The sequence below is a fragment of the Streptomyces sp. NPDC002809 genome (assembly GCF_040295435.1).
GTDB lineage: Bacteria > Actinomycetota > Actinomycetes > Streptomycetales > Streptomycetaceae > Streptomyces.
This window is the reverse complement of sequence record NZ_JBEOVJ010000026.1, coordinates 1-56,527: the sequence shown is the minus strand read 5'-3', so window position 1 is coordinate 56,527 and position 56,527 is coordinate 1. Positions and strand designations below refer to the sequence as shown.

The following is a 56,527-nucleotide window of genomic DNA, read 5'->3' as shown; positions in this document are numbered from 1 at the left end:
AGAGCAGCGCGTCACTGCCGTAGCGCAGCGGCTTGGCCACCGAGGCGAGGGCGTCCGCGCTGCTCGCGTCGTCGGGGACCGTCGCGCACGCGGTGCGCAGCGCGGGCGGCGTCTCCCCGTCGGGGGCGTCGGCGGCCGTACCGGGATCGATCACGAGCGCGATCCGCTTGGTACCGCCCGCGGCGGGTGTGTCCGCGCAGATCTTCGCGAAATCGGGGGAGCGGCGCGGCTTGGCCGCGTCCTGCGAGTCCGCGCTCACGGCGAACCGGAAGCCCTGCACCGAACCGTCGTCAGGTCGGACCAGCGAAGGCCCCTGGGTGGCGTAGGCCCATCCGCTGCCGGAGCCCTCCCAGAACGACCAGTAGCGGTAGCCCGCGGCCTGGGCCGTGCCCGTGCCGAGCACGGCCAGGGCGGCGGCCAGGACCACCAGCAGTGCGACGGCCCGTCCGGCTCCGGCGCGCCTCACAGCTGCTGGTTCTTGCGGCGGCCGCTGATCAGGAAGCCGGCTCCGGCGCCGACGGCGAGTCCGATCCCGACGAACCACCAGACACCGCCGATCCCGTCACCGTCGCCGCTGTCCTTCTTCTCCTCCTCGGTGGCGCTCGCGGTCGGCTTCCGGGTGGCGGTGGGCGTGGGCCCGGTCGCGTTCAGCTGGGCGACGAGGTCGGCGCCGCCGAAGTCGGCGAGGTCCGCCCCGGTGGCGTGGGCGGCCATGACCAGCTGCGCGTAGGCGGCGGGGCCGTTCTCCTTCGCCCAGTCCGCGGAGTTCTCCGCCAGCCACTTCACGGACGCGGCGGCCTTGTCCTTGTGACCGGCAGCGGACAGCGCGAGGACCGCGTCGGCGGTGTTGCCGAAGTCGGGCTGCGGGGTGCTGTCCTCGGCGCCGGGCATCGGCGGCGAGTCGAGGTGGCCGGTCTTCGCGAGGGCCCCGGCGAGGTAGTAGGCGCCGTTCTGGGCCGCCTGCTCGGGCTTGAGCGCCGCCCCCTTGGTGCAGGTGGGGTCCTTGACCGCGGCGTTGTTCCCGATGACGAACCCCTTGCCGAGGGAGCCGAGCACGGCGGCCGCGGTGGCATCGCCGTTGGCGACGAGCTTGCCGGCCTTGTCGGGCTGGTACGCGAACGCGCCGCCGTCCTTGCCGCCGCACGGGATGGCGAAGGTGAGCAGGGCGTCGTACGGGGTCTTCCCGCCGTCCGTCGTCACGTCGTCGAGCTTCTGCCCGGCCCGGCCGAGGGTGCCGATGACGATCGAGGTGGAGTTCGCGTCGCTGGGGCTGCCGGCGGTGTAACCCCAGCCGCCGTCCTCGTTCTGTACGGACTTCAGCCAGTCGACGCCGGTGGCGACGAGGTCCTCGTGCCCCCGGACCTCGTGCAGTGCCTGTACGGCGACCGCCGTCGCATTGGTGTCGATCATGGTCTTGGCGTCGCAGGGCACGGAGGCGTCGGGCCGGTACGCGGGGAACGCCCCGCTGTCGCACTGCTGGCCGATCAGCCAGTCGACGGCCTTCTCGGCGGGCGTGACGCCCACGGTCCGCTGTGCGATGAAGGCCAGCGACTGGCGCCAGACCCCGTCGTACGTCGGGTCCTTCGTGCCGTACAGCCCCGAGGGCAGTGCCACGGACGGCGAGGGGGAGGGGGACGGCGCGGCGACTGCGGCCGGGGCTGCGGCCGCACAGAGCACGGTGGCGGTGGCGGCGAGCGCAGCTGCGCTGCGGCGTACGGTCATGGCTGCGGGGCCTCTCCTGGGGGAACCGGGCACAGGCACACACAGGCACCAGGCTCCGGCTCCGTATACCTCGACGGTGCCGGCCGCCGGGGGGCCCCGACGGCACGAGCCGGTCACGACACGGACAGGGCATTCCGGCTCCCGCCCGGGAGGGCGGTCACGGCTGCGGGTCAGCGCCGGATTCGCACCGGCTTCCCCCTGAACGGGCATGATGACGACGCGCCCACTCTACCGGGCGGGTACCAGCAGGGGTCCTGCCGGGCGGCGGGGGCGGGGCCGGCGCCGGGGCGAGGGCCGGCCGTCCGGAACGTCCGTAATGGTCCATGGCTCTTTCGAAGAGTGATCGTTAAACTGCAACCGGCACAGGAATCAGGCGGGTTGAAGGGGTGGACGGGGTATGACGACAGGTGCTGGGGGATTCCCTCCGCCTCCTTCCCGGCCACCCGACACCCCCGCTGCCCCGCCACCTCATCCCCCCGTGCCCCCGCGGACGGATCCGCCCCGCTGGGCATGGTGGGTCGGAGGGATCGCCGTCCCGCTGATCGGCATCCTGGCGACCGTGATCTTCAACAACGGTTCCGACCGCGATCCCGTCTCGGCGCCCGCCCCGGCCCCCGCCCCCAGCAGCCCGCAGCCCGAGCCCTCCGCCCGGCCGAGCCCGGACCACGCCTCGGTGGAGACCGAGTCGCCCACCGCGACCCCGGACGCCTCGCAATCCCCGAGCCCTTCGTCCTCATCGGATGCCGATCTGGCGGCGCCGGCCGGGTACGCAGAGGCGACCAGGACGATGTGGGGGCTCGCACCGGCCCCCTGCAACCAGAAGGAACAGCAGCTCGTGGATCTCGACGACGGCAGCAGCCGCGTGGAACCCGCGGGCGACGGCGCGGCCAAGGATCCCCGCGGGGCCGAGCTCCTCTACTGGCCTGTCAGGTGCTGGGACCAGGACAACTACCAGGTGCGAGCCCTGCCCAACACCCGCGTGGGGCTCCTGCAGGCCGACATGCCGAAGTCCTTCGAGTCCTGCAGAGCGGCGTCCGGGACCGGCTTCGGAGCCCTTGCGTTCCGCGACAGCTACGACCGCAGGAAGCGGGGCTTCGTCGAAGGCGCGGCGATCTGCTCCGTCACGGACCGGGGCGCCGTCTCCATGGCGATCATCGATCACATCGACGACGGATCGGACGAGGCGTCGGCCAGCGGCACGCTGTATGTATGGCCGAAGTCGTCCTGATCGGACCGGTCTTCCCCGTCGACGGCAGCTGAACGGACGGCCTTTCCTGCCCTGGAGTCCCAATCACTTCTCGGCTGCTGTCCTGTGATGAACCGTCATGTGCCCCTCGCCTGCCTGCCTGCCTGCCTGCCCGCCCGTTCCGGTCGCCGGGGCGGCACGGGGATGGGCGGGCCGCAGGTGTGTAATCATTCCGGTTTGTCCTTCCGAGTCCGCTACGGATAGATTCCCGCCACGCTGTCCGTGGACTGTGCGCCCTCGGCTCGCAGTTGACCGACAACGCGACCCGTCATCATCGGCTGGGAGGGCCCTGCCCCATGTCCGCAACCGTCGACCGGTGGACCACCGCACTGCGCAGAGCCTGGAAGGACGGCACGGCGTGGCCGTGGTGCCTGGCGGTCATCGCGGCGGCGTGCGGCTACGCCGTGGCCACCGTCTTCCACCCCGGATACCTCAGCCCGGACAGCAACACCCAGCTGGGACAGGCACTCGGCGACGAGCCGGTGAACGACTGGCATCCACCGGTGATGGCGCTCGCGTGGCGAACCGCCATCTGGATCACGGGGGACTTCTCCACCATGGCGGCCCTGCAGGCAGCCATGCTGTGGGGGACGCTGTGGGTTCTCGCCCGGCTGGTGTGGAGGAGGACCGGCAGCCGCGGGCTCTCCCTCGCGGTGCTGGCCGTCGGATTCGCGCCGCACATCATGAACTTCACCGGCGTGGTGTGGAAGGACGTGCACCTGGCGTACGCGCTCCTCGCGGTCTTCGCGATCGCGCTGACCGTGCGTGACCTGCCACAGGAGCGGGTCAGGACGCGCTGGGCCCTGCTCGCGCTGGGTCTGCTGTTCCTCGCTTACGCCGCCCTCGTGCGGAAGAACGCCGTTCCCGCCACGATTCCGGTCTTCGCCCTGCTGGTCCTCGCGGCGTGGCCCGCCCCGGGCCGGCGTCGCTGGCTGGCCGCCACCGGTGCCTTCGTCGCGGTCGTGGTGGGCGGCAGCGCCGCGGTGGACGCGGCCACCGCCCCGCTGGCCACGCGCGTGTACGCGGTGATCCCGGTGGACGACCTCATCCACGTGCTCACGCCGGACCAGGTGCGCGCCGCCGCCGAACAGGCGGGTGCGGACGCGGACCTGCGGGACCGGATGGTCACCGCCGCCGCCACCTGCCAGAAGCGGCACATCACCTCGGACGGGTATCTGCAGTGCTTCCCGCAGCGCAGGCCGTTCGATGTGACGTATCTGGACCAGCGTGCCGACGTCGTCGTCCGGATGTGGACGCAGCAGATGCCCAAGCACTGGAAGGGCTACGCCGAGTACCGGGCCCGGGTCTTCAGCAAGCTGCTCTTCCAGAGCAACCAGACCTTCTGGAACGGCACCCATGTCAACGCCGGCGCCCGACTGCACCCCGAGGTGCCCCGGCAGCCGCTGAACGACACGCTGAGGTTCGCCCTGCAGAACTATGTGACCGGCTTCGTCCGCGACCTGCCGATGCTCTTCCAGGGCTGGTTCTGGCTGGCCGTCTCGCTGGTGCTGGTGCTGCGTCGCCGGTGGGCAGGTCCGTACACCCGGGAGCTCCGGCTCCTCGGGGCCAGTTCCCTTCTGTACGTCCTCGCCTATCTGCCCACCGCGCCCGAGTCCAACTACCGTTACGTGTACTGGCCCGCGCTCTCCGGGACCGTCGCTCTCGCGCTCATCGCCACCGCCTTCGTGGCGCGTCGCCGCGCGGCGGCCGGCGGGAGCACCGGTGAACCGGACGCCAGGCCCACCGTGCCGCCGGCCGGCCGGGCCCCCGAAGCCGCCCCGGCGGGACCGCGCGAGGAGACCGGCGCCGTCGTGTGACTCCGGCCCCGCGCCGGCGTCACACCGCCACGTACGTCACCGGCTCGCTTCCCGCCACCGCCTCCGCGCGTCCCAGCTTCACGAGGCGGCGCAGGTGTGATTCGGCCTCCGAGGCGGCGATGTTCCTCGACCCGTAGGGGATCTGCTCCCAGGGGCGGTTCCACTCCATGCGCTCGGCCAGCTGCCAGGGGGTGAGTGGTGCGGCGAGCAGCGAGAGAAGGCCCGTAAGGCGCTCCTCGTGGTGGTCCAGGAGCTCCTGCACGCGGCCTGCTGCGTCCGCGAACGCGTACTGGTGGGCCGGCAGGACCTCGGCGACGCCGAGGCGGCCGATGCGCTCCAGGGAGTCGAGGTAGTCGCCCAGCGGGTCGGTGGCCGTGGCGTCGTCCGGGTCCTCGTAGAGACCGACGTGCGGGCTGATGCCGGGGAGCAGGTGGTCGCCGGAGAACAGGCGGCCGCGGCCGGGGAGGTTGGCCGGGTGGTCCTCCTCCAGGTGCAGGCAGACGTGGCCCGGGGTGTGGCCCGGGGTCCAGATCGCGCGCAGGGTGCGGCCTGCCAGGTCGAGGAGTTCGCCCGGCACGATCTCGCGGTCCGGGATCGCGGCCCGCAGCCCGGGCAGGGTGCGCATGCGGCCGCCCTTCTCGCGGGCGGCCAGGAGCGGGGCGATGTGGTCCTCGGGTGCGCCGACCGTCGCCAGTTTCGTCGCGAGGTAGGCCAGCCAGGTGCCGGGCTCCGACGCGCGGGTGCGGCGGACGATCGCCGTGTCGGCGGCGTGCATCGCGATCCAGGCCCCGGATGCCTCGCGGACCTGGCCGGAGAGGCCGTGGTGGTCGGGGTGGTGGTGGGTGATGACCACACCGTGGATGTCCGCGATGTCCACGCCGACGGTGGTGAGCCCGGCCGTGAGCGTGTCCCAGGCCTCCGGATCGTCCCAGCCGGTGTCGATCAGGACCGGGCCCCGGTCCGTGTCGAGGAGGTGGACCAGGGTGTGGCCCAACGGGTTGTCCGGGATGGGGACCTTGATGCTGTGGACGCCTCCACCATGGTTGATCACCTGCGTCATGGACTCCCCATCTCCGAGCGGCCTGGGCGGCGTGCGGGGTACGGCCACGACGCGCCGCGTCCACTGTAACGAGAACTTGTTCCAGTGGTAGCCCCGGTCGACCATCCGTTCCTTTCAAGTCGGGGTGCCGTACGGGGGAGGGCTGTCGCGGGAGCGTGGTGGCGGGGTGCGCCTCCTTCGCCGCGCGGGGAAGGTTCGGCAGTCGTTGTCCCAGCCGTGGACTCCTGGAACTGGAACTGGTATCAGTTCTGACACATAGTCAGATGTGTGCGGATGCAGAATCCGGACGCACAACCAGTCAACGGGTCGGGTCACGTGCCGCGTCGCGGGAGGCAGCAGCCATGAGCGAGCTTGTCGAACACGGAAAACTCTTCATCGGCGGGAAGTTGGTCGACCCGCTCGGGCGGGATGTCATCGAGGTCATCTCCCCCCATACCGAGCAGGTCATCGGCCGTGTGCCGCATGCCGCCGAGGGGGACGTCGACCGGGCCGTCGCCGCCGCCCGGCAGGCGTTCGACCACGGGCCCTGGCCGCGGATGACGCTGGACGAGCGCATCGCCGTCGTCACCCGGATCAAGGACGCGTTCGCCGTACGGTACGAGGAGATCGCCCGGGTCATCAGCTCGGAGAACGGCACCCCGTACACCTCCAGCGTCATGGTGCAGGCCCTCGCCGCGATGATGGTGTGGGACGCGGCCATCACGGTCGCGCGCACCTTCCCGTACGAGGAACGGCGCGACGGGGCGCTCGGGCCGCTGCTCGTGCGCCGGGAGCCGGTCGGGGTCGTCGCGGCCGTCGTGCCCTGGAACGTGCCTCAGTTCACCGCCGCCGCCAAACTCGCGCCCGCGCTGCTCGCCGGGTGCTCGGCCGTCCTCAAGGTGTCGCCCGAATCTCCGCTCGACGCCTACATCCTGGCGGAGATCGTCGCCGAGGCCGGGCTGCCCGAGGGCGTGCTGTCGATCCTGCCCGCCGACCGCGAGGTGAGCGAGTACCTGGTGGGACATCCCGGCGTCGACAAGGTCTCGTTCACCGGGTCCGTCGCCGCCGGCCGGCGCGTCATGGAGGTCGCCTCGCGCAACCTCACCCGCGTCACCCTGGAGCTCGGCGGGAAGTCCGCCGCCGTGATCCTCCCCGACGCCGACCTGGCCGCCGCCGTCGCCGGCATCGTGCCCTTCGCCTGGATGATCAACGGGCAGGCCTGCGTGGCCCAGACCCGCATCCTCGTACCGCGTTCCCGGTACGAGGAGACGGCCGAGGCCTTCGCCGCCGCCGCCGGAGCGCTGAAGGTCGGCGACCCGCTCGATCCCACCACCGAACTCGGACCGCTCGTCGCGCGGCGCCAGCAGCAGCGCTCCCTCGACTACATCCGGATCGGGCAGGAGGAGGGCGCGAAGGTGCTGACCGGGGGCGGGCGCCCGGCATCCCAGGAGCGCGGCTGGTACGTCGAGCCGACGCTCTTCGGCGACGTCGACAACTCCATGCGCATCGCCCGCGAGGAGATCTTCGGGCCGGTCATCTGCCTGCTGCCGTACGGCGACGAGGACGAGGCCGTGAAGATCGCCAACGACTCCGAGTACGGGCTCAGCGGCAGCGTCTGGACCGCCGACACCGAGCGCGGCATCGACATCGCCCGCCGGGTCAGGACGGGCACGTACAGCGTGAACACGTTCAGCCTCGACATGCTCGGCCCGTTCGGGGGCTACAAGAACTCCGGTCTCGGCCGCGAGTTCGGGCCCGAGGGGTACGGAGAGTACTTCGAGCACAAGATGATCCACCTGCCCGCCGGGTACGGGGGCGAGGCCTGATGGGGGACCGCTGGAGCGTCGAGGTCGACCGGGGCGTCTGCATCGGGTCGGGGATGTGCGTGAACCACGCACCGGGCGGGTTCCGGCTGGATTCCGCCCGGCAGTCCCACCCCGTCGACCCGGAGACCGACGCCAACGAACAGGTGCTCGCCGCCGCCGAGGGGTGCCCGGTCGAGGCCATCACGGTGGCGCTGGCCGACACGGGAGAGGTGGTGTTTCCCCCGGAGGACTGAGGAGGTCGGGCGGCGGTTGCTCAGCCCCGCGGCGCGGGCGGCTGCAGGCGCTCCGCGCTGCGGCCGAAGTGGAGCTCCCTCGCGAGCGTCAGGAATATCTCGATGCCCCGCAGTTCCACTCCGGCCCCCGTGTTCGTTCCACCCCTGGGCCCATTCCGGCTCGGGGGACGTGGACGTCGGACACTCCGTACCCGGCGCGGGACCGGAGAATCCGCAGCAGCAGTGATTGCGCGGTGGATCAGGGCCGGGTGCCCGACAACAGGTGCAACCGCAAGGCCAGTTGCAGCTCCAGTGCCCGGTCCGGCTCGTTCCAGTCCCGGCCCAGCAGCACCTGGATCCGGTCCAGCCGCTGCACCACCGTGTTCACGTGCACGTGCAACTCGTCCTTGGCCCGGATCAGGCTGCCGCCCGCGCCGAAGTACGCGCTCAACGTCCGTACCAGATGCGTGCCGCGCTGCGCGTCGTAGTCCAGCAGGGGGCCCAGCGCCGCTGTCACGAAGCCGTCGACGTCCTGAGCGTTGCCCAGGACCACGCCCAGGAAACCGAGTTCGTCCACGCACGCGCCCTCGCCCGTACGCCCCAGCACCCGCATCGCCCGCAGGCAGCGTGCCGCCTCGCCGTACGCGGCGGCCAGTTCCCGGGGGCCCTGGGCGGGGCCGGCGGCGGCCACGGTGACGGGGGACTGTGCGAGCTGGCCGAGCTGCGCCGCCGCCGAACGGGCCGCGCGCCCCGCGCCCGTGTCGACGCCCTCGATCAACAGGACCACCGTGCCCGCGTGTTCGGCGCTCACCCCGTGGATGTCCCCGCCGAACAGATAGCGCATGGCGGCCGGGGCGAGCCGCTCCCGCGCCCCGGTCTCCGCCACCAGCAGCAGATGCGGGCGGTCCAGGTCGATGCCCAGGCGGCGGCCGCGCTCGGCCAGCCCCGCCGGATCGCGGCCGGTGTCCGTCAGCAGGTCGGCGATCAGCTCGCCCCGTATCCGGTTCTCCGTCTCGGCCACCGTGCGCCGCAGCAGCAGGAGCAGCCCGGTGACCACCGCCGACCGTTCGAACAGCCGGCGGTCGGAGTCGTCCAGCGGCCGGCCGCGGTGCAGCACCAGCCCGGCCAGCAGCTCCTGCCCGGCGAGCACCGCGCAGACCACCCGCCCGTCCCGGTGCACGGCACGGGCCCCCGTACGGGACTCCTCGGCCGCCTCCGCCAGCCACCCGGCGTCCATGCTGTCGGCGGCGAAGCCCGTACCGTCCGGGCGCACGGCGGCCAGCGGGCGTCCGCCCGGGTCGTGAATGGTCAGCGGGGAGCCGAGCAGCGCGGCGACGGCCGCCGCCACGTCCTTGACGTCCCGGCCCCGCAGCACCAGGTCCGTCAGCCGGTCGTGCGACTCCTCGGCACGCCGCATGGCGGCCGAGTGCGCCCGTACCGAGGCGTTGGCCTCGGCCAGCTCCGCGTTCGCCTCCGCCAGTTCGGCGAGGGCCGCGGTGGTGTCGGCCAGCGCGCGGGCCGTGTCGATGGCGATCGCGGCGTGCGCGGCCAGCGAGCACAGGAGGGCCACCTCGTCGGGGCTGAAGACCCGGGGCGCGCGGTCGGCCGCGAAGAGGACGCCGATCACCTTCCCCGTTCCGCCGCGGCTGGAGCCGAGCAGCAGGGGCACGCCCAGGATGGCGACCAGACCCTCGTCCAGGACCCCGGCGTTGATGTTGCGGGTGTGGCGGAAGCGGTCGTCGGTGCGGTAGTCCGGTGTCGCGTAGGGGCTCGCGGTCTGCGCCACGAGACCGCCGAGCCCCTCGCCGAGTTCGAGGCGCAGCCGCTGGAAGAGCACCGACACCGACCCGTCGGTCACCCGCATGTAGGTGTCGCCCGCCTCCTCGTCCGGAAGCGTGAGGTAGGCGGTGTCCGTGCCCAGCAGCATCCTCGCCCGGCGCACGATCGCCTTCAGCACGTCGTCCAGATCGCGGGAGGCCGCCAGGTCGCCCGCCGTGTCGAAGAGCGCGGTCAGCTGGAGCTCGCGGCGCCGGTGCTGGCGCAGGGCGCCCCTGATCCGCAGCGCGGTGGCCGTGGCCCGCTCCACCTCGGCGAGTTCCTCGGCGGGCACACCGTCGGCCCGTGCCGTCGACAGGACCGCCCCCAGCGCCTCTGCGGGGGCGTCGTCGGCCAGCAGGTCGAACAGATGCCGGAGGTGGGGTGCGGCGGAGGGGAGCGGTTCAGACATGGAGCCCAGCGTTCGTAGACAGGGGGAATCCGGGAGCGGTTCGGTCAGTTCGCGGTCCAGCCGCCGTCCATGGAGAGCGAGGTGCCCGTGATGTGCCCGGTGCGCGGCCCGCACAGCCACAGGACCGCCTCGGCGACGTCCGCCGGTTCGATCAGCCGCTTGATCGCGCTGCGCTCCAGCATGACCCGCCCCACCACGTCCTCCTCCGAGATGCCGTGCGCCCGCGCCTGGTCGGCGATCTGGTTCTCGACCAGGGGCGTGCGTACGTAACCGGGGCTGACGCAGTTGCTCGTCACCCCGTGCTCCGCCGCTTCGAGCGCCACCACCTTGCTCAGCCCCTCCAGTGCGTGCTTGGCCGTCACATAGGCCGACTTGTAGGGACTCGCGCGCAGCCCGTGCACCGACGAGATGTTGACGACGCGCCCCCAGCCGCGTTCGTACATGCCCGGCAGGGTCCGGCGCAAGATGCGGAACGGCGTCTCCACCATGACGCGCTGGATCAGGGCGAAGCGCTCCGGCGGGAACTCGTGGACGGGAGCGACGTGCTGGAGCCCCGCGTTGTTGACCACGACGTCCACATCGGCCGGCAGTGTGTCGACGACCGAGGGGTCGGACAGGTCCACCACCCAAGGCGTGCCGCCGATCTCCTCCGCCAGGCTCCTCGCGGCCTCGCCGGACCTGTCCACGACGTGCACATGGGCGCCCGCCGCGGCCAGCGCCTGCGCGCAGGCCCGGCCGATGCCGCTCGCCGCACCGGTCACCAGCGCGGTGCGCCCGGCCTGCAGCGGTTCAACGGGTACCTGCGGTGATCCGCCGCCGGGGAAGGGGGCGGCGGGATCGCGATCCGGTCTGCGGGAAGTCTCCATGGCCGTCACCGTAGGTACGCGGCGGCCCGTGTCACACGGCGCCGGTGCACACACCCTCCTGCCCCGGCATGGCGGCGGCGCACATGGTGCCGCCCGGCGCGGGGCCGCCCCGCCGAAGGGGCCCCCGGCCGCACAAGGGACCGGCCGCACACACCTCGCACTCGCCGGTGTCCGCCTGCCACATGGGCGTGCGGAGGCGCTGCTCGTAGGTTCCGGCAGCAACCCGAACCCCCGCACTTACCGACCAGGGAGGCACCCGTGCGCCCATCGATCCTGCGACGCCTGATCCGCCGCGTCGCGTCCACGGCCGTCCTCGGCCTGCTCGCGGCGACGCTGAGCACGACCGCCGCCGCACAGCCGGCCGCCGCTGCCGCCGGGGGCCTCCAGCAGGTCACCGGCTTCGGCTCCAACCCGGGCAGTCTTCAGATGTACGCCTACACGCCCGCCGGCCTTCCCGCGAACGCGCCCCTGGTCGTCGCCCTGCACGGCTGCACCCAGACGGCCTCCGCCTACTACACCAACTCCGGCTGGCCGGAGTTCGCCGACAAGTGGGGCTTCGCCGTCGTGTTCCCGCAGACCACGTCCGCGAACAACTCGCTGTCCTGCTTCGGCTGGTTCGACCCGGCCGAGGACACCCGGGGCAAGGGCGAGGCCGCCTCCGTCGTGCAGATGGTCGAGTACGCGAAGCAGCAGTACGGCTCGGACGGCCGCCGGGTGTACGTCACCGGTCTCTCGGCGGGCGGCGGCATGACCGCGGACCTGCTGGCCGCCTACCCGGACGTGTTCGCGGGCGGCTCGGTGGCCTCGGGGCTGCCGGCGCAGTGCGCGACGAGCCAGGCGGCCGCGTCGGGCTGCCAGACGGGCCCGCAGAAGCTGACCCCCGCGCAGTGGGGCGACAAGGTCCGCGCCGCCTATCCGGGGTACACCGGCCCCTGGCCGCGGGTGGCGATCTGGCAGGGCACCTCGGACTACACGGTCTACCCGGCGAACGCGACGGCGCTGCGCGACCAGTGGACGGACGTCTGGGGCATCGGCCAGACCCCGTCGTCCACCGACACCCTTCCCGGGAACACCACCCGCAGCGTCTACAACGACGCCTCGGGCAACCCGGCCGTGGAGACGTACTCCGTCTCCGGCATGGGCCACGGCCTTCCCGTGAGCCCGGGGACCGGTGACCAGCAGTGCGGGACGACCGCCGCGTACTTCCTGAACGCGATCTGCTCGACGTACTACACGGGCGTCTTCTGGGGCCTGGACGGCTCCAATCCGGGCGGGGGCGGCGACCGGCTCCCGGCCCCCACGGGCGTGACCGTCACCGGCACCACCGCCACCACCGCCGCCCTGTCCTGGAACGCGGTCGAGGGCGCCGCCTCGTACGCGGTCCACCGCAACGGCACGAAGATCGCCTCGCCCACCGCCACCACGTACACGGACACCGGCCTCACCGCCGGGACCGCCTACCGCTACACCGTGACGGCGGTCGACGGATCGGGTGCGTCCGGCGCCGCCTCGGCCCAGGTGACGGCGACCACCACCGGCGGCAGCACCCCGGCGAAGTGCTTCACCGCCACCAACTACGCCCAGGTCACGGCGGGCAGGGCCCACACCACCGGCGGGTACGTCTACGCCAACGGCTCCGAACAGAACATGGGCCTCTACAACGTCTTCGTCACCCACACCCTGAAGGAGTCACCCACCGGGTACTTCGTGATCGCGGACAGCGGCTGCACCACCGGCTGACGCGCGCGGTGGGCCGGGCCAGGCAGACAACCGCCGGTCCCGGCCCACCGTCAGACGCTCCGGCGGGCTCGGCCCGCCGTCAGGCGCCCTGCCGCGCGTACGCCACCATCCGGTCGGCGACCTCCCGGGCACCCCGGTCGCCCGTGAGCACCGTGTAGTGGTTCACGTCCTTCACCGCCAGCGGCTCCACCCGGGTCCCGCCCAGATCCGCCGCCGCCAGCCGGCTCTCGTCGTACAGCCCCTGCTCCTCGTCCATCAGGCCGCGCGCCGCCCACAGCAGTGTCGCCTCGGCGGGCAGCTTCCGTACCGCCGAGAGCACCTCCTCGTCGAACAGGCCGACGCCGTCCGTGCGGATCGCCTCGATCCGGCACGTCGAGCGCAGGGCCGGCTCCTCGCCCGTCAGATCGCGCTGGATGTACGCGTCCACCTCGTCCGACCAGGCATCACCGGCGAACGCCGGGTGCGCCTGCCAGAAGGAGCGGTAGGCGGCCCGGTCCGTGAAGGTCATCGACAGCCGGTCCATCGCCGGGCCGATCACCGCCGTCAGCAGCTCGTCGGGCGTCAGATGCGTGGGCGCGGGGAAGCCGACGCCGCCGTCGACGAGCAGCAGCGGGCCGAAGCGGTCCGGGTGCCGCACCGCGGCCAGCGCGGCCACGAACGCACCCATCGAATGGCCCGCCAGTACCACCCGGTCCAGGCCCAGGGCCTCGGTCAGAGCGGCCGCGTCGTCCGTGTGCGTGGCGATGCCGTACGGGCCCGGGAGACGCGAACTCCCCGCTCTGCCCCGCAGATCCGGGGCGATCAGCGTGACGCGGCCGGCCAGCAGCCGGGCCACCGGGCCCCAGGAGAGCGCGTTGGCCGTGATGCCGTGCAGCGCCACCACCGTCGGCGCGTCCGGACTGCTCGCCGGCCAGCGCACGGCAGCCAACGTGCCTCCGCGCACCGGGACTTCGATCTCTTCGTACGGAATCACGGCTATCCGTTCTCCTTCCGGGACGGGAGCCCCTCCACCGGGCCGCGGCGCAGTGCCGCCAGCCTGGACGGCAGCCGGGCCAGGCCGCCCGGCAGCAGATGTACCACGGCCACGAACAGCACGCCCAGCAGGAACAGCGGCTGGGAGAGCGGGACACGGAGCACCGCGGGCAGGCCGGCGACAGCGCCCGAACCGGCCAGGTCGCCGAGCCGGTGGTCCGCCCAGGTGTAGAGGATGCCGCCGACCATGGGACCCCAGCGGGTCCCCGAGCCGCCCAGCACCACCATCACCAGGAGGGACAGCGTGAAGTCGGAGGTGGTGGTCTGGGGCGTGGAGCCACCGGTCAGGAGCAGGTGCACGATGCCGCCGAGCGCGGCGAGCGCGCCCGCGACGACGAAGGCCGTCAGCTTGAATCCGTACGGTTTCAGGCCCAGCACCTCCACCCGGCGCTCGTTCTCCTTGATGCCCTCCCAGACACGCCCGGTGGGGGAGCGGACCGCCCAGGCGACGACGGACAGGGTCAGGACGAGGTAGGCGAGCGCGATCCAGTAGAGGTTCGCCGTGTTGTCGATGCCGACGAGCCAGGAGGGGAGCAGATCGGCCGGGGCCGCCCGGCCCTCCTCACCGCCGGTGACCCCACCGGGGTTGCGGGACACCAGGATCGAGCCCGCCTGGGCGAAGGCGAGCGTCACCATGGAGAACCCGATGCCGGTGACGCGCAGGCTCACCGAACCCAGGACCACGGCCAGCGCGATCCCGAAGAGGAGGCCGAGTACCGCGGCGAGGCCGAAGGGCAGTCCCGCCTCCAGCAGAAACGTGTTCGTGGCGTAGCTCCCGGCCGCGAAGTACAGGGCGTGGCCGAACGAGAGCAGTCCGGTGCGCCCGAGCAGCAGGTCGTAGCCCGTGGCCAGGGCGCCGAACAGCAGGCAGGTGGCGAGAAGCTGGAGGCTGCCGGCGCTGCCGAGCGGGCCGTCCAGCAGGCCCGGCACGGGGACGGCGCTGAACGGTGCCACGGCCAGGACCAGCAGCACGGCGGCGGGCCACCAGCGCAGCAGCCGGGGACGGCCGGACGTCAGGGGCGCGGCCGCGGGGCCGCCGGTGCGCTCGTGTGTCTCGGTGGCGGTGCTCACGCGAGCCTCCCCGTCAGTCCGCGCGGGCGGATCAGCAGCAGCGCGGCGAGCAGGACGACGACCGCCAGATCGCCGAGGCCCGCCGCGGTGTAGTAGTTGGCGAACTGCTGGACCAGGCCGATGACGACGGACGCCACGGCGGCGCCGGTCACCGAACCCATGCCGCCGGTGACCACGACGACGAACGCGAAGATGAGCAGCGAGGTGCCCTGGCGGGGGTCGACCGAGCCGAAGTACAGCCCGCCGAGCGCCCCGCCGAGCGCGGCGGCGCAGCCGCCGATCGCGAAGACGAGCGTGAACGCCCTGCGGACGTCGACACCGAGCGCGGTGACCATCGCCCGGTCCTCGACCCCCGCCCGTACGACGAGACCGTGCCGGGTCCGGCCCAGGAACAGCCGCAGCGCCACCAGGACCACGACCGCCGCCGCGACCAGGACGAGGCGGTTGACGGGGACCTGCGCGCCCAGCAGCCCGAAGGTGCCGGACAGGGCCTCGGGCCCCGGGAAGGTCCGGGCGTCCGGGCCCCAGATGCCCGACAGCAGCGCCGGGACGGCGAGCCCCACCCCGACCGTCGCGAGCACCTGCTCGCGCGGCCGGGTGTAGAGCGGGCGGACGACGGCGAGTTCCAGGAGCACGGCTGCCGCGGCGCCCACCGCCGTACCGAAGAGGACCGCGAGGACGAAGCCGGCACCGCCGGGCCCCGCGCCGGGCAGGTTCCCGGACGCCGCCCACCAGGTGCCGTACGCGCCGATGGAGAGCAGCGCCCCGTGCGCGAAGTTGAGGACGTCCATCAGGCCGAAGATCAGCGAGAGTCCGGACGCGATGAGGAAGTAGAGGGCTCCCAGACCGAGTCCGGTCATGGTGAGCAGGACGAGGGTGGACATCAGGAATCCGCCTCCGCGGTGTGTGGGGTCAGCGGGCCGTGGCCCACGCCGAGCAGCCTGCGGGCCGCCTCCGCGTCGCCGAGCAGCCCGGCCGCCGGCCCCCGGTGGGCGGTCCGGCCGTCGGCCAGCACCACACAGTGCGCGGCGAGGCGCCGTACGACGGCGAGGTTCTGCTCCACGAGCAGCACCGGCACGGCCTCGGCGGCCCGCTCCAGCACCTGCGCGACCTCGGTGACCACCTTCGGCGCCAGGCCCTTGGTGGGTTCGTCCGCGATGATCAGCCGGTTGGCGTTGAGCAGGGTGCGGCCGATGGCGACCATCTGCTGCTGCCCGCCGGACAGTGTCCCGGCCAACTGCCGGGCACGTTGCTTGAGTTCGGGAAAGAGTTCATGGACCAGCGCGTATGCGGGTTCGCCCGCGCCGCGCCGCTCCGCCAGCCGCAGGTTCTCCGCGACCGTCAGCCCGGCGAAGACGCCGCGGTCCTCGGGGGCGTAGCCGATCCCGCGCCGGACCAGCGCGTGCGTGGGCAGGGTCACGGTCTCCTCACCGTCGAGGCGGACGCTGCCGCTGCGCGGGACGAGGCCGAGAACGCCGCGTACGGTCGTGGTCTTGCCGGCCCCGTTGCGGCCGAGCAGCGCGGTCACGCCGTGGCCGGCGACCTCCAGGTCCACGCCGTGCAGGATGTGGCGGCCGCCGATCAGGACCCGCAAGTCCCTTACCGCGAGCAGGGGTTGCTCAGTCACAGCCCCTCCCCGAGGTAGGCCTGCTGCACGGTCGGATCGGCCGTCACGGCCTCGGGCGTGTCCAGGGCGAGCAGCCGGCCGTGGTGCATCACGGCGAGCCGGTCCGCGAGGCCCAGCAGGACGTCCATGTGGTGCTCGACCATGAGGACGGTGCGCCCCTCCTCCCGGTGCAGGGTGCGGATCAGTTCGGTCAGCGCCGGGACCTCCTCGGCGCTCACCCCGGCCATCGGCTCGTCGAGCAGCATCAGCCGGGGCTCGCCCACCAGCAGCACGGCGAGCTCCAGCTTCCGCTTCTCGCCGTGCGACAGCTCGGCGGCCGTCGCCCCGGCCCGGTGTCCGAGACCGGTGCGTTCCAGGACGCCGGTCACCTCGGCGGTGTACGGGTCGGCGCGCCGCCAGAGGCGGTACGAGCCGCCCCGGGCGGCCTGCGCGGCCAGCCGGACGTGGTCGGCGACAGTCATCGCGGGCCACAGGCTCGACGTCTGGAACGTCCGGCCGATGCCGCGCCGGGCCCGGACGTGTGCGGGCCGGTCCGTCACGTCCGCGCCGTCCAGCTCGATCGTGCCCGCGGTGGGCAGCGTCAGCCCGCTGATCAGGTTGAACAGGGACGTCTTGCCTGCCCCGTTGGGGCCGATGAAGGCGAGGAACTCGCCCTCGCGGACGCTCAGGGTGATGTCCTGGACGATGGTCGCGCCGCCGACGCTCCAGCCGAGCCCGTCCAGCCGGAGCACGGAGTCCGACGGGCCCGCCGGGCCGCCGTCCCGGTGCCCGATGGTGTGGGGTGCGGTCACGGTTCAGCCCGCCGAGGGCTTCGCGGGCGGTGCCACGGTGTTCATCGCCTCGGTGTCCAGGAGCTCCGGCTTCGCGGCGGCGCCCTTGCCGGTCAGCCGGGCCACGAACATCGGCTGCAGCAGTGCGTGGTCCGCCGCCCGGACCTGCTGCTCGCCCTTGGCCCCGTCGAAGGTCCAGCCCTCCAGGGCCTTCACCATCGCGTCCGGGTCGGTGGCGCTGCCCTCGGCGACGGCGCGCACGACCATCTGGGCCGCGGTGAAGCCGTCCGGGGTGAACAGGTCGGGCGTGCCGCCCGCCTTCGCCACCGAGTCCAGCATCGCCTTCTCCACGGCGTTGCCGCCGCCCGCGCCCGGGAAGTAGTGCGCCAGGAACGACACCTTGGACCCGGCCGCCCCGAAGACCGGGTACGAGGCGGTCCCGGCGAGCCCGGTGACGACCTTGCCCGCGCCCAGCACGCCCTGCTGGTCCAGCGCGGTCCACAGTGCGGGGGCGGTGGAACCGGCCCAGGCGACGAAGACCAGATCCGGCCCGCCCGCCTTGACCTGGCGGGCGAACGGGGTCAGGTCCGTCGCGCTCGGCGGCGCCAGCACGGAGCCCACCTTCGCGCCCTTCGCGCCGAGCACCGCCTTCACGGCGGCGACGTTGGCCTGGCCGAAGGTGGAGTCCTGGGCGAGGACCGTGACCTTCTTGCCCTCGGCGTCGCCGAGCATCGTGCCCGCAGTCAGGATGTCCTGGTAGGACTGGCGGCCCGAGCGGAACGTGTAGTGGTTGATGCCGGTCACCGCGTCGGTGGCCGCGGGGCCGCTGACGTACAGCACCTTGTTCTGCGCGGCGAGCGGCGCCATCTGGAGCGCGACACCGGAGTCGGTGGTGCCGGCCAGCACCTTGTAGCCCTTGCCGATCAGGTTCTTCGCGGCGGAGACGGCCTTGCCCGGGTCGCCCGCGTCGTCCTGCTCGGTGACCTCTATGCGGTGGCCCGCGACCTTGCCGGTGCCCTTCGTCGCGTAGTCCAGGCCGGCCATGAAGCCGTCGCGGTACTGCTTGCCGTAGTCCGCGAGCAGTCCGGTGCGGGAGTAGACCAGGCCGACCTTCACGGGCGCGTCCGCGGCCGTCTTCCCGGACCCGTCGGAGCCGGAGTCGCCCGCCGTGCCGGCGGCGGTGCAGCCGGTCAGCAGGAGACCGGCGGCGGCCAGGACGGCGACGGTGGACAGGGACCTGTGCGGGGCGGGGCGGCTGCCGACCGTGCCGGCCCTGCTGACTGTGCTGGCTCTGCTGGCTCTGCGACGCATGGTGACCGGCTCCTCGGCGTGTTCCTGTGATGTCGCCGAACCGTATGAACACCGTGCCGTCGTCGATATGGTGCAGGGCGCCCCACCTGACCCCGGGGGCATGTGGGCGCGGTCCATAGGCAGGGCCGGCCCGGGCGCTCAGCCGGCCGGTTCCTCCGCGGTCAGGTCGATCAGCCGGCACACCGTCTCGATGTCTATCTTCACCTGGGCGATCGACGCCCGGCCCGACAGCCAGGTGATCAGTGCCGAGTGCCAGGTGTGCTCGATGACCCGGACGGCCGAGAGCTGCTCGGGCGTCGGGCGTTCGAGCCCCATCGCGTCCAGGATGATCGCCGTCGTGAGCCGCGAGACCGTGTCCACCTCGGGGCTCACGCTGCGGTCCGCGAAGGTCAGCGCACGTACCATCGCGTCCGCCAGATGCGGTTCGCGCTGCATCGCGCGGAACGCCCGCATCAGGGTGTCGGCGACCCGCTCTGCCGCGTCGTTCCCGGTCGGGGGCCGTTTGCGGAGCGTCCCGTGCATGTGCTGGAGCTGGTCCTGCATGGTGGCGACCAGCAGATGGACCTTGGAGGGGAAGTAGCGGTACAGGGTGCCCAGGGCCACCCCGGCGGCCTCTGCCACCTCGCGCATCTGGACGGCCTCGAAACCGCCCCTGCTGGCGAGCTGGGCGCTGGCGTGCAGGATGCGGCGGCGGCGGGCCTCCTGGCGTTCCGTCAGGGGCGGCGATGCCGGTCTGGCTTCCGCTGTCATGTGTCCCATCCCGAGGCTTCTGTCCGCGACCGCGAGGCTGCGGCGGCCGGTCCGGCGGCGCACAGCATGCCAGGGTGTGTGCCGTGGCGCGAATCACCTGATCCGGCCGTTGCACCGTTGCTACCTGCCGGTAGATTCGTAGCTCATTGAACGATCCAGTCTGAAACTTGTTCTAGATTAGCGTGAGCGGTTACGCTCCGGCGAACACGCAGTGAGAAGGGGGCCGAGTGTGACCGCTGAGGCCATAGAGTCGGGCCCCCGTGCGGGCGCCGCCACGTCGGACACGGACGCGGGCGCCGCCGGTGACAGGCCCCTGCGCATCGCGCTCCTCACCTACAAGGGCAACCCCTTCTGCGGCGGCCAGGGCGTCTACGTACGCCACCTCGCCCGGGAGCTCGCCCGCCTCGGCCACAGCGTCGAGGTGATCGGCGCCCAGCCCTACCCCGTACTCGACGAGGGCGTACCGCTCACCGAGCTGCCGAGCCTGGACCTCTACCGGCAGCCCGACCCGTTCCGCACCCCGAAGCGCGGCGAGTACCGGGACTGGATCGACGCCACCGAGGTCGCCACCATGTGGACCGGCGGCTTCCCCGAACCGCTCACCTTCAGCCTGCGCGCCCGGCGCCATCTCGTCGCCAGGCGCGGCGAGTTCGACGTCATCCACGACAACCAGACGCTCGGCTACGGGCTCCTCGCCGACCTCGGCGCCCCGCTCGTCACCACGATCCACCACCCCATCACCGTCGACCGTCAGCTCGACCTGGACGCAGCCCCGACCCGCCGCCGCCGCGCCTCCGTACGCCGCTGGTACGCCTTCACCCGCATGCAGAAGCGGGTCGCGCGGAAGCTGCCGTCGGTACTCACCGTCTCCGGCTCCTCCAAGCAGGAGATCGTCGACCACCTGGGCGTGCGCCCGAACCGCGTCCGCGTCGTGCACATCGGCGCCGACACCGACCTGTGGTCGCCCGATCCCGCCGTCGCCGAGGTGCCGGGCCGGATCGTCACCACCTCCAGCGCCGACGTCCCGCTCAAGGGCCTCGTCCACCTCGTCGAGGCGCTCGCCAAGCTCCGTACCGACAACCCCGCGGCACACCTCGTGGTCGTCGGCCGCCGTGCCGAGGACGGGCCGGTCGCCCAGGCCATCGAGCGGCACGGACTCGCGGACGCCGTCGAGTTCGTCAAGGGCATCAGCGACACCGAACTCGTCGACCTGGTGCGCAGCGCCCAGATCGCCTGCGTCCCCTCGCTGTACGAGGGCTTCTCGCTGCCCGCCGCCGAGGCCATGGCCACCGGGACCCCGCTCGTCGCGACCACCGGCGGTGCGATCCCCGAGGTCGCCGGAGCGGACGGCGAGACCTGTCTGGCGGTCCCGCCGGCCGACGCCGGGGCCCTGGCCGACGCGCTCGGCCGGCTGCTGGGCGACCCGGAGCTGCGCGCCCGGCTCGGGGCCGCGGGGCGCGCACGGGTCCTCGCCCGGTTCACCTGGAAACAGGCCGCGATCGGCACCGCCGCGCTGTACCGGGAGGCGATCGCGGCCCGCGCCGCCACCGGCCCCGGCGGCCGACGGTGACACCCCGCTTCCCGGCCCCCTGACCTCCCTCCTCCCTCTCCCGACTCCCTCTTCCGACCCCCTCGACCGCGAAAGCAGGCATTCGTGCTGACCGTGGACTTCACCCGCTTCCCGCTCGCCGCAGGCGACCGAGTGCTCGACCTGGGCTGCGGCGCCGGACGCCACGCCTTCGAGTGCTACCGGCGCGGCGCCCAGGTCGTGGCTCTCGACCAGAACGGCGAGGAGATCCGCGAGGTCGCGAAGTGGTTCGCCGCGATGAAGGAGGCCGGGGAGGCTCCTGAGGGAGCCACCGCCACCGCGATGGAGGGCGACGCGCTCAACCTGCCGTTCCCCGATGAGTCCTTCGACGTCGTGATCATCTCCGAGGTCATGGAGCACATCCCCGACGACAAGGGCGTGCTCGCCGAGATGGTCCGGGTCCTGAAACCCGGCGGCCGGATCGCGATCACCGTGCCGCGTTACGGCCCCGAGAAGGTCTGCTGGACGCTCTCCGACGCGTACCACGAGGTCGAGGGCGGTCACATCCGCATCTACAAGGCCGACGAGCTGCTGGGCAGGATCCGCGGCGCCGGCCTCAAGCCGTACGGCACCCACCACGCCCACGCCCTGCACTCGCCCTACTGGTGGCTCAAGTGCGCCTTCGGCGTCGACAACGACAAGGCGCTGCCGGTGCGGGCGTACCACAAGCTGCTCGTCTGGGACATCATGAAGAAGCCGATGGCCACCCGGGTCGCCGAGCAGCTGCTCAACCCGGTCGTCGGCAAGAGCTTCGTGGCCTACGCGACCAAGCCGCACCTGCCCGCCGCCGCGGCCGCCGAGGCTCCCGTGCGGACCGACGACTCCGCCAAGGCCGAGGCGTGAGTCTTCCCGAGCGGACCGAACACCTCGTCCTGCCCGGAGTGCTGACCGCCGAGGAGGCCGCAGAGACCGTCGCGGCCGTGCTCGCGGTGCAGTGCGACGACGGCGCGCTCCCGTGGTTCCGGGGCCACCACCTCGACCCGTGGGACCACACCGAGGCAGCCATGGCCCTGGACGCGGCCGGCGAACACGCCGCCGCGGAACGCGCGTACGAGTGGCTTGCCCGCAACCAGAACGAGGACGGCTCCTGGTACGCGGCCTACCACGACGGCGACCCGCAGCAGCCGACCGACCGCGGCCTGGAGACCAACTTCTGCGCCTACGTGGCAGTCGGCGTCTGGCACCACTACCTCGCCACCGGCGACGACGCGTTCGTCGACCGGATGTGGCCGACGGTCTTCGCCGCCGTCGAGTTCGTCCTGCGGCTCCAGCAGCCCGGCGGGCAGATCGGCTGGAAGACGGAGGCCGACGGCACCCCGGTGACGGACGCGCTGCTGACCGGTTCCTCCTCCATCCACCAGGCCCTGCGCTGCGCGCTCGCCCTCGCCGAGAGCCGCGAGGAGCCGCAGCCCGACTGGGAGCTGGCGACCGGGGCGCTGGCACACGCGATCCGCAGCCACCCGGAGCGCTTCCTCGACAAGAGCCACTACTCGATGGACTGGTACTACCCGGTCCTCGGCGGCGCGCTCGTCGGATCGGCCGCCAAGCAGCGGATCGAGGAGGGCTGGGACCGCTTCGTCGTCCCGGACCTCGGCGTGCGCTGTGTGCTGCCCAACCCGTGGGTGACCGGCGGCGAGAGCTGCGAACTCGCCCTGGCACTCTGGGTGATGGGGGAATCCGACCGGGCCCTGGAGATCCTCCAGTCGATCCAGCACCTGCGGGCCGAGGGCGGGATGTACTGGACGGGGTACGTCTTCGAGGGCAACCGGGCGTTCTGGCCAGAGGAGCACACCGCGTGGACCGCGGGATCACTCCTGCTGGCGGTGGCCGCGCTCGGTGGGGACGAGGCGACCACCGCGGTCTTCAGCGGGGAGAGGCTGCCGAAGGGGCTGGAGCCGGACTGCTGCGGCTGAGCACCCGCCGGGCTTCCGGCAGGCTCAGCGCCGGATACGGCCTGCCACGGCGTGACCGATGAAGAGGTACACGACGGCGGCCAGGCCGTATCCGCAGACGACCCGGGCCCATGCCGCGTCGAAGGTGAACAGGTCGTACGACCAGCCTGCGAGCCACCGGGCGGTGTGCCGCACGAAGTCGACCAGGTCGTTGCCCCGGTTGGCGTCGAGCAGGTACATCAGGATCCACAGGCCGATGATGAAAGCCATGATGTCGGCCACCACGGCTATGACACGTGCTGCGGTACTGCTTCCGTTGCCTCGTCTGTAAGACATGGACTCCGGGTTGCCGTTTTCGGACCGGTGAAACACGGACGGCGGTCCCGGGGTGGCGGGGCGGGGGCGCCGCAGCCAGCCTGACGGGGGAGTGCCGGGCCCCGGCACCTACCGTGATGTCCCCGGTCAGGGAGGCCCGCCGTGCCCCGTTCCGTACCGCTCCGCCGACTCCTCGTGGCGCTGCTGCTGTCCTGCACCGTGCTGGTGAGCACCACCGCGTGCGGGAGCGACGACGACAACGGCGGCAGCGCGAGCAGTTCGGCCTCGCCGTCCGGTACGTCGTCGGCCGAGGCGCAGAAGTTCGCCAAGACGCGGTTCGTCGCCAACGCGGGGCTCGCGGCGGGCGCGACGTACCAGTGGATCGTCAAGCCGTACCGCGCGGGGAAGTTCAAGAAGGGCGCCGACGGGCGGACGTTCGCACTCGTCAAGGCCGGGCTCGCGGGCGGATTCGCCTACAACCGGCTCAAGGCCGCCTCGGAGAACGCCAAGGGTGACCCGCTGCTCTCGAAGGCCGTCGCCCCGCTGACCGCGGGCATCGCGTCCCTCAAGGGCATGGCCACCAAGCTCCGCAACGGTGAGTTCGGCGACGGGGACGTCGGCGCGTTCGAGAGCGTCATCAACGACATCAAGGACGCCGGGAAGAGCGCGGGCGCCGAGGTCCAGGACAAGGTGCCGTCCACCTCGCAGCTCAGCGGATAACCGCATGTGAGGAGGGCCGTGCCCGCACTAGAGTGCGGGCATGACCACCCCCATCGCGCATGAGCGCTACTGCGACGAAATCGTGCGGCTGACCGACGTGTTGAGGGCGGCGATCAGCGGCGCGGACCTCGACGCGACCGTCCCGACCTGTCCGGAGTGGACGCTGCGCGACCTCGCCGTCCACATCGGAGGCGCCCACCGCTGGGCCGGTGAGATCGTCCGCCTCCGGGCGGCCGAGGAGCTCCCGGACGAGCAGGTGCCGGCGTTCACCCCCGACGGCGACGACCCCGCCGTGCTCGACGCCTGGCTGGCGGACGGGGCGGCCGGGACCGCCGGGGCGCTGCGGGAGGCGGGCCCGGATACGGAGGTCTGGTCCTGGTACCGGGACCGCGACGCGGGCTTCTGGGCGCGGCGCATGGCGATCGAGACCGTCGTCCACCTGGCGGACGCGGCCCTGGCCGCGAAGGTGCCGTACACGATGACGCCGGAGCTGGCCGCCGACACGATCGACGAGTGGCTGGAGATCGTCGCCTTCGCCCAGGCCGAGGGCGACCCGGAGGCCGCGGAGCTGCGCGGGGCGGGCCGCTCCATCCACCTGCACGCCACCGACGTACCGGACGCCGAGTGGCTCATCGAGTTCGGCGAGGACGGCTTCACCTGGCGCCGCGCGCACGGGAAGGCGACCGTGGCCCTGCGGGGGCCGCTCACCGACCTGATGCTGGTCTTCAACCGCCGTCTCGCCCCGGACAGCGACCGGGTCGAGGTGCTGGGCGACGCGGAGCTGCTGGACTTCTGGCTGGCCCGGTCCTCCTTCGGCTGAGTAGCACGGCGGGACGCGGCCGGTGTGCGGCCGGTGTGCGGGCCGGGCGGGGCTGGGCCAAGCTGGACGGGAAGCCCGCCCCTTTCCCCAGGAGGTGCCCATGGACCCGGTCCGGGCCCTGGAGCGGATCGCCTTCCTGCTGGAGCGCGGCAGGGCCGACACCTACCGCGTCCAGGCCTTCCGCGCAGCCGCCCGCACCGTTGCGGCGATGGACGACGGAGAGGCCGTGCAGCGGGTCACGAACGGCTCCCTGGAACGGGTCAAGGGCATCGGCCCCCGCACCGCCCAGGTGATCCGCGAGGCCGTCGCCGGGCAGACGCCGGCCTACCTTGAGCGGCTGGAGACCGAGACCGAGGAGAGCGGCCCGCTCGCGGAGGGCGGCGAACGCCTGCTCGCTCTGCTGCGCGGCGACTGCCATCTGCACTCCGACTGGTCGGACGGCGGCAGCACCATCGAGGAGATGGGCCGTACGGCGGCGGAGCTCGGCCACGACTGGGCGGTGCTCACCGACCACTCGCCCCGGCTGACGGTGGCGAACGGACTCTCGCCCGAACGGCTGCGGCAGCAGCTCGACGTGGTGGCCGAACTCAACGAGCGCTGGGCGCCGTTCCGGCTGCTGACCGGCATCGAGTGCGACATCCACCTCGACGGCTCCCTCGACCAGGAGGAGGAGCTGCTGGAACGGCTGGACGTCGTCGTCGTGTCCGTCCACTCCAAACTGCGGATGGACCCCGCCCCGATGACCCGTCGGCTCCTGGCCGCCGTCCGTCACCCGCAGGCGAACATCCTCGGCCACTGCACCGGCCGCCTGCTCACCGGCAGGGGCCGCCCCGAATCCCGCTTCGACGCGGCCGAGGTCTTCGCCGCCTGCGCCGAGGCGGGCACGGCGGTGGAGATCAACAGCAGACCCGAGCGCCTGGACCCGCCCCGCCGCCTGCTGCGTCAAGCCGTGGACGCGGGCACGCTGTTCGCCGTCGACACCGACGCGCACGCGCCCGGACAGCTCGACTGGCAGATCCACGGCTGCGCCCGCGCCGAGGAGTGCGGGGTCCCGGCGGAACGCGTGGTCACGACGTGGACGGCGGCCGAACTGCTGTGCTGGACCAGGGAGGGGCGGGTTCCCGCCGGTGCGCGGGCGGGGTCCTGAGCCGCCGTCAGCCGGGTCGGCCGTCGCGTCAGGGGCCCGGTTCGGCCGGCGGTTTTCCGCAGCGTTCGATGACCATGCTTCGAGCTTTCCGGGCGCTGGTCGTGGCGTCTCCGTCCAGCGGGCCCGTGTCATCTCAACGCCGGCGACGGAGTACATCCGGTTCGAGTACGCCTGCACGCCACGCAACCCTGCGGCAGGCGAAATCGTGCGGTGGCTGCCCCGGGACCAGGCGCTCGGCTTGGTGCTTCCCGCGCACGACTTCCGGCACGCGTTCCTTCTCCACACGAAGGCCTACCGACATCTGGGCGTCTGGACTGTGCTCACTGTGGTCCGCACGCGGTCGGCGGCGGGCCTTCGAGCTTGGGCCGGGGTTCGCCGAGGGGGTGTGTACCCCGTGTCCCCCTCGACGGCCCATGCGATGGGCCACGGTGTGGCGGATGACCAGGCTGGGCCGCCCGCCCGTCATCTGAGGGCCCAGCGGCCTACGGCTGCTCTCGGCCCGCAGCCGCGCGGGGGTGGCGTCGTGATGGCTGTCCAGCCGGTTGCCGCAATACGGCACCTGTGGACGTCCAACGCAAGGACCGCTGGTCTGCGCCCTGGGCTGCCGACTTCCGACGCCGCTGTCACGTAGGGCAGTTGCTTCCCCTGCCGGGCTGGTGCGGATGTTGCTGGTGAGTCAGCATGGGTATGCGCGGTACGGGGGGTCGTCCGCGCAACCCGATGTGCGAATTGAAGAGGGCCGATGACTGACGAGCAAGGCACCCCGACGCCGGTGGACGGAATCGACACGGGCACGCCGCATTCGGCGCGGGTGTGGAACTACTGGCTGGGCGGCAAGGACAACTACGAGGTGGACCGCCGGCTCGGGGCGACGATGGAGGAGCTGTACCCGCAGATCATCGACATAGCGCGCGCCTCCCGGGCGTTCCAGGCGCGGGCGGTGCGCTATCTGGCCGGTGAGGCCGGGGTACATCAGTTCCTGGATCTCGGCACCGGTCTGCCGACGGCGAACGCGACGCACGAGGTCGCCCAGGACGTCGAGCCGACGGCACGCATCGTGTACGTGGACCACGACCCGATCGTCCTGGCGCACGCGCGGGCCCTGCTGACCAGCCGGCCCGAAGGGAAGACGGACTATGTGCACGCGGACCTGAGGGACGCGAAGACGGTGCTGCGCGAGGCCGCCCGGACGCTGGACCTCGACAAGCCGGTGGCGGTGATGGTGCTCTCGACGCTGGGACACGTCGCGGACTCGGGCGAGGCCGCGGCGCTGCTCCGCAGCTACCTGGACGCGCTGCCCGCGGGCAGCTACCTGATGCAGTGCGACACCATCGGGACCCCGGAGACCGAGGCCGGGTCCGAGGAGTACGCGAGTGGCGGTGCCATGCCGTACATCTCGCGGCCCAAGGAGATCATGGCGACCTTCGCGGACGGACTCGACCTGGTGGAGCCGGGCTTCGGCTCGATCAGCCTGTGGCGCCCCGAGGAGCCCGTCGTCGGCGAGCCGGTCGACCAGTGGGGATTCGTGGCCGCCAAGCGGTAGGGGCGGCGGTGGCGGTGCTTACTGGTTGAGCTCCGCCAGCACCCGCAGGGTGTGCGGGTCCGGCGCCGTCACCAGGAGATCGGTGACCGGGCCCTTGCGCCACAACTCCAGCCGTTCCGCGATGCGTTCGCGGGGGCCGACCAGCGAGATCTCGTCGGCGAACGCATCCGGGACGGCCAGTACCGCCTCCTGCTTCCGCCCCTCCAGGAACAGTTGCTGGATCTGCCGCGCCTCTTCCTCGTACCCCATCCGCGCCATCAGGTCCGCATGGAAGTTGCGGGCCGCGGCTCCCATGCCGCCGATGTAGAAGCCGAGCATCGCCTTCACCGGCAGCAGCCCCTCCGCGACATCGTCACAGACGTGCGCCCGGGCCATCGGCGCGATCATGAACCCCTCGGGGAGGCCGCTCAGCGAGGCCTCGTACACATCGGTGCGCAGTGGCGACCAGTACAGCGGCAGCCAGCCGTCCGCGATCCGGGTGGTCTGCGCGATGTTCTTCGGCCCCTCCGCGCCCAGCAGCACCGGGAGGGCGGAGCGCAGCGGATGCGTGATCGGCTTCAGCGGCTTGCCGAGGCCGGTGGCGTCCGGGCCGTTGTACGGAAGCGTGTGGAACCGGCCGTCCAGGGCGACGGGCGCCTCGCGGCGCAGCACCTGGCGGACCACGTCGACGTACTCGCGGGTCGCGGTGAGCGGGCTGCTGGGGAACGGGCGTCCGTACCAGCCCTCCACGACCTGCGGACCGGAGAGCCCGAGGCCGAGCATCATCCGGCCGCCGGAGAGGTGGTCCAGGGTCAGGGCGTGCATGGCGGTGGCGGTCGGGGTGCGGGCCGCCATCTGCGCGATGGCGGTGCCCAGCCGGATGCGGGAGGTGTGGGCGGCGATCCAGGTCAGCGGGGTGAAGGCGTCCGAACCCCAGGCCTCCGCCGTCCACACCGACGCGTATCCCAGCTCCTCCGCCGCGCGAGCGAGGTCCAGATGGGCCGGGTTCGGGCCGCGGCCCCAGTACCCGAGAGCGAGTCCGAGCCGCATTCCGGTTCCTCCCAAGGTTTCTGACGGTGCATCAGAGGTAGTCGGAGGGTACGGCAGCGGCCCCCCGCCCGGAAGGGGTGGGAGGCCGCTGTCGGTGGTGCTGTGCCGCTGCGTCAGCCGCGCTGGATGCCCGTGGTGTCCTGGAGCACACCACGACGGCCGTCCTGCGTCTGGGCGATGAGGCCAGGACCGCTCTGCTCGACCGCGAGATACCAGGTGCCCGGCGCCAGTTCGGCGATCGGGGACGGCGAACCGTCCTCGCCGTACAGCGGACGGGCCACCGGCACCGCGAACCAGAACGGGGTGAAGTCACCGGCGGGCGCGGCCTGCTGGGCAGGCGCCTGACCCTGCTGCGGGTCGGGCTGACCGGGCTGCGGCTGACCGCCGTACGACGGCGCCTGGCCCTGCGGCTGGGGCTGACCGGTGTAGGGCGGCTGCTGGCCACCCGGGTAGCCGTAGCCCTGGCCCGGCTGGCCGCCGTACGGCGGCTGGACGGCCTGCGGCTTCGGAGCGCCCGCCAGCGGGGCCTTGAGGGCCGGGAGCATCGGGGAGGCCACCGCACCGGCTGCCAGTGCCAGGGAGGAGATCAGGCCGAGGATCAGGCCGGCCCCGGCGTCGATCTGGCCGAGGTCGATGATGGTCCAGAAGAGGTTCCACGCGGTGAACACCGTGGCGGCCACGCCGAATGCGGCGAGGTCGAGGCCGAGGACCTTGCGCGGCTGGGGCTGCGAGCGGGACAGCACGATCAGTGCGGCACCGACCACCCCGACCATGTAGACGCCGATCGCGTTACCCAGGGAGTCCCAGGAGTTGGGCGCGTCGAGGCTGGTGCTTCCGTAGTCGAAGTAGTCGAGGAAAGAGGCGATGAACAGCACGACCGCTGCTCCGATCACCACGCCATCGCCTCGAGTGAGGGAGCGGATATTCACGTGAAGGTCCTTAGTCGGTCGTCTCGTCGGGGCGGTCGTCGCTGCCACCGGTACGGCGCGAAGCTCGGGAGCGGCCCCCCATCGTACGGATGAATCTATCGTCTGCCCGGGCGGGTTGTGTCCCTGCCCGGTCCTTGGGCGGGCATCCTCCCGAATTCATCGCAGAACCACCTCTTGACTACCCCTTGAGGTAGCTGCTGATGCCGTCCGCGATGCCCTGGGCCGCCTTCTGACGCCAACCCGCACTGGTGAGCAGGGCGGCATCATCCGGATCACGCATATTGCCGCATTCGATGAAGACTTTGGGCACGGTCGACAAATTCAGTCCGCCGAGATCCTTGCGGGTGTCCAAGCCGGTTTTGCCGCCGATGTAATTGGAAGGCGCACTTCCGGTAGCGCGGACGAAGAGTCCGGCGATCCGGGTGCCCAGATCGCGCGAAGGGCCCACGATCTTCGACGTGTCCGCTTCGCCGCCGCGCACCGGTGCGGGGAGAATCACATGGAAGCCGCGGTTCCCGGCCGCCGAACCGTCCGCGTGGACCGAGACGACCGCGTCGGCCCTGGCCTTGTTGCCGATCCGGGCCCGCTCGTCGACGCACGGGCCGAACGCCCGGTCGCCGTCGTACGTCAGGATCACCTTCGCGCCCTGCGCCTGGAGCAGCGTCCGCAACCGGTGCGAGACGTCGAGCGTGAACCGGGCTTCCGCGTAACCGGAGTTGGTGGAGGTGCCGGTGGTGTCGCACTCCTTGTGCGTGGTCCCGATGTCCACCTGGCGGTTGATCTCGGCGGTGTGCAGGTGGTTGTTCGGATTGTGGCCCGGGTCGATGACGACCGTCCTGCCGGACAGCGGCCCGGACGGGGCGTCCGGAGCGGACGGCGAGGGGGAGGCGGGCTTCCTCGGCCGGGACGGGGAAGGTGTCGGGCTCGTGCGCGCCGGTGACGGAGAGGCGGTGGACGCGGCAGCCGGGGACGGGGCGGCGTCACCGCCCTTCCCGGGCTGCGCCTGCGCGGCGCCACCGCCGCCGCAGCCGGCGACGCCCAGGGACAGCACGGTCAGCGCCGCGGCGGCGGACAGGGCGGGGCGGCGGGGCGTGGGGGGAACACTCTCGTCGTGACGCACCCGGCGATGCTATCCGGGAGCCCGCGCGGTGTCCGGGGCGCTCGGATTCCCGCTCGGGTGTGCAGCAGCGCACGGGAGCGGTCGGGTCCCAGGGCCGGTATGCCGCAGCAAACGGGGGCGCTCGGATTCCGGTCCGGTAGGCGGCAGCGAACCGGAGCGCTCGGGCTCCAACCCCGTACGCCGCAGCAAACCGGAGCGCTCGGATTCGGGCCCGGTACGCCGCAGCGCACGGGAGCGGTCGGGTCCCCTGCCCCTACGCCGCAGAGAACGGCAGCGCTCAGATTCCTGTGCCGGTACGCCGCAGCACCCGCAGTGAATCCGTGACGGAGATCTCGGTGAACGCCCCCGAAGCCAGCGCCCGCTGATGGACCCGGTACGGGGCCTGGCCGCCGTGGGCCGGGTCCGGGAACACGTCGTGGATCACCAGCAGCCCGCCCTCCGCGACATGCGGCGCCCAGCCCTCGTAGTCGCCGGTCGCGTGCTCGTCGGTGTGACCGCCGTCGATGAAGACGAGGCCGAGCCGCCCGCCCCAGACAGCCGCCACCTGCGGCGAACGCCCCACGAGCGCCACCACGTGCTCCTCAAGACCGGCGGCGTGCAGCGTCCGGCGGAACGTGGGCAGCGTGTCCATCCGCCCCACCTCGGGGTCCACGACCGTCGGGTCGTGGTACTCCCAGCCGGGCTGCTGCTCCTCGCTGCCCCGGTGGTGATCGACGGTGAGAGCCGTCACGCCTGCCGCACGTGCCGCGTCGGCGAGCAGGATGGTGGAGCGACCGCAGTACGTGCCCACCTCCAGCAGCGGCAGACCGAGCGCGGCCGCCTCGGCGGCGGCGGCGTACAGCGCGAGTCCCTCGACCACCGGCATGAAGCCCTTGGCGGCCTGGAACGCGGCGAGAATCTCCGGCTTGGGCTCGGCGGCCACGGGGTTCCTCCTGGTGGGACGGGGCGATTCGACGGCGCCCCATCGTGCCGCACACCCCCGCCGACGTGGTCGGCGGGGGTGTGCGGCAGTGACGGAGGGGTCAGCAGCTCTGCCAGAGCCGGGTCATGACACGGACACCGAACCGCAGTCCCTCCAGCGGGACGCGCTCGTCCACGCCGTGGAAGAGCCTGCCGTAGTCCAGGTCGTGCGGGAGCTTCAGGCCCTTGAATCCGAAGCAGCGGATGCCCAGGTGGGTGAAGGCCTTGGCGTCCGTACCGCCGGGGTTGCAGTACGGCACGGGGTGGCCGTCCGGGTCCTCGGCGCGTACCGCGTCACACATGGCGTCGACGAGCGGGCCGTCGAACGTGGTCTCCATCGCGATGTCGTGGTTGACCCACTCGCGGGTGACCGAGGGGAGCAGCAGCTTGTCGATCGTGTCGATCAGCTCCTGCTCGTGGCCGGGCAGGAAGCGGCCGTCGACACGGGCGGTGGCCTTCCCGGGGATGACGTTGGTCTGGTAACCGGCGTTGAACATGGTGGGGTTCGCCGAGTTGCGGAGCACCACCTGCATGAAGTCGGAGACCGGGCCGAGCCTGGCGAGAGTGCCCTCGATGTCGTCTTCGTCGAACTCGACACCGTAGAGCCGTGCGGCCTCTTCGAGCAGTGCGCGGACCGGTTCGATCAGCCGGATCGGGAAGGTCTCGCGGCCGATCCGGGTCAGCGACTCGGCGAGGTCGGTGACCGCGTTCTCGTCGTTGGGGGACGAGCCGTGGCCGGCCCGGCCGGTCGCGGTGAGCTCCATCCAGGCCATGCCGCGCTGGGCGTTCTCGATCGGGTAGAGGCGACGGGTGTCGTCGATGGCGAAGGAGAACCCGCCGCCCTCGCCGATCGCCTCGGTGACCCCGGCGAACAGTTCCGGGCGGTGCTCGACCAGCCAGTGGGCGCCGAACTTGCCGCCCGCCTCCTCGTCGGCGAGGAAGGCCAGGACCAGATCGCGCGAGGGCTGCGTGCCGGTGCGGGCGAAGTGGCGGGCGGTGGCCAGCATGACGGCCACCGTGTCCTTCATGTCGATCGCGCCGCGGCCCCAGAGGTAGCCGTCCCGGATCTCGCCGGAGAACGGCGGCACCTGCCACTCGGAGGCGTCGGCGGGCACCACGTCCAGGTGGCCGTGGACCAGCAGGGCGCCGCGCTCCGGATCGAGGCCCGCGATCCGGGCGATGACGCTGGCCCGGCCCGGCGCGGACTCGATGAGCTCCGACGTGATGCCCACCTCGGCGAGGCGGCCCACGACCCACTCGGCGCTCGCGCGCTCGTTGCTTGTGGGGTTGGAGGTGTCGAACCTGATCAGTTCGGCGCAGAGGTCGACGACCTCGGCCTGGGCCTCGTCGGAGGCCGGGACCAGGGGGGCGGGGGTAGGGGTGGTGCTCATGCTGCTCCCACGGAGGTGGTGGTGCGGGCGGCGGGGGCGTTGTCGTCTCCCTGCCCCTCGTCGTCGAGGGTGGAGGTGCCGTACGGCCTCACCCAGCCCAGCAGGCCGAGGACGCTGTACAGGACGAACGCGGTGGCCAGCGAGTTCAGGGCCGGGATGCCGCCGTCGTAGAACTTGCCGACGCAGAACGCCGCGATCCAGATGACGATCGACATCGGGACCCAGGTCGGCGAGGACTTCGGCAGTGTCTCGGACTCCCGGGTGTCGTCCAGCGGCTTGCGCATCTTCTTCACGACCCAGTACTCGGCCACGATGATGCCGCCGATGGGCGGGATCGCGACGCCGAGGATCGTGAGGAACTCGGTGAAGTGGGTCATGATCCCGACCGCGGACAGGAGCGTGCCCGCGATGCCGAGGACGATCGTGACGGCGCCGCGGTGGACGCGCTTGCCGAAGACGACCTGGAAGAAGTTGACGACGCCGAGCGAGGAGCCGTACAGGTTCCAGTCGTTGATCTTGGCGGTCGACATCAGGACCACGATCACGCCGAAGGCGCCGGAGGTGGAGAGCACGATGTGCGAGACCTCGTTGCTCTTGACCAGGTGGCCGAGGAGTACGCCCGTCAGTCCGACGATGTACTCGGAGAGGATCATCGAGGAGGCGCTCTGCAGGAAGACGTGCGAGCCCCGCTTGTTGTAGCGGGTCATCTCCGGGGAGACGATCGCGCCCGTCATGTAGCCGCCCGCGATGGCGGTGGCGGCGACGGCCAGCGGGATCGTTTCGCCGGGCGGCGGCGAGTTGATCAGGTCGCTGAACGAGTGGTCGTTGAGCGTGGTGATGACGGACCAGGCGACCATCGCGAAGAAGAGCGGGGTGACGATCTTCGCGAAGTTCGCCATGTACTTGAAGCCGAAGATCACCAGGGCGGTGATGGCGATCCCGGCGAGCACGCACCACATCCAGGACGGTCCGCCGACCAGCGCCGAGACGCTGTTGCCGAAGATCGTGTTCTGGACGCCGAACCAGCCGACCAGGCTGACCGCGATGACGAAGCTGACCAGCGCGGAGCCGTTGCGGCCGAAGCCCACCCAACGGGTCAGCATCGGGGTCGCGAGCCCCTCGCGCATGCCGGCCAGGCCGATCGCGAAGATCACGACTTCCAGGATCACCGCACCGAGGGTGAAGGCCAGGAAGGCGTCGCCGAAGGTCATGCCGACGCCGATGGTGGCGCCGAGCGTGAACTGCGAGATCGAACCGGACTGGGCCAGCCACTGGAGCAGCATCGACCAGAAACCGAACCGCTTGTCACGCGGGACGCGCGAGAGCGAGTAGTCGTCGCTGCCGATGCTCTTGGTCTCCTGGACCACGGCGTCGGCCTGCGGGGCGGCTGCCATCAGGACTCCTGGGGTGTACGGCCGAAGGTCTGCAGGTGAGCCAGCGACCCGTAGCGATTGACGAGGTTGTCGAACTCCACCGCGTCGTGGAAGTCCAGGTGGCCGCCGCCATAGGCCTTGGCGACCTCCACGGCGTAGCGGGCGGCGGACGCGATGTCGCTCTCGTGACTCGCGCCGGTGCCGCAGCCGGGCACCGCGGCGGCCGAGGTGATGGCCAGACCGATGACGGGAGCGGCCGTCGCGGTGGAGGGCTGGAGGATCGAATTGATGTGGTGTGCACCATTACCGTACGGCGTGATGTCCTGTGTGGTCACGGGGTACGTGACCAAGGGCTCACCGGTCACCACGGCCAGCAGCTCACCGAGCTGCTCGCCGACCCGGAGCACCCAGCCCTCCTTGACGGTGGGCGACAGGGCGAGACCCTTGTGGTTGATGATCCGGTTGCCCTTGGTGGTGTCGATGGAGAGCACGGCCTCCATCTCGCCGGTCACCTCGTGCCGGTTCATGGTGGCGATGTCCACGGGCGAGCCCATGAACGGCACCGGGTCGTGCGGCTCGGTCGGCGCGTTCGGGCAGATGTGCGTGGCGACGATCACATCGCCGGGCAGCACATCGCCGCGGCGGCGCATGTCCAGCAGCTTGGCGGCGGTGGCGACGGCCGAGACCGCGCCGTCGGCGTCGGAGACCAGACCGGTCACCTCGGGCCGCGCGCCGATGCCGCCGAGCCGGCCGACGACGCCCAGCGTGCGGGCGTCGCCCCCGGCCGTGCGTCCCCGGGAGCCGGGGATGCGGACCATCACGAAGTCCGTCGAGCCCTGTTCGCCGGCGACCGTGGTGACCTCCGCGGACGAGCCCTCGCCCCCCGCTACGGAGTCGAGGTACTCGACGACCGTCTTGCCATTGACCTGGGGATCGTCGAGGAGATCGACGATGTCCAGTACGTACTTCAACATGGGGGGCCTTTCTCGCGCATCCGTCACACCCGTCCGGCGCCCGGCAGGGAGTGGGGCGCCGGACGGGGTGCTGAGAGCAGATTCGGGATCGGATAGCGTTCAACGCAACTGTTTCCCGTTATTTGCAATTCGGGTCTGAATCGTGAGATGGGTGAGATGACGATGGCGGACTTCGATCTGGACCGGCGGACCCCCGCCGGGGCCCTGCAAACCGTCGACCGGGCGCTCCTCGTGCTGCTCGCGTTCGAGCGGACCCGGCCCGACTGGGGCGTCACCGAGGTCGCCGAGGAGTTCGGCTGGGACACCTCGGTGGCCCAGCGGCTGCTCGCCACCCTCGCGGGGCGCGGCTTCCTGGTCTCCGACCCGGCCACCCGCCGCTACCGCATCGGCCCCGCCGTGCTGCGCCTGGGCAGGCTCTGGGAGCGCTCCGGATCGCTGGAGCTGCTGGCCGGACCGGTCCTGGAGGAGCTGCGCCGGGTCACCGGCGACACCGTGCTGTTCTGTCTGCCGGACAGCTTCCACATGCGGTGCGTGGCTGCCGAGGAGGGCGAGACCGGGCCGCTGCGCTACTACCCGCTGGTCGGTGAGCTCTACCCGGCGCACGCCGGGGCGACCAGCAAGTCGTTCTACGCGTACCTGCCGGACGAGCAGCGCCACCGGCTCTTCCGGGGGCGCCCGATGGCCCGGTTCACCGACCGGACCGTCACCGATCCGGACCTGCTGGAGCAGGAGTTCCTGAAGGTCCGCGCCCAGGGGTACGCCTGGACGGTCGGCGAGTACGACACCGGTGTCGCGACCGTCGCCGTACCGGTCTTCCTCGGCCGCGAACCGTACGGAAGCCTCAGCCTGGGCGGTGCGGAGGAGCGGTTCCAGGGGGCGCCGGAGAACCGTCTCGACGCACTGCGGCAGGCCGCCGAGCTCCTGGAGAAGCGCCTCACCCACCCACCGCAGCGCCCGAAGCCCAAGGCCCGCCGCACCCGCACGGCCTGACCCGAAGCCCAAGGCCCGCCGCACCCGCACGGCCTGACCCGAAGCCCAAGGCCCGCCGCACCCGCGCGGCCTGACCCGAAGAGAACCCAAGAGGAACCCCGTGAATCTGCTCCTGCTCTCCAACTCCACCCAGCACGGCTGTGGTTACCTGGAACACGCCCTCGACACGGTCGCGGCCTTCCTGCCCTCCGGCGCCCGGCTGGCCTTCGTGCCCTACGCGCTCGCCGACTACACCACGTACACCGCGCGCGTCCGGGACGCCCTGGAGCCGGCCGGGATCAGCGTCCGCGGCGTCCACGAGAACGCCGACCCGGTCGCCGAACTCGCCGCTGCCGACGCCGTGTTCATCGGCGGCGGCAACTCCTTCCGGCTGCTGAGCGCGCTCTACCGGACCGGTCTGCGGGGCGCCGTCACCGAGGCGGTGCGCGAGGGGCTCCCCTACATGGGGGCCAGTGCGGGGACGAACATGGCGGCGCCCACCCTCCGTACGACCAACGACATGCCCATCGTGCAGCCGCCGTCCTTCGAGACGCTCGGCCTCGTCCCGTTCCAGATCAACCCGCACTACCTGGACCCGGATCCGGAGAGCACCCACAAGGGCGAGACCCGTGAGGAGCGGCTCACGGAGTTCCTGGAGGAGAACGACGTGCCGGTGCTCGGTCTGCGCGAGGGCTCATGGCTGCGGGTCAACGGGCGCCAGGCCCGGGTCCAGGGCGCCCGCCCCGCCCGGCTGTTCACTCGCGGCACACAGCCGCAGGAGCTCCCGGTGGGGACGGACGTCTCTCATCTGCTCACGACCGCACCCCGGTTCGACGCGCCGGTGCGCTGAGCGTCAGCACCAGGTCGGTCTCGGTCCGCGGCCCGGGCGCCGGGTGCGACGCGGGGCGGGCCCGCGGCGCGTATCCGGCGGCCGATCCGGCCAGCACGAAGCTGCCGTTGCCGGGTGCGGCGAGCGCGTAGCGGCCCTCCGCGTCCGTGGTGGTGAGCCCGGCCTGCCGGCCGTGCCGGTCGATCAGGGTCACGTTGGCCCCGGCCACCGGTGTCCCGTCCGCCTCCAGCACGCGGCCGCGGAAGCCGCCGGAGCCGGCGAAGGGGTGCGGGACGGCGGGGAGCGGATGACCGGCCTCGCGTGCGGCGGCGTCGCCCGCGCTGCTCGCCAGCAGCACCGGCGCGGCGGCCTTCCGCTGCGAAGGCAGGAACGCGGCCAGCACGAGACCGACCAGCACCGCACCCGTCGCGATGATGAACGAGGTCCGGAACCCCTCCATGCTGGGCACCGCGACCGGCCCCATCTGCACCGAGGTGTTCGCCAGCACCATGCCGATCACCGCACTCGACACCGAGGTGCCGATCGAACGCATCAGGGTGTTCAGGCCGTTGGCCGCGCCCGTCTCGGAGGCGTCGACCGCCCCGATGATCAGCGCGGGCAGCGAGGAGTACGCGAGCCCGATGCCGGCCCCGAGCAGCACCGCGATCACGATGGTCTGCCAGGCGGCGCTCATCAGGCCGAGCCCGGCCCCGTAACCGATCGCGATGATCAGCATGCCGAGCATCAGCGAGATCTTGGGGCCGTACCGGGCGGAGATCCGCGCGTACAGCGGGGCGACGAGCATCATCGTCAGGCCGAGCGGGGCCACGCACAGGCCGGCGACGACCATGGACTGCCCGAGCCCGTATCCCGTGGACGTCGGCAGCTGGAGCAGCTGAGGAAGGACCAGCGAGACGGCGTAGAAGGCGACCCCGACCATGATCGAGGCGAGGTTGGTGAGCAGCACCTCGCGCCGGGCGGTGGTCCGCAGGTCGACCAGCGGCGCGTCGCTCCGCAACTCGAAGACGCCCCACAGCAGGAGGACCACCAGGGCGGCGGCGAGCAGGCCGAGCGTGGTGCCCGAGGTCCAGCCCCAGTCGCTGCCCTTGGTGATCGGCAGCAGCAGGAGGACCAGGCCGAGCGAAAGGCCGAGCGCCCCGGTGACGTCGAACCGTCCGGGAGCGCGCAGCGAGGTCTCCGGCACCGCGAGCACGGTCAGCCCCATGGCCAGGACGCCGAGACCGGCCGAACCGAAGAAGAGGGTGTGCCAGTCGGCGTGCTGGGCGACCAGCGCGGCGGCGGGCAGCGCGAGTCCGCCGCCCACCCCGATCGAGGAACTCATCAGGGCCATCGCGGAGCCGAGCTTCTCGCGCGGCAGCTCGTCGCGCATGATCCCGATGCCCAGGGGGATGGCACCCATGGCGAAGCCCTGGAGCGCACGGCCCACGATCATGATCACGAGATCGTCGGTGAACGCGCAGATCAGCGAACCGACCACCATCACGGCGAGGCTGGCCAGCAGCATCCTGCGCTTGCCGTTGAGGTCCCCGAGCCGCCCCATGATCGGGGTGGAGACGGCGCCGGCGAGCAGCGTGGCGGTCATCACCCAGGTCGCGTTGGACGGGTCGGTGTCCAGGAGGGCGGGCAGGTCCTTGATGACGGGGACGAGCAGGGTCTGCATCACCGCGACGGTGATGCCCGCGAAGGCGAGCACGGGGACGATCCCGCGGCCCGTCCTCGATGTCCGCGGATCAGGAAGCTCCGCGGCGGGCTGTTCGTGCGTCGTCTGTGGCATACGTGCGGCCTCCGGGCAGCGGAAGGGGAGGGGTGAGGTGGGGCGGGAGCGCGGTCCCTGCGGCGGACAGCGCTGACCGCCAAGTACGTGCAGGGTGAAACCTTCCGGACGGCCGAGGTATTCCGGTGAATAAGGCAAGAACAGGTCAAGGCGGCCTGCCCGGTTTCCCGTCCGCTCGTAAGTCGGTGCTCGTCTGACCTTCCGTCAGATTGGAACGTGTTCTACTCTTGCGCCGTTCCAGTGGCTGCGACCGGCGAGGATCCGCATGGGCATCGGAATCACCGAAGAACACAGGGAGCTCGCACAGGCCGTGCGGGGCTGGCTGGCACGTGCCGTACCGCCCGGGGAGATCCGCAAACTGCTCGACGCGGACGCCCCCGCCGCCCCCGGCGCACGCCCCGCGTACTGGGACGGGCTCGCGGACCAGGGGCTGCTCGGCATCCATCTGCCCGAGGAGTACGGGGGCGGGGGCGGTGATCTCCTCGATCTGGCCGTCGTCCTCGAAGAGGCCGGCCGCGCCGCGCTCCCGGGCCCGTACCTGGCGAGCTCCCTCGCCTCCGCCGTCCTGCACGCCTCGGGCGCCGGTGAGCTGGTGCGCGAGCTGGCGGCCGGTACCCGCGTCGGCGCCGTCGCCCTCGCCCCCGGCAGTCTCACCGCCGTGGAGCACGAGGACGGCCACCTCCTCGACGGCGAACTCCCGCCCGTCCTGTCCGCCGCCGAGGCCGACCTGCTCCTGCTGCCCGCCACCTCCGCCACCGGCCTCCGCTGGTTCGCCGTCGACACCGCCGCACAGGGTCTGACCGTGCGCCCGCACCGCAGCGCCGACCCCACCCGGCCCACCGCCGCGGTCCGCGCCGACGGGGTCCTGGTCCCCGCCGGACGCGCCCTGCGCACCGGCTTCGGACTCGTCCGCGACCTCGCCGCCGTCCTCCTCGCCGCCGAGGCCTGCGGTACCGCGGCCCGTTCGCTGGACACCGCGACCGAACACGCCAAGGTCCGCGAACAGTTCGGCCGCCCCATCGGGCAGTTCCAGGGCGTCAAGCACCTGTGCGCCGACATGCTCGTACGCGTCGAACAGGCCCGCGCGCTGGCCTGGGACGCCGCCCGCGCGGCCGGTGAACCCGAGGGCGTGCGCGGCCTGGCCGCCGCGCTCGCCGCGGCGACCGCTCTGGACGCCGCGTACAGCTGCGCCAAGGACACCATCCAGATCCTCGGCGGAATCGGTTTCACCTGGGAGCACGACGCCCATCTGTATCTGCGCCGCGCACTGGTGGCACGGCAGCTGCTGGGCGCCGGGGACGACCACCGGCAGCGAGCCGTCCGCCTCGCCGGAGGCGGCGCGCGCCGCGAACTCACCCTCGAACTCCCGGCGCAGGCGGCAGGGCACCGCACGGCGGCCCGCGAAGCCCTCGCCGCCGCCCGCGGCCTCGACCCGAGAGCCGCCCGCCGCACCCTCGCCCCGACCGGCTACGCGGCCCCTCATCTGCCCGCCCCCTACGGGCTGGGCGCCGGTCCCGTACAACAGCTCGCCGTGCAACAGGAGTTGCGCGAGCAGGGCGTGAAGCTGAGCGATCTGGGGATCGCCACCTGGGTGGTGCCCTCCCTCATCGCGCACGGAACCGACGAGCAGCAGGACCGCTACCTCCTGCCCACACTGCGCGGCGAACTCCTCTGGTGCCAGCTGTTCTCCGAACCCGGCGCAGGCTCCGACCTCGCCTCGCTGCGCACCCGGGCCGAACGGACCCCCGAGGGCTGGCGGATCAACGGCCAGAAGGTGTGGACGAGCGCCGCCCAGTGGGCCGACCACGGGATCCTGCTCGCCAGGACCGACCCGGACGCCCCCAAGCACCAGGGGCTCGGCTACTTCCTCGTGGACATGAAGAACACGAAGGGCATCGACATCCGCCCGCTCAAGGAGATCACCGGCGACTCCCTCTTCAACGAGGTGTACTTCGACGACGTCCTGCTGCCGGCGGACGCCCTCGTCGGCGAGGCCGGCGGCGGCTGGCGCGTCGCCCGCAACACCCTGGGCAACGAACGCGTCCACATGGCCGACCAGCTGACCTTCGACACCGGTCTGGAAGCTCTGATCGAACGTGCCGGAGGACTCGACGGCGCCTGCCGGGCCCGGATCGGGGCACTCGCCGCCGAGGCGCACGCGCTGGCCTGCATCGGACTGCGGACCACACTGCAGCAGGTCTCCGGACTGGAACCGGGCGCGGGAGCCTCCGTACGCAAGCTCGTCCAGACCGCCCACCAGCAGAAGGTCGCCGAACTCGCCCTCGAACTCCTCGGCCCGGAAGGGGCGGTGTGCGAGGGGGCGGGGGAGCGGGCGGTGCACGGCTTCCTGATGTCCCGCTGCCTCACCATCGCGGGCGGCACCACCCAGGTTCAGCTCAACGTCGTCGCCGAGCGCATCCTCGGCCTGCCCAGGGACTGAGAGGGGGCGGCGTCGCGGGGCTGGGCACGCGCATCTGCGGCGTTGTCGTCAATCACCGTGGCTCCGCCATGCCTCAATCCTCCGCCTTGCAGCTGCACGCACCCAGCCCCGCTCCTTCACCCACCTCCCCAATCGCCGCCCCCTCTGAGAGGACACGATATGAAGGCCTACATAGTCGGCGTCGGGATGACGAAGTTCGAGAAGCCCGAGACCCGCGACTGGCAGTACTGGGACATGGCCAAGGAGGCCGGGACCGCGGCGCTCGCCGATGCCTCGGTCGCGTACGAGGACATCCAGCAGGCCGCGGTCGGCTACTGCTTCCAGGCCTCCACCGCCGGACAGCGCGCCGTCTACGAGCTCGGACTGACCGGTGTGCCCGTCTACAACGTCAACAACAACTGCGCCACCGGTTCCACCGCCCTGATGATGGCCCGCCAGTTCGTCGAGGGCGGCGGCAGCGACTGCGTCCTGGCGCTCGGCTTCGAGAAGATGGCGCGCGGATCGCTCGGCGGCGGCGGATCCGACGGCGGCGCCGGTGACTTCAAGACGTCCCCGGTGGCCCGGCACTACGGGATCATGGCCGCCTCCCACGGCTTCGAGATGACCCCGCCCACCGCGCAGATCTTCGGCAACGCCGCCCGGGAACACATGGAGCGTTACGGCACCACCGAGGCGCAGCTCGCCGCCGTCGCCGCCAAGAACCACCGCCACTCGGCCGGCAACCCGTACGCCCAGTTCCAGGACCCGTACACGGTCGACGAGGTCCTCGCGGCCAAACCCATCCACCGCCCCCTGACCCGGCTCCAGTGCTCACCGACCTCCGACGGGGCGGCAGCGGCCGTCGTCGTCTCCGAGCGCTTCGTCGAGCGACACGGCCTCGGCGACCGGGCCGTCGAGATCGCCGCCCAGGCCATGACGACCGACACCGAGGCCTCCTTCGCCTCAGGGACCTGCATCGACGCGGTCGGACTGCCCATGTCGCGGGAGGCGGCACGGCAGGTGTACGAGACCGCCGGCATCGGCGCCGACGACCTCGACGTCATCGAGCTCCACGACTGCTTCTCCATCAACGAACTCCTCACCTACGAGGCGCTCGGCCTGTGCGGCGAGGGCGAGTCGGGGGCGCTCGTCGAGTCGGGCGCCACCACCCACGGCGGCCGCTGGGTGGTCAACCCGTCGGGCGGGCTGATCTCCAAGGGGCATCCGCTCGGCGCCACCGGAATCGCCCAGGCCGCCGAACTCACCTGGCAGCTCAGGGGCGAGGCGGGGGCCCGCCAGGTGCCGGACGCCCGGACCGGGCTCGCCCACAACATCGGGCTCGGCGGAGCGGCGGTGGTGACACTCCTGCGGCGGTGAGGGCCGGAGCCCCCGGTCCTACGCCGCTGGACCGAGGCAGATACGGCCTGGAAACCGATGTACGGGTCGCGGGGCGGCTGCGAGTATGACGTTCATGGTTGACGTCTCGACTCCCACACGCCGTAGCGGCGGTACCCGGACCCGTACCTGGGCGGTCGTGCTCGCCGCCTGTACCGGCCAGTTCCTCGTCGTGCTCGACGTGTCCGTCGTCAACGTGGCCCTCCCGTCCATGCGCACCGACCTGGGGCTGAGCGCCGCGGGACTGCAGTGGGTGCTCAACGCGTACTCGATCGCGTTCGCCGGATTCATGCTGTTCGGGGGGCGGGCCGCCGACCTCTACGGCCGCAAGCGGATGTTCCTCGTCGGCCTCGGCCTGTTCACCGCCGCCTCCCTCGCCGGAGGGCTCGCCCAGGAGGGCTGGCAACTGCTCGCCGCCCGGGCCGCCCAGGGACTCGGCGCCGCGGTGCTCGCCCCCGCTACCCTCACCCTGCTCACCGCGGCCGTCCCCGAGGGGCCGGCCAGGACCAGGGCCATCGGCACCTGGATGGCCGTCGGTGCGGGCGGCGGTGCGGCCGGCGGACTGATCGGCGGAGTGCTCACCGACGCGCTGTCCTGGCGGTGGGTCCTGCTCATCAACGTACCCATCGGGGTGCTCGTCCTGACCGGCGCCGCACTCCGGCTCGCCGAGGGCCGGGCCGGTGAGCGCAGCCGTATCGACCTCCTGGGCGCGCTGCTCGTCACGGCGGGCCTGGCCTCGGTCGCGTACGGCATCGTGCAGACCGAGGAATCGGGCTGGACCGCCGTCGCGACCCTGCTTCCGCTGCTGGGCGGAGTGGCGCTGCTCGCCCTGTTCGTCCTGGTGGAGGCCCGCACCGCGAAGCCGCTGATGCCGCTGCGGGTGCTGGCGGCGCGGGCGGTGGCTTCGGCGAACGTGGCGATGTTCGTGATCGGCTCGGCCACGTTCTCGATGTGGTACTTCATGACCGTGTACGCGCAGAACGTCCTGGGCTACTCCGCGCTGGAGGCCGGACTCGCCCTGATTCCCACCTCGGTGGCCGTCGTGGTCGGCTCCAAGTGCGCGCCCCGGCTGATGGTCCGCACCGGTGCGAAGAACCTGGCACTGATCGGCACGGCCGTCGCGGCCGCGGGCTTCGGCTGGCAGTCCACGATGACGGCCGACGGCTCATATCTCACGGCGGTCTGCCTGCCCGGCATCCTGATGATGGCAGGCACCGGCCTCGCGGCCACCCCGCTCGCCACCCTCGCCACTTCGGGCGCGGCCCCCGGCGAAGCCGGCCTGGTCTCCGGCCTCGTCAACACCTCCCGCACGATGGGCGGTGCGCTCGGCCTGGCCGTGCTCTCCACCGTCGCCGCGGCCCGCACGGCGGGCTCCACGGATGCGGTGGAGCTCACGGCCGGATACGGGCTGGCCTTCCGGACGGCGGGCGGGGTGCTGCTCGGCGGGGTGCTGCTGATGGTCTTCTGGCTGCCGCGCCACGGGTCGGCGCGGGACTGACGCCGTTACGCGGCGCTCTCAGAGCCACCCCTGCTGCCGGGCCGCCCGGACCGCCTCCATCCGGTTGCGTGTGCCCGTCTTCCCGATCGCCGCGGACAGGTAGTTGCGGACGGTCGACTCCGACAGATGCAGCTTCAGCGCGATGTCGGCGACCGTCGCCCCGTCCACCGAGGCCACCAGCGCATCGCGCTCCCGCGCGGTCAGCGGGCTCGGCCCCGCGCTCAGGGCGGCGGCGGCCAGTGCCGGGTCGATGACGGTCTCGCCGCGCAGCACCCGGCGGACCGCCTCCGCGAGTTCCTCGACCGGCCCGTCCTTGACCAGGAACCCGGCCGCACCGGCTTCCATCGCGCGCCGCAGATATCCGGGCCGGCCGAAGGTGGTGAGGATCAGCACCCGGCAGTCCGGCACCTCCTCACGCAGATCGGCGGCCGCGTCCAGACCGCTGCGGCCCGGGAGTTCGATGTCCAGCAGCGCCACATCGGGCCGGGACATCAGCGCGGCGGCCACGATCTCGTCGCCCGCGCCCACCTGGGCGACCACCTCGATGTCCGGCTCCAGCCCGAGCAGCAGGGCGAGCGCGCCGCGCATCATGCCCTGGTCCTCGGCGAGAAGAACTCTTACGGAACTTGCAGGGCGGTGGTCCTGCGGCATCTCGTCCATGTGCCAAGAGTACGGGCGGAATTGCTGGTGGGAGCAGCGGGAAGCCCCGCCCGGCGCGGCCGGACGGGGCTCCTCCGGGGGCTGGTCCAGCGTGCGCCGATGACGCCGTCCGAGGCCGGCCCCGCCCCGGAGCGCCACGGTGTGACTCGGGCACACACAGAGGGTGGTTCCGGGTGCCGGCGGCCCCGGAGTCCGGGTGGCCATGCCCGCCGCAGGGCGCGTATTGAGCCGCAGATCGAGCATCAGCTGATCCACGCCGCCCTGTAGCGGGGCCGGATGTGCTGCGGGCAGTTCCAGTCCTCGGTAGTCGACGATCCGCGTGCCGGTCCTACCACCAGTAGGACGGGTACGCGGCGGTCCGGCCCGTCCGCCCGGCCACGATGCCGGCGCCGACGATGACGACGGTGGCGAGCAGCAGCAGCGGCAGGAACAGCGCGGCCGACGGTGCGGTCATCACCACGATCACCGCTGTGGCCGCGGCGGGGGAGTGCGCGGTGCGGGTCAGGGCCATGGCGCCGATGGCCAGGCCGCCCGCGACCGCCGAGGCCCAGAGCGAACTGCCGGCGACGGCAAGGGTCAGAAAGCCCACGACCGCTGAGGTCAGCTGACCGCCGATCACATTGCGCGGCTGGGCCAGCGGCAGGGCGGGAGCGGCGAACACGAGCGCTGCGCTGGCCGCCAGTGGCGGGATGAGCACCGTCTGGTCGAGCAGCGTGCCGATGGCCACGAGCAGCACCAGCGCTGCCACCCCGCCGAGAGTGGCGACGGAGACGGACGCGGCCGCCGGGCGGGCGGGAGCCTTGCTCGCCAACGCGGCGGTCCAGCGGCGCTCCGCGGCGAGCTGCGGCAGCGGGGTTTCGGACACGATGTTCCCTTCTGGGGACTACAAGAAAATAATGCCTGCATGTTATTCAATCCATTAGTTTGGTGCATGGCATTCCACAGGACAAGATGGGCCGATGGACGAGGACGTCATGCGGGAGCGTCAGCAGAAGTCGGCGGTCGACGGACTGCCTCTGTCCGGCGAGCCGCTGCCGCTCGACCTGGTGAACACCACGTACGTCAAGGGCGGTGTCCGCGGCCGGCTGATCGACGCCCTGGCCGCACCGCAGGACCTCGACGTCTGGCTGAGGGGGCGGCGCGAACGGTTCTCCGCCCCCCTCGCCGCGGACCTGGCCGGGGCCGCCCCCGCGGATTTGACGTTGCTGGGTGAGTTCCTGGAAGTCCGTCGCGCCCTGCGGGTCCTGGCCGGTGCGCGTACCTCCGGCGGGGCAGCCGGTCCTGCGGATCTGGCCGTGGTGAACGCGTGGGCCCGCCGCGCCGCCGCATGGCAGGAACTCGCCCCGGGGCCGGAATTCCCGGTCGCCTCCCGCAGGTCCGAGAGCGACTCCCGTCGTGCGGCGCTCGCGGAGATCGCCGCGCAGGCCGTGGCGCTGTTCGGTGGAGCGGGTGCGGAGTTGCTGAGGGCGTGCCCCGCGCCCGGGTGTGTTCTCTACTTCGTCAAGAGCCACTCCCGCCGTGAATGGTGTACGACGGGATGCGGGAACCGGGTGCGTGTGGCACGGCACAGCCGTCGTGGCCGCGAAGGCGTGCACTGACCCGGCGCCGTGCGGCGGCCGGTTCCGGGGGGCGGCCGCCCGGTCTCGTGCGTGGGTACGCGGGGGCCCGAGCGCACCGCGGATGCTTCGGCGGGAGCCGGGTCCCGTCCGTGTGCCCGGTGGACGGTCAGGAGGACCCGCGGCGCGCGTAATGGCGCGCGGCCTTCGCGCGGTTCCCGCACCCGGCCATCGAGCACCAGCGGCGGGTGCCGTTCTTGGACACGTCGTAGAAGTGCAGCACGCAGGCGTCGTTCGCGCAGGGGCGGATGCGGTCGGGCCGCTCGGTCACCAGCGTCAGCCAGTTCTCGGCCGCGTACCAGGCGGGTGCCCAAGCGGGGTCCGGCACCTCGACCGCGGACTGCGGTGATCCGCCGGGCCCGAGCAGCCGGCGGATACGGCCGTGGTCCAGGACCTCGTTCAGTTCGGCTGCGGCCTGCTCCGGGACGGGGTGTCCCTGGAGCACGAGGGTGTCGAGCGCGGTACGGGTCCGCAGCAGCGCATCGAGGGTGGCCCGGTCCGCCTTGAGGGGCGTGTGGCCGGTCTGCGTCCGTACGGAGGGGCTCGCCAGCCAGACGGCCAGCCCTTCCGCGGAGTGCAGGAGGTCGTGGTGGCCCTCGGCGTCGATCCACCGGGTGTTGAGCAGATCGAGCGCGAGGGGTTCGCCGGTGAGCGGTCGCGGGTCGGCCCCGGCCCCGGTGGATTGCTGCACGTCTGGCTCCCTCCCCCCGTGGGGAATCGATTCACTCGACCCATACTAACCGGCCAAGTGGAGATCACCGGTTGACGGCACTTTCTCTAACCCTTAAAGTCGAATTGAAAGGTTGCGAGGCCGTCTCGTGATCCCGACCGAAGGCTTGGGCGCCGACCATGGGCAAGGCGAAGAACCTGCAGACCGGCCACATCGGCCTCAACGTCACCGACCTGGACCGCTCGCTCGCCTTCTACCGCGAGGTCTTCGACTTCGCGGTGCTGGCCGAGGGCAAGGAGGACGGCCGGCGATGGGCCTTCCTGGGGCGGGGCCCGCGACTCCTGGTCACGCTCTGGCAGCAGAGCGAGGGCACGTTCGCCACCGCCCTCCCGGGCCTGCACCACCTCTCCTTCCAGGTCGACACCATCGAAGAGGTCAGGGCCACGGAGGAGGTGCTGCGCGCCATCGGTGCCGAGTTCACGTACCAGGGCGTCGTGCCGCACGGCGAGAGCGGCACCTCCGGCGGGATCTTCTTCACCGACCCCGACGGCATTCGCCTGGAGATCTACGCGCCCACCGGGGCCGACCCGTCCGACGCCCCCACCGCCGGTGCACCCACCTGCGGCTTCTTCTAGCCGGACGACGTTCGGGCGTCAGTATTCCTCGCCCGTGTGCACGCCGCCGTCCGCGGCGTACACACCGGCGGGTCACGCCCCAGCCGGAAAGGAATCACTGTGGCCGGCTATCACAGCGGAGAGACCGCCGCGCAGCAGCGGGCCGGTCTCGCGGACCAGGCCGCGTTCTCGCTCGGCGGCATCGGAAACAGCATCCCGGCCGTCGCGGCGGACTTCCTGGCCGCGCAGCCGATGATCGTGATCGGCGGCACCGACGACCGGGGACGCGTGTGGGCCTCGCAGCTCACCGGTGAACCGGGCTTCCTGAAGGTGCCGACACCGCACACCCTCACCGTCGACGCGCTGCCCCTGCCCGGGGACCCGCTCGCCGGGCTCCTCGCGGACGCCGTGCCGGGAAACCCCGCGCACATCGGCATGCTCGGGATCGAACCGGCCACCCGCCGCAGAATGCGGATCAACGGACGGGTGGTCCGGCGGGGCCGGGAGCTGCGCGTGGACCTCGACCAGGTCATCGCCAACTGCCCCAAGTACATCCAGAAACGGCACCCTCACACACTCGAACCGCACGGCCGGGATGCCGGACGCCGCGTCACCACCCCCAGCACCGACACCACCCCCAGCACCGACACCAGCGCCGCCACCGCCACCGCCACCGCCAGCACCGAGCTGAGCCCGGAACAGCAGCGGACGCTGCGGGAGGCGGACACCTTCTTCGTCGCCACCGCATCCGACCGGGGCGACGCGGACGCCTCCCACCGCGGCGGAAATCCGGGCTTCGTCCAGGTCCTCTCGCCGACCCTGCTGCGCTGGCCGGACTACGCAGGCAACGCCATGCTCCTCACCCTCGGCAACCTCGAACTCAACGCGTCGGCCGGTCTCTTCGTGCCCGGCTGGGACACCGGAGGCGCCCTGTACGTCTCCGGCACGGCCCGCACCCTGTGGGACGCCGAGGAGACCAGCCGGATTCCGGGGGCTCAGCGCATCGTCGAATTCGCGGTCGAGAGCGTACGGGAGATCACGGACGCCTCTCCGCTGCGCTGGTCCGGGCCCGGCTACTCCCGTTTCAACCCACCGGTCGTCCGAGCGTGAGCCGCTCGCCCCACCCCTTCGAACACCGCCAGGGAGCAACCATGCAGATCACCGTGGACATGAATCTCTGCGAGAGCCACGGGCAGTGCGTCTTCGCGGCACCCGCGGTCTTCTCCTTCGACGACGAGGACCATCTGGTTCACGAGACAAGCCTCGACGAAGCGTTGCGTGCCGACGTCGAGAAGGCCGCCGCTGCCTGCCCGGTCCGAGCGATCACCGTGACCGCCCTCCCGACGGCCGCCGCGTGAGCCCCCCACACCGCCGCCCCCGCGACGTCCTGATCGTCGGCGGTTCACTGGCCGGCCTGAGAGCCGCCGAGACGTTGCGGGCCGAAGGGTTCACGGGCGCCCTGACCATCGTCGGGGACGAACACCACGCACCGTACGACCGGCCCCCGCTCTCCAAACAGTTCCTGAGCACCGGAGGCGAACCGCCAGACACCCGGCTGCCGGTGCCCGGGGACCTTCACGCCCGTTGGCTGCTGGGACAGGCGGCGGCCGCCTTGGACCCGCGGAGCAGGACCGTGACCCTGGCGGACGGGACGCCGCTGACGTACGACGGGCTCCTGATCGCCACGGGCGCGTCCGCGCGTGGCCTGCCGGGCACGCCGGACGGGGTGTACACCCTGCGGAACCGGAGCGATGCCGAGGCGCTGCGGGAAGCACTCGGGTCCTGCCGTCGGCTGCTCGTCGTCGGCGCCGGGTTCCTCGGCAGCGAGGTCGCTGCGGCGGGGCGCGCCCGCGGTCTCGACGTCACGCTCGTGGAGGCCGGGGCCGTGCCACTGGAGCGCGCCGTCGGGAAGGAGGTGGGAGCGTTCGTCGGTGAACTGCACCGCGAGGCGGGCATCATTCTGCGGACGGGCACCACCGTGACCCGGTTCTCCTCGGATCCGGCGGGCGGACTCACCGGAGCGTTGCTGGCGGACGGCACGGCCGTCGCGGCCGATGTGGCGGTTCTGGCCCTCGGGGCCGTACCGGCCGCCGACTGGCTGACCGGCTCGGGGCTCCGGACCGGCGGCGGTGTGCACTGCGACAGCCGCATGCGGGCCCTGTCCCTCGACGGAGGCGTCGTGCCCGGTGTGGTGGTCGCCGGAGATGTCGCCAAGGCCCCGCAACGGCTGGCCGGCGGTGCCGCCCTGTCGCTCGGCCACTGGTCCGATGCTGCGGGTCAGGCGGCCTCGGCGGCCCGCACCCTGCTCCTCGGGGAGGCCGGTCCGCCCTGGGACGGGATTCCGTCCTTCTGGTCCGACCTGCACGGGGCGCGGATCCGCTCCGTGGGCCTGCCGGGCATCGCCGACACCGTCGCGATCCATGAGATGGACCTGTCCACCAGGCGTCTGGAAGCCGGATACCACCGCTCAGGACGCCTCGTCGGGGCCCTGACTCTCGGCCGGACCGCCCGGCTCGCGGCCTATCGCAACAGGCTGGCCGATACCGCCTCCCGGGCGGAGGGCGCCCCCGGCTGACCCTTCAGCTGCCACCGGCCGCGCCCGCCGCCGCCGTCGCGTCCGCCGGAAGTTCCGCCGTCACCACGAAGCCGCCCCCCGGCCGAGGTCCCGCCTCCAGTGAGCCGCCGGCCACGGCGAGGCGCTCGGTGAGGCCCTTCAGGCCCGTGCCGCCGATGCCCGGGGAGGGGGGCGTCGCCGGGGTCCGGCCGTCGTCGGTGACCGTCAGGCGGACCCGGTCCGGTGTGCCGTCGACCACGAACGTGCAGGTGGTGGCGGTGGAGTGGCGGACCACGTTGGTGACGGCCTCCCGCACCACCCAGCCCAGCAGCGCCTCCGTCTGCGGTGCGAGCGGGGGGCCGGAGCGACGGACGGAGGGTTCGATCCCGGCGGCGGTCAGCGCGGACCTGGCCCCGTCGAGTTCGGTGGCCAGGCTTCCCTCGCGGTAGCCGGTGACCGCCTCGCGGATCTCGGTGAGCGCCTGCCGGCCGACGGATTCGATGTCGGCGACCTGGAGGAGCGCGGCGTCGACGTCGCGCGGCGCGAGCCTGCGCGCGGCCTCGGACTTGACGACGATCACCGAGAGAGTGTGGCCCAATAGGTCGTGCAGGTCGCGGGAGAAACGCAGCCGCTCCTTCTCGACGGCGGTACGGGCCAGTTCCTGCCGGGTGGAGCGCAGTTCCATCACCGTTTCCGACAGGGTGAGGATCGCGGCCGTCACCGCACCCGAGATGAACGTCCCGTAGCCCAGCGTCCAGGGTGTCGGCCCGCCGTCCTCGCGCCACACGGAGATCAGACACGCGGACACGGCGAGGCCGAGCAGCCCGACGGCGAGCAAACGGTGGCGCAGGATCGTTCCGCACGCCAGTGAGAGCAGTGGGAAGAAGAGCAGCCAGCTGCCTCCGTAGCCGATCGCCAGTCCGAAGGTGATGGCGGTCATCGCGCCCAGCAGGACGTACGACACCGGGCTCTCGCGCTTCTCCTTGACGAATCCGCGGAACACCACGGAGATGTAGAGGGAGTTGAAGGCGAGCAGCCCGAGGCCGCCGATCCACGGGTTGGGGGTCTCGCCCTGGAAGAGGTTGGAGAAGGAGCCCAGGCCCATCAGCAGCCAGGGCAGCAGTGCGTACGGTCCCGGCGGGCCGGGGCGGCGCCCTTCCTGCCGCAGCCGGCGCCGTTCCTTCCGTGTCGGTCTTCCGTTCCCCCGCATGTTCACTCCCCTCACACGGTCCTCGCGGACCGACGGTACGAGATCACGGCGTACATGCCGAACAGCAGCAGCCACGCGGAGAGTACGGCGAGGGTGGTGGCGCCGGGCGCGTGGCCCTCGGTGGTGGCCCATCCCAGGTCGGCGAACCGGTTGGCGGGGGTGAACCTGCCGAGGGAGCGCAGCCACCCGGGCAGGAGCTCCAGCGGGAACCACAGCCCGCCGACGACGCCGAAGGCCATCAGGCAGGCGACGTTGACGACTCCGGTGCCCTGTGGCGTGAGCCGGTACCCGTTGCCGATTCCGAGCAGGGTGAAGGGCAGCGCGCCGGCCCACAGCAGCAGCACCAGCACGGCCCACTGCCAGGCCGCCATCCGTACGCCGTTGACCAGACCGCCGGCCAGCAGCACCGTCAGGATCGTCGGCAGCACGGTCACCGAACCGCTGATCGCCCGGCCCACCACCGCGTGCGTGGGGGAGAGCGGGGTGATCCGCAACTGCTGGAGCCAGCCCAGGGACTTGTCGGAGGCGACGCCCGTCCCGATCGACATGGCGGAGCCCAGCGCGCCGTACGCGGCCATGCCGACCATCGAGGCGGTCTTCCAGCCGTCGACTCCGTCACCGCCACCGATGTTCGTGAAGATCAGGTACATCATCACCGGCATCCCGGTGCCGAAGACGAGGAAGGTGCCGTCACGCAGGGTGCGGCGGATCTCGAGCACGATGTACTGGTACATCAGACGGACTCCTTCGCGGGCCGGGAGGCGCCGGCGGCCGGCGCGGTGAGGGAGAGGAAGGCGGCCTCCAGCGTGGCCAGGGACACCTGGAGACCCCGGACCAGGCCGAGCCGGGCGAGCTCCACGACGGTGCCGTCGGAGTCGTCGGTGTGCAGCACCGCCCGGTCGCCGGTCACCTCGACGGTCACGACACCGGGCAGCAGCTCCAGGCCCTCGGTGGACCGGCCCGCCAGATCGAAGGAGACCTGACTGTGGCCGGCCGCCGCCTTGATGGCCTCGCCGCTGCCGTCCGCGACGATCCGGCCGCGGTCGACGACGACGATCCGGTCGGAGTTCTCGTCGGCCTCCTCCAGATAGTGGGTGGAGAAGAGCACGGTGTTGCCGCGCCGGGCATAGGCCCGCATGGACTCCCAGAACGCGTGCCGCCCCTCCACGTCCAGAGCGGCGGTCGGCTCGTCCAGCACGATCAGTTCCGGATTTCCGGCCAGGGCGACGGCGAACCGGACCCGCTGGATCTGGCCGCCGGAGAGCTTGTCGATCCGCCGGTTCGCGTACTCCGCGACACCCGCCAGGTCCAGCGCCTCGGCGACCGGGAGCGGCCTCGGGTAGGTGGAGGCCACGAACGTGATCAGTTCACGGACGGTGACCCGCTGGATGGGGCGCCCGTCCTGGAGCATGGCCCCGACCAGGCCCGCCCGTACGGCCTGTCCGGGGGTGCGGCCCAGCACCCGCACACTCCCGGCGTCCGGTTCGTTCAGCCCGAGCAGGAGGCTGATCGCGGTGGACTTGCCCGCGCCGTTGCGCCCGAGCAGGGCGACGGTCTCGCCCCGCTCGACGGTCAGTCCGATCCCGTCCACGGCCCGCACCCGCTGCCCTGGTCTGCCGAAGGTCTTCACCACCCCGGTGAAGACCACCGTGGCCCCGTTCCCCGTTGTCTGCGTCATGCCTACGACGCTACGGAGCCGGAACCCGCCGTGGCAGAGGGAGATGTACGGACTCGGCGATGACAAATGTCATCGCCCGTCGCGGCGGGCGGCCGGTGGGCGTCGCGGCGGGTGATGCCGAGGGCGACCCGGCGCGCGAAAAGGCTGCGGCGAAGTGGATCTGACGGGACGTCAGCAGTCTTCACAAGTGCTCGGCGCTGCGTTATACATAGGGCCAACCGGCTAGAACGCGTTCTAGAACGGGCGTGGTCTCCGGTCCCCGCACGACCTCGGTGCGGCCGACGGTGCGGACGGCCGCACCGAGGTCTTTCACCGTCGAGGAGCAGCTTCCCCATGCCCATTGATGCCGAAAAGGCTCTCGCTGCCGAACCCCGGACCAGCCGGATCAGCTGGGACCACAAGGACGTCCAGCTCTACCACCTCGGGATCGGCGCAGGCGCCCGCCCCGACCTGGCCGACCCCGCCGTCGACCCCGGCGAGCTGCGCTACACGCTGGAGTCCCGGCTCCAGGTGCTGCCCTCCTTCGCCACGGTCGCCGGCGCGGGCACGGCCATGGCCGGCGGCCTCTCCGTACCCGGTGTCGACATCGACCTCGCCGCCGTCCTGCACGGCGGGCAGAGCGTACGGGTGCACCGGCCGGTCCCGGTCGAGGGCGGCGCCACGGTGACCTCGAAGGTCGCCGCGGTGTACGACAAGGTCAAGGCGGCCGTACTGGTGCTGCGTACCGAGGCCGCCGACGAGGACGGCCCGCTGTGGACCAGCGACTCCCAGATCTTCGTGCGCGGAGAGGGCGGATTCGGCGGCGAGCGCGGCCCGTCCGAGCGGATGGCCTATCCCGCCATCGCCCCCGACCGCGTCGTGGAACGGCCGGTCCGCCCCGACCAGGCGCTGCTCTACCGCCTCTCGGGGGACTGGAACCCGCTCCACGCCGACCCGGACTTCGCCGCGAAGGCGGGCTTCGGCCGGCCGATCCTGCACGGCCTGTGCACCTACGGCATGACGCTCAAGGCCGTCACCGACACGGTGCTCGGCGGCGATGTGACCCGCATCCGCTCCTACCGCACCCGGTTCACCGGGGTCGTCTTCCCCGGCGAGACCCTCCGCATCGAGATGTGGACCGCCGAGAACGAGGTGCGGGTCGAGGTGCGCGCCGTGGAGAGGGACAACGCCGTGGTCCTCGGCGACACCTTCGTCGAACACTCCTGAACCCGAATCCGCATGTGGACCCGAGCCCGAGTCCTGTACCCGAGCCCGAGCCCCAGCCCGAGTCCCGTACCCGAATCCGTACCCGAGCCCGAGTCCCGTACCTGAATCCGTACCCGAGCCCGTACCCGTACCGATCCCAAGAGCACCGCAGGCCCGTGAGGGGAGCCGCACCATGCGCGCAGCCGTACTGCACGAGATAGGCCAGGACAAACTCGAAGTACTCGACGACGTCGAGGCGGTGGGCTTCGGCCCCGGAAAGGTCAGGCTTCGCGTCCGGGCCACCGGGCTGTGCCATTCCGACATCTCCGCGATGAGCGGGGTACTGCCGCAGCCCGCCCCCTTCATCCCCGGCCACGAGGGGGCCGGCGAGGTCATCGACGTCGGCGACGGGGTGACCGGGCTGAGCGCGGGGGACCGGGTGCTGGTCTGCTGGCTGCCGGCCTGTGGCGCCTGTCAGGCCTGCAAGCGCGGCCAGACCCACCTCTGCCTGGCCGGCTTCATGAACGCGGGCACGCCCAACTTCAAGCGCCCTGGCGGCGATGTGTTCGGGTTCGCCGGGACCGGCACCTTCACGGAGGAGGTCGTCGTCGGCGCGGGCTGCGCGGTGCCGATCCCCGACGACGTGCCGTTCGAGATCGCCGCGCTGATCGGCTGTGGGGTCACCACCGGCCTCGGCGCCGCCATCAACACCGCGCAGGTGGAGGCCGGTTCGTCGGTGGCTGTGATCGGCTGCGGCGGGGTGGGCATCTCCACCATCCAGGGCGCCCGGGTGCAGGGCGCCGCCCAGATCGTCGCCGTGGACCCCGTGGCCTCCCGGCGCGAGGCGGCGCTGCGGTTCGGCGCGACCGAGGCGGTCTCGCCCGAGGAGTTCGCCGACGCCAAGCAGCGGATCACCGCGGGCGAGGGCTTCGACTACGTCTTCGAGGTCGTCGGCAAGTCCGCCACGGCCCGCACCGCGTACGAGCAGACCCGGCGCGGCGGCACCCTCTGCATCGTCGGTGCCGGCGCCATGGACGACAACTTCCAGGTCAACATGTTCGAGCTGTTCTTCGACGAGAAGCGGATCCTGCCCTCCATGTACGGCGGCGGGGACGTGCTCCGGTCGTACGAGCGGGCCATCGCGCTCTGGCGGGCCGGCCGCATCGACCTCGAATCGATGATCACCCACCGGGTGCGGCTCGACGGCATCAACGACGCCCTCGACCAGATGCGGACCGGCGAGTCGCTGCGCACCTGCATCGAACTCTGACGACCACCCCGCCCGCCCCCTCCCGAGAGGACCCCGAGAACCGATGTCACTTCCCCTGGACGGACTGTCCGCGATCGTCACCGGTGCAGGCCGCGGCCTCGGACGGGCCGAAGCGCTGGAACTGGCGCGGCTCGGCGCGGCCGTCGTCGTCAACGACTACGGGCAGCCGGGCCGCGACGGCTCGGGCGAGGCGTCGGCCGCCCCCGCCGAGGAGGTCGCCGAGGAGATCCGGGCCGCCGGCGGCCGAGCGGTCGCCCACCTCGGCGACGTCTCCGACCACGAGCAGGCCCGCGCGCTGGTCGAGCTGGCCGTCAGCACCTACGGCAAGCTCGACATCCTGGTCAACAACGCGGGCATCCTGCGCGACCGGATGATCTTCTCGATGACCGAGGACGAGTGGGACTCGGTCCTGCGGGTGCACCTCAAGGGCCACTTCAACACCACGCACTTCGCAGCCGTCCACTGGCGGTCGAGGTCCAAGGAGTCCGGCGGCCCGGTCTACGGCCGGATCGTCAACACCTCGTCGGAGGCGTTCCTGGCCGGTTCGGCGGGCCAGCCCAACTACGCGGCGGCCAAGGGCGGCATCGTCGGACTGACCACCTCCACCGCGCTGGCCCTGGCCAAGTACGGCGTCACCGCCAACGCCATCTGCCCGCGCGCCCGGACCCGGATGACCGAGGACGTCTTCGCGGGCTTCCAGGAGCCGCAGGACGGGCGGCTCGACGCGCTCGCGCCCGAGCACGTCTCCCCGCTCGTCGGCTATCTGGCATCCCCGGCGGCCGCCAAGGTCAACGGCCAACTGCTCGTGGTGCACGGCGGGATGGTCGCGATCGTCGAACGACCGCGAGTGGCGGCCAAGTTCGACTCGTCGAAGGAGACGTTCTCCTTCGACGAGCTGGACGAGCTGATCTCCCCGTACTACGCGGACCGGCCGCCGAACGAGACGTTCGCGGCGGCGGAGGTCCTCGGGCTCAAGCGCGGCTGAGCCCGTCCCGGACGGAGACGGAGGAGGGGCCCCCCCGCCCCCCCCCGGGGGGGGGGCCGCCCCGGCCCCGCCCCCCGGGGCGGCGCCGGCCCCCGCTCCGCACGGTGGCGAAGCGGGCACAGA

The 56,527-nt window shown here is 72.1% G+C and carries 52 protein-coding genes, 2 pseudogenes and 1 riboswitch (1 of these 55 cut by a window edge); of the genes and pseudogenes, 27 read left to right on the top strand and 27 right to left on the bottom strand.

What is annotated here, in order from left to right; all coding sequences use genetic code 11:
- Together ABT025_RS17775 and ABT025_RS17770 are read right to left on the bottom strand one after the other, a co-directional pair.
- A protein-coding gene (locus ABT025_RS17775; RefSeq protein ID WP_350994956.1) for an SCO2322 family protein crosses the window boundary here: on the bottom strand, positions 1–466 show its 5' portion. The gene continues 230 nt to the left of window position 1, outside the view; only the first 466 of its 696 coding nucleotides appear in the window; the start codon lies at positions 464–466; the stop codon falls past the left edge of the window.
- Complete coding sequence (locus ABT025_RS17770; protein ID WP_350994954.1) at positions 463–1,722, bottom strand: SCO2321 family membrane protein; 1,260 nt, start codon at positions 1,720–1,722, stop codon at positions 463–465. Before ABT025_RS17770 ends, ABT025_RS17775 begins: the two co-directional genes overlap by 4 nt.
- 127 nt (positions 1,723–1,849) lie before the next feature.
- Positions 1,850–1,920, bottom strand: a riboswitch (cobalamin riboswitch).
- A gap of 280 nt (positions 1,921–2,200) precedes the next feature.
- Between ABT025_RS17770 and ABT025_RS17765 the strand changes: the two genes are divergently transcribed.
- The gene (locus ABT025_RS17765; protein WP_350994951.1) at positions 2,201–2,950 is read left to right on the top strand and encodes a hypothetical protein; all 750 of its coding nucleotides are present in this window, start codon (positions 2,201–2,203) and stop codon (positions 2,948–2,950) included.
- A 314-nt stretch (positions 2,951–3,264) separates the two neighbouring features.
- Positions 3,265–4,785 (top strand): hypothetical protein, encoded by a 1,521-nt coding sequence (locus tag ABT025_RS17760; RefSeq protein WP_350994949.1) that lies wholly within the window; start codon positions 3,265–3,267, stop codon positions 4,783–4,785.
- Between the two features lie 19 nt (positions 4,786–4,804).
- Here ABT025_RS17760 and ABT025_RS17755 read toward each other — a convergent pair whose 3' ends face one another.
- Positions 4,805–5,845 (bottom strand): Strvi_7410 family MBL fold metallo-hydrolase, encoded by a 1,041-nt coding sequence (locus ABT025_RS17755; RefSeq protein ID WP_350994947.1) that lies wholly within the window; start codon positions 5,843–5,845, stop codon positions 4,805–4,807.
- A 341-nt stretch (positions 5,846–6,186) separates the two neighbouring features.
- Here ABT025_RS17755 and ABT025_RS17750 point away from each other — a divergent pair, with 341 nt between their 5' ends.
- A complete protein-coding gene (locus ABT025_RS17750) occupies positions 6,187–7,650 on the top strand; it encodes an aldehyde dehydrogenase (RefSeq protein ID WP_350994945.1) in 1,464 nt (487 codons plus the stop codon).
- The gene (locus ABT025_RS17745) at positions 7,650–7,883 is read left to right on the top strand and encodes a ferredoxin (RefSeq protein WP_350994943.1); all 234 of its coding nucleotides are present in this window, start codon (positions 7,650–7,652) and stop codon (positions 7,881–7,883) included. Before ABT025_RS17750 ends, ABT025_RS17745 begins: the two co-directional genes overlap by 1 nt.
- A gap of 238 nt (positions 7,884–8,121) precedes the next feature.
- Here the strand turns inward: ABT025_RS17745 and ABT025_RS17740 are convergent, their stop codons facing one another.
- Positions 8,122–10,089 (bottom strand): helix-turn-helix domain-containing protein, encoded by a 1,968-nt coding sequence (locus ABT025_RS17740; protein WP_350994941.1) that lies wholly within the window; start codon positions 10,087–10,089, stop codon positions 8,122–8,124.
- Between the two features lie 44 nt (positions 10,090–10,133).
- Positions 10,134–10,955, bottom strand: a complete 822-nt coding sequence (locus tag ABT025_RS17735) for a 3-hydroxybutyrate dehydrogenase (protein ID WP_350994937.1) — start codon at positions 10,953–10,955, stop codon at positions 10,134–10,136.
- 258 nt (positions 10,956–11,213) lie between these two features.
- Between ABT025_RS17735 and ABT025_RS17730 the strand changes: the two genes are divergently transcribed.
- A complete protein-coding gene (locus ABT025_RS17730; RefSeq protein ID WP_350994935.1) occupies positions 11,214–12,695 on the top strand; it encodes an extracellular catalytic domain type 1 short-chain-length polyhydroxyalkanoate depolymerase in 1,482 nt (493 codons plus the stop codon).
- Positions 12,696–12,774: 79 nt separating this feature from the next.
- Here ABT025_RS17730 and ABT025_RS17725 read toward each other — a convergent pair whose 3' ends face one another.
- The 7 genes from ABT025_RS17725 to ABT025_RS17695 form a co-directional block, all read right to left on the bottom strand.
- Positions 12,775–13,668 carry an alpha/beta fold hydrolase gene (locus tag ABT025_RS17725; protein ID WP_350994933.1) on the bottom strand — a complete coding sequence of 298 codons (894 nt, stop codon included), beginning with the start codon at positions 13,666–13,668 and terminating at the stop codon, positions 12,775–12,777.
- A 2-nt stretch (positions 13,669–13,670) separates the two neighbouring features.
- Complete coding sequence (locus tag ABT025_RS17720) at positions 13,671–14,798, bottom strand: branched-chain amino acid ABC transporter permease (protein WP_350994931.1); 1,128 nt, start codon at positions 14,796–14,798, stop codon at positions 13,671–13,673.
- Entirely contained in the window at positions 14,795–15,682 is an 888-nt protein-coding gene (locus ABT025_RS17715) for a branched-chain amino acid ABC transporter permease (protein ID WP_350994929.1), read from the bottom strand. The genes ABT025_RS17720 and ABT025_RS17715 overlap by 4 nt, the downstream gene beginning before the upstream one ends.
- A complete protein-coding gene (locus ABT025_RS17710) occupies positions 15,682–16,425 on the bottom strand; it encodes an ABC transporter ATP-binding protein (RefSeq protein WP_350994927.1) in 744 nt (247 codons plus the stop codon). The genes ABT025_RS17715 and ABT025_RS17710 overlap by 1 nt, the downstream gene beginning before the upstream one ends.
- Positions 16,422–17,216, bottom strand: coding sequence for an ABC transporter ATP-binding protein (locus ABT025_RS17705; protein ID WP_350994925.1), 795 nt, complete (start codon positions 17,214–17,216; stop codon positions 16,422–16,424). Before ABT025_RS17705 ends, ABT025_RS17710 begins: the two co-directional genes overlap by 4 nt.
- A gap of 3 nt (positions 17,217–17,219) precedes the next feature.
- A complete protein-coding gene (locus ABT025_RS17700; RefSeq protein WP_350994923.1) occupies positions 17,220–18,506 on the bottom strand; it encodes a substrate-binding domain-containing protein in 1,287 nt (428 codons plus the stop codon).
- Positions 18,507–18,644: 138 nt separating this feature from the next.
- A complete protein-coding gene (locus ABT025_RS17695) occupies positions 18,645–19,256 on the bottom strand; it encodes a TetR family transcriptional regulator (RefSeq protein ID WP_350994921.1) in 612 nt (203 codons plus the stop codon).
- A gap of 229 nt (positions 19,257–19,485) precedes the next feature.
- Here ABT025_RS17695 and ABT025_RS17690 point away from each other — a divergent pair, with 229 nt between their 5' ends.
- From ABT025_RS17690 to ABT025_RS17680, 3 genes are all read left to right on the top strand, one after another.
- Entirely contained in the window at positions 19,486–20,826 is a 1,341-nt protein-coding gene (locus ABT025_RS17690; protein ID WP_350994919.1) for a glycosyltransferase family 4 protein, read from the top strand.
- An 84-nt stretch (positions 20,827–20,910) separates the two neighbouring features.
- Positions 20,911–21,687, top strand: a complete 777-nt coding sequence (locus tag ABT025_RS17685) for a class I SAM-dependent methyltransferase (protein ID WP_350994917.1) — start codon at positions 20,911–20,913, stop codon at positions 21,685–21,687.
- A complete protein-coding gene (locus ABT025_RS17680; RefSeq protein WP_350994915.1) occupies positions 21,684–22,757 on the top strand; it encodes a prenyltransferase/squalene oxidase repeat-containing protein in 1,074 nt (357 codons plus the stop codon). The genes ABT025_RS17685 and ABT025_RS17680 overlap by 4 nt, the downstream gene beginning before the upstream one ends.
- A gap of 24 nt (positions 22,758–22,781) precedes the next feature.
- Here ABT025_RS17680 and ABT025_RS17675 read toward each other — a convergent pair whose 3' ends face one another.
- On the bottom strand, positions 22,782–23,072 hold the full coding sequence (locus tag ABT025_RS17675) for a hypothetical protein (RefSeq protein ID WP_350994913.1): 291 nt from the start codon (positions 23,070–23,072) through the stop codon (positions 22,782–22,784).
- A 141-nt stretch (positions 23,073–23,213) separates the two neighbouring features.
- Here ABT025_RS17675 and ABT025_RS17670 point away from each other — a divergent pair, with 141 nt between their 5' ends.
- The 6 genes and pseudogenes from ABT025_RS17670 (at position 23,214) to ABT025_RS17645 (ending at position 27,281) form a co-directional block, all read left to right on the top strand.
- The gene (locus ABT025_RS17670; protein WP_350994911.1) at positions 23,214–23,771 is read left to right on the top strand and encodes a hypothetical protein; all 558 of its coding nucleotides are present in this window, start codon (positions 23,214–23,216) and stop codon (positions 23,769–23,771) included.
- A gap of 40 nt (positions 23,772–23,811) precedes the next feature.
- Complete coding sequence (locus ABT025_RS17665) at positions 23,812–24,591, top strand: maleylpyruvate isomerase family mycothiol-dependent enzyme (protein WP_350994909.1); 780 nt, start codon at positions 23,812–23,814, stop codon at positions 24,589–24,591.
- Positions 24,592–24,691: 100 nt separating this feature from the next.
- Positions 24,692–25,738 (top strand): PHP domain-containing protein, encoded by a 1,047-nt coding sequence (locus tag ABT025_RS17660; RefSeq protein ID WP_350994907.1) that lies wholly within the window; start codon positions 24,692–24,694, stop codon positions 25,736–25,738.
- Positions 25,719–25,940, top strand: a pseudogene (locus ABT025_RS39515) (DUF6879 family protein); the annotation flags it as partial. The gene ABT025_RS17660 and the pseudogene ABT025_RS39515, both read left to right, overlap by 20 nt.
- Positions 25,941–26,036: 96 nt before the next feature.
- Positions 26,037–26,208, top strand: a pseudogene (locus ABT025_RS17650) (glycosyltransferase family 2 protein); the annotation flags it as partial.
- Positions 26,209–26,480: 272 nt separating this feature from the next.
- A complete protein-coding gene (locus tag ABT025_RS17645; protein WP_350994905.1) occupies positions 26,481–27,281 on the top strand; it encodes an SAM-dependent methyltransferase in 801 nt (266 codons plus the stop codon).
- Positions 27,282–27,299: 18 nt separating this feature from the next.
- Here ABT025_RS17645 and ABT025_RS17640 read toward each other — a convergent pair whose 3' ends face one another.
- The 7 genes from ABT025_RS17640 to ABT025_RS17610 form a co-directional block, all read right to left on the bottom strand.
- Positions 27,300–28,310: an LLM class F420-dependent oxidoreductase gene (locus ABT025_RS17640; RefSeq protein ID WP_350994903.1), complete on the bottom strand. Its 1,011-nt coding sequence runs from the start codon at positions 28,308–28,310 to the stop codon at positions 27,300–27,302.
- Between the two features lie 113 nt (positions 28,311–28,423).
- Complete coding sequence (locus ABT025_RS17635) at positions 28,424–29,206, bottom strand: hypothetical protein (protein ID WP_350994901.1); 783 nt, start codon at positions 29,204–29,206, stop codon at positions 28,424–28,426.
- Between the two features lie 211 nt (positions 29,207–29,417).
- The gene (locus tag ABT025_RS17630) at positions 29,418–30,359 is read right to left on the bottom strand and encodes an N-acetylmuramoyl-L-alanine amidase (protein WP_350994899.1); all 942 of its coding nucleotides are present in this window, start codon (positions 30,357–30,359) and stop codon (positions 29,418–29,420) included.
- A gap of 277 nt (positions 30,360–30,636) precedes the next feature.
- Positions 30,637–31,281 (bottom strand): class I SAM-dependent methyltransferase, encoded by a 645-nt coding sequence (locus ABT025_RS17625; protein ID WP_502971969.1) that lies wholly within the window; start codon positions 31,279–31,281, stop codon positions 30,637–30,639.
- Positions 31,282–31,381: 100 nt separating this feature from the next.
- Positions 31,382–32,710 (bottom strand): M20/M25/M40 family metallo-hydrolase, encoded by a 1,329-nt coding sequence (locus ABT025_RS17620; protein WP_350994897.1) that lies wholly within the window; start codon positions 32,708–32,710, stop codon positions 31,382–31,384.
- Positions 32,707–34,104, bottom strand: coding sequence for a cytosine permease (locus ABT025_RS17615; RefSeq protein WP_350994895.1), 1,398 nt, complete (start codon positions 34,102–34,104; stop codon positions 32,707–32,709). Before ABT025_RS17615 ends, ABT025_RS17620 begins: the two co-directional genes overlap by 4 nt.
- On the bottom strand, positions 34,104–35,057 hold the full coding sequence (locus tag ABT025_RS17610) for a DUF1177 domain-containing protein (protein WP_350994893.1): 954 nt from the start codon (positions 35,055–35,057) through the stop codon (positions 34,104–34,106). Before ABT025_RS17610 ends, ABT025_RS17615 begins: the two co-directional genes overlap by 1 nt.
- 156 nt (positions 35,058–35,213) lie before the next feature.
- Between ABT025_RS17610 and ABT025_RS17605 the strand changes: the two genes are divergently transcribed.
- Together ABT025_RS17605 and pepE are read left to right on the top strand one after the other, a co-directional pair.
- Positions 35,214–36,047: an IclR family transcriptional regulator gene (locus ABT025_RS17605; RefSeq protein WP_350995015.1), complete on the top strand. Its 834-nt coding sequence runs from the start codon at positions 35,214–35,216 to the stop codon at positions 36,045–36,047.
- A 100-nt stretch (positions 36,048–36,147) separates the two neighbouring features.
- Complete coding sequence (gene pepE / locus ABT025_RS17600) at positions 36,148–36,876, top strand: dipeptidase PepE (RefSeq protein WP_350994891.1); 729 nt, start codon at positions 36,148–36,150, stop codon at positions 36,874–36,876.
- On the opposite strand, the gene ABT025_RS17595 is transcribed toward pepE, so the two are convergent.
- On the bottom strand, positions 36,839–38,650 hold the full coding sequence (locus tag ABT025_RS17595) for an MFS transporter (protein WP_350994889.1): 1,812 nt from the start codon (positions 38,648–38,650) through the stop codon (positions 36,839–36,841). The genes pepE and ABT025_RS17595 overlap by 38 nt on opposite strands.
- 265 nt (positions 38,651–38,915) lie before the next feature.
- On the opposite strand from ABT025_RS17595, the gene ABT025_RS17590 reads away from it, so the two are divergent.
- From ABT025_RS17590 to ABT025_RS17580, 3 genes are all read left to right on the top strand, one after another.
- On the top strand, positions 38,916–41,090 hold the full coding sequence (locus tag ABT025_RS17590; protein ID WP_350994888.1) for an acyl-CoA dehydrogenase family protein: 2,175 nt from the start codon (positions 38,916–38,918) through the stop codon (positions 41,088–41,090).
- A gap of 159 nt (positions 41,091–41,249) precedes the next feature.
- On the top strand, positions 41,250–42,446 hold the full coding sequence (locus ABT025_RS17585; RefSeq protein ID WP_350994886.1) for a lipid-transfer protein: 1,197 nt from the start codon (positions 41,250–41,252) through the stop codon (positions 42,444–42,446).
- A gap of 85 nt (positions 42,447–42,531) precedes the next feature.
- Positions 42,532–43,962, top strand: coding sequence for an MFS transporter (locus ABT025_RS17580; protein WP_502971968.1), 1,431 nt, complete (start codon positions 42,532–42,534; stop codon positions 43,960–43,962).
- An 18-nt stretch (positions 43,963–43,980) separates the two neighbouring features.
- Here ABT025_RS17580 and ABT025_RS17575 read toward each other — a convergent pair whose 3' ends face one another.
- Both ABT025_RS17575 and ABT025_RS17570 read right to left on the bottom strand, forming a co-directional pair.
- A complete protein-coding gene (locus ABT025_RS17575) occupies positions 43,981–44,622 on the bottom strand; it encodes a response regulator (RefSeq protein WP_350994882.1) in 642 nt (213 codons plus the stop codon).
- Between the two features lie 328 nt (positions 44,623–44,950).
- Positions 44,951–45,487, bottom strand: coding sequence for an HPP family protein (locus ABT025_RS17570; RefSeq protein ID WP_350994880.1), 537 nt, complete (start codon positions 45,485–45,487; stop codon positions 44,951–44,953).
- 94 nt (positions 45,488–45,581) lie between these two features.
- Here ABT025_RS17570 and ABT025_RS17565 point away from each other — a divergent pair, with 94 nt between their 5' ends.
- Positions 45,582–46,220: a CGNR zinc finger domain-containing protein gene (locus ABT025_RS17565; RefSeq protein ID WP_350994878.1), complete on the top strand. Its 639-nt coding sequence runs from the start codon at positions 45,582–45,584 to the stop codon at positions 46,218–46,220.
- Positions 46,221–46,347: 127 nt separating this feature from the next.
- Here the strand turns inward: ABT025_RS17565 and ABT025_RS17560 are convergent, their stop codons facing one another.
- Complete coding sequence (locus ABT025_RS17560; protein WP_350994876.1) at positions 46,348–46,929, bottom strand: CGNR zinc finger domain-containing protein; 582 nt, start codon at positions 46,927–46,929, stop codon at positions 46,348–46,350.
- Positions 46,930–47,087: 158 nt separating this feature from the next.
- Between ABT025_RS17560 and ABT025_RS17555 the strand changes: the two genes are divergently transcribed.
- The 4 genes from ABT025_RS17555 (at position 47,088) to ABT025_RS17540 (ending at position 50,097) form a co-directional block, all read left to right on the top strand.
- Complete coding sequence (locus ABT025_RS17555) at positions 47,088–47,543, top strand: VOC family protein (protein ID WP_350994874.1); 456 nt, start codon at positions 47,088–47,090, stop codon at positions 47,541–47,543.
- A gap of 99 nt (positions 47,544–47,642) precedes the next feature.
- Complete coding sequence (locus tag ABT025_RS17550; RefSeq protein ID WP_350994872.1) at positions 47,643–48,632, top strand: pyridoxamine 5'-phosphate oxidase family protein; 990 nt, start codon at positions 47,643–47,645, stop codon at positions 48,630–48,632.
- 41 nt (positions 48,633–48,673) lie between these two features.
- Positions 48,674–48,880, top strand: coding sequence for a ferredoxin (locus ABT025_RS17545; RefSeq protein WP_350994870.1), 207 nt, complete (start codon positions 48,674–48,676; stop codon positions 48,878–48,880).
- Positions 48,877–50,097, top strand: a complete 1,221-nt coding sequence (locus tag ABT025_RS17540; RefSeq protein ID WP_350994868.1) for an NAD(P)/FAD-dependent oxidoreductase — start codon at positions 48,877–48,879, stop codon at positions 50,095–50,097. Before ABT025_RS17545 ends, ABT025_RS17540 begins: the two co-directional genes overlap by 4 nt.
- 4 nt (positions 50,098–50,101) lie before the next feature.
- Here the strand turns inward: ABT025_RS17540 and ABT025_RS17535 are convergent, their stop codons facing one another.
- Genes ABT025_RS17535 through ABT025_RS17525 form a run of 3 tightly spaced genes read right to left on the bottom strand, consistent with a single transcriptional unit; the run spans position 50,102 to position 52,964 of the window.
- A complete protein-coding gene (locus tag ABT025_RS17535) occupies positions 50,102–51,286 on the bottom strand; it encodes a sensor histidine kinase (RefSeq protein ID WP_350994866.1) in 1,185 nt (394 codons plus the stop codon).
- Between the two features lie 11 nt (positions 51,287–51,297).
- Positions 51,298–52,020, bottom strand: a complete 723-nt coding sequence (locus ABT025_RS17530; protein WP_350994864.1) for an ABC transporter permease — start codon at positions 52,018–52,020, stop codon at positions 51,298–51,300.
- Positions 52,020–52,964: an ABC transporter ATP-binding protein gene (locus tag ABT025_RS17525; protein ID WP_350994863.1), complete on the bottom strand. Its 945-nt coding sequence runs from the start codon at positions 52,962–52,964 to the stop codon at positions 52,020–52,022. Before ABT025_RS17525 ends, ABT025_RS17530 begins: the two co-directional genes overlap by 1 nt.
- A 333-nt stretch (positions 52,965–53,297) precedes the next feature.
- On the opposite strand from ABT025_RS17525, the gene chsH3 reads away from it, so the two are divergent.
- The 3 genes from chsH3 to ABT025_RS17510 all read left to right on the top strand — a co-directional run bounded on the left by chsH3 (position 53,298) and on the right by ABT025_RS17510 (position 56,404).
- On the top strand, positions 53,298–54,170 hold the full coding sequence (chsH3, locus tag ABT025_RS17520) for an enoyl-CoA hydratase ChsH3 (protein WP_350994861.1): 873 nt from the start codon (positions 53,298–53,300) through the stop codon (positions 54,168–54,170).
- Positions 54,171–54,342: 172 nt separating this feature from the next.
- Positions 54,343–55,419 carry a Zn-dependent alcohol dehydrogenase gene (locus tag ABT025_RS17515; protein WP_350994859.1) on the top strand — a complete coding sequence of 359 codons (1,077 nt, stop codon included), beginning with the start codon at positions 54,343–54,345 and terminating at the stop codon, positions 55,417–55,419.
- 43 nt (positions 55,420–55,462) lie between these two features.
- Entirely contained in the window at positions 55,463–56,404 is a 942-nt protein-coding gene (locus ABT025_RS17510; protein ID WP_350994857.1) for a 3-oxoacyl-ACP reductase, read from the top strand.
- Positions 56,405–56,527: the final 123 nt, after the last annotated feature.

Coding starts and splice junctions, on each gene's coding strand:
- ABT025_RS17770 (WP_350994954.1), bottom strand. CDS start 1,722: ATGACCGTACGCCGCAGCGCAGCTGCGCTCGCCGCCACCGCCACCGTG.
- ABT025_RS17760 (WP_350994949.1), top strand. CDS start 3,265: ATGTCCGCAACCGTCGACCGGTGGACCACCGCACTGCGCAGAGCCTGG.
- ABT025_RS17755 (WP_350994947.1), bottom strand. CDS start 5,845: ATGACGCAGGTGATCAACCATGGTGGAGGCGTCCACAGCATCAAGGTC.
- ABT025_RS17750 (WP_350994945.1), top strand. CDS start 6,187: ATGAGCGAGCTTGTCGAACACGGAAAACTCTTCATCGGCGGGAAGTTG.
- ABT025_RS17745 (WP_350994943.1), top strand. CDS start 7,650: ATGGGGGACCGCTGGAGCGTCGAGGTCGACCGGGGCGTCTGCATCGGG.
- ABT025_RS17740 (WP_350994941.1), bottom strand. CDS start 10,089: ATGTCTGAACCGCTCCCCTCCGCCGCACCCCACCTCCGGCATCTGTTC.
- ABT025_RS17735 (WP_350994937.1), bottom strand. CDS start 10,955: ATGGAGACTTCCCGCAGACCGGATCGCGATCCCGCCGCCCCCTTCCCC.
- ABT025_RS17715 (WP_350994929.1), bottom strand. CDS start 15,682: ATGTCCACCCTCGTCCTGCTCACCATGACCGGACTCGGTCTGGGAGCC.
- ABT025_RS17700 (WP_350994923.1), bottom strand. CDS start 18,506: ATGCGTCGCAGAGCCAGCAGAGCCAGCACAGTCAGCAGGGCCGGCACG.
- ABT025_RS17695 (WP_350994921.1), bottom strand. CDS start 19,256: ATGACAGCGGAAGCCAGACCGGCATCGCCGCCCCTGACGGAACGCCAG.
- ABT025_RS17675 (WP_350994913.1), bottom strand. CDS start 23,072: ATGTCTTACAGACGAGGCAACGGAAGCAGTACCGCAGCACGTGTCATA.
- ABT025_RS17665 (WP_350994909.1), top strand. CDS start 23,812: ATGACCACCCCCATCGCGCATGAGCGCTACTGCGACGAAATCGTGCGG.
- ABT025_RS17660 (WP_350994907.1), top strand. CDS start 24,692: ATGGACCCGGTCCGGGCCCTGGAGCGGATCGCCTTCCTGCTGGAGCGC.
- ABT025_RS17645 (WP_350994905.1), top strand. CDS start 26,481: ATGACTGACGAGCAAGGCACCCCGACGCCGGTGGACGGAATCGACACG.
- ABT025_RS17640 (WP_350994903.1), bottom strand. CDS start 28,310: ATGCGGCTCGGACTCGCTCTCGGGTACTGGGGCCGCGGCCCGAACCCG.
- ABT025_RS17620 (WP_350994897.1), bottom strand. CDS start 32,710: ATGAGCACCACCCCTACCCCCGCCCCCCTGGTCCCGGCCTCCGACGAG.
- ABT025_RS17615 (WP_350994895.1), bottom strand. CDS start 34,104: ATGGCAGCCGCCCCGCAGGCCGACGCCGTGGTCCAGGAGACCAAGAGC.
- ABT025_RS17610 (WP_350994893.1), bottom strand. CDS start 35,057: ATGTTGAAGTACGTACTGGACATCGTCGATCTCCTCGACGATCCCCAG.
- ABT025_RS17605 (WP_350995015.1), top strand. CDS start 35,214: ATGACGATGGCGGACTTCGATCTGGACCGGCGGACCCCCGCCGGGGCC.
- ABT025_RS17595 (WP_350994889.1), bottom strand. CDS start 38,650: ATGCCACAGACGACGCACGAACAGCCCGCCGCGGAGCTTCCTGATCCG.
- ABT025_RS17590 (WP_350994888.1), top strand. CDS start 38,916: ATGGGCATCGGAATCACCGAAGAACACAGGGAGCTCGCACAGGCCGTG.
- ABT025_RS17585 (WP_350994886.1), top strand. CDS start 41,250: ATGAAGGCCTACATAGTCGGCGTCGGGATGACGAAGTTCGAGAAGCCC.
- ABT025_RS17580 (WP_502971968.1), top strand. CDS start 42,532: ATGACGTTCATGGTTGACGTCTCGACTCCCACACGCCGTAGCGGCGGT.
- ABT025_RS17575 (WP_350994882.1), bottom strand. CDS start 44,622: ATGGACGAGATGCCGCAGGACCACCGCCCTGCAAGTTCCGTAAGAGTT.
- ABT025_RS17565 (WP_350994878.1), top strand. CDS start 45,582: ATGGACGAGGACGTCATGCGGGAGCGTCAGCAGAAGTCGGCGGTCGAC.
- ABT025_RS17555 (WP_350994874.1), top strand. CDS start 47,088: ATGGGCAAGGCGAAGAACCTGCAGACCGGCCACATCGGCCTCAACGTC.
- ABT025_RS17545 (WP_350994870.1), top strand. CDS start 48,674: ATGCAGATCACCGTGGACATGAATCTCTGCGAGAGCCACGGGCAGTGC.
- ABT025_RS17535 (WP_350994866.1), bottom strand. CDS start 51,286: ATGCGGGGGAACGGAAGACCGACACGGAAGGAACGGCGCCGGCTGCGG.
- ABT025_RS17530 (WP_350994864.1), bottom strand. CDS start 52,020: ATGTACCAGTACATCGTGCTCGAGATCCGCCGCACCCTGCGTGACGGC.
- ABT025_RS17525 (WP_350994863.1), bottom strand. CDS start 52,964: ATGACGCAGACAACGGGGAACGGGGCCACGGTGGTCTTCACCGGGGTG.
- chsH3 (WP_350994861.1), top strand. CDS start 53,298: ATGCCCATTGATGCCGAAAAGGCTCTCGCTGCCGAACCCCGGACCAGC.
- ABT025_RS17515 (WP_350994859.1), top strand. CDS start 54,343: ATGCGCGCAGCCGTACTGCACGAGATAGGCCAGGACAAACTCGAAGTA.
- ABT025_RS17510 (WP_350994857.1), top strand. CDS start 55,463: ATGTCACTTCCCCTGGACGGACTGTCCGCGATCGTCACCGGTGCAGGC.